This window comes from Burkholderia sp. TSV86, assembly GCF_001522865.1.
Lineage (GTDB): Bacteria > Pseudomonadota > Gammaproteobacteria > Burkholderiales > Burkholderiaceae > Burkholderia.
In genome coordinates, this window is record NZ_LOWB01000056.1 from 1 (window position 1) to 50,315 (window position 50,315).

The 50,315-nt window shown below is 63.4% G+C and carries 34 protein-coding genes and 1 tRNA gene; 21 read left to right on the forward strand and 14 right to left on the reverse strand.

The features are described 5' to 3' along the window. Positions 1-404 precede the first annotated feature (404 nt). From ahpF to WS68_RS28795, 4 genes are all read right to left on the reverse strand, one after another. A complete protein-coding gene (gene ahpF, locus WS68_RS08590) occupies positions 405-2,018 on the reverse strand; it encodes an alkyl hydroperoxide reductase subunit F (RefSeq protein WP_059570391.1) in 1,614 nt (537 codons plus the stop codon). Between the two features lie 162 nt (positions 2,019-2,180). Next, the gene (gene ahpC / locus WS68_RS08595; RefSeq protein ID WP_059570392.1) at positions 2,181-2,744 is read right to left on the reverse strand and encodes an alkyl hydroperoxide reductase subunit C; all 564 of its coding nucleotides are present in this window, start codon (positions 2,742-2,744) and stop codon (positions 2,181-2,183) included. A 127-nt stretch (positions 2,745-2,871) separates the two neighbouring features. Continuing rightward, on the reverse strand, positions 2,872-3,951 hold the full coding sequence (locus WS68_RS08600; protein WP_059570393.1) for a lytic polysaccharide monooxygenase: 1,080 nt from the start codon (positions 3,949-3,951) through the stop codon (positions 2,872-2,874). Positions 3,952-4,127: 176 nt separating this feature from the next. After that, positions 4,128-4,613 (reverse strand): hypothetical protein, encoded by a 486-nt coding sequence (locus WS68_RS28795; RefSeq protein ID WP_442857152.1) that lies wholly within the window; start codon positions 4,611-4,613, stop codon positions 4,128-4,130. 875 nt (positions 4,614-5,488) lie between these two features. Between WS68_RS28795 and WS68_RS08615 the strand changes: the two genes are divergently transcribed. The 6 genes from WS68_RS08615 (at position 5,489) to WS68_RS08640 (ending at position 16,178) form a co-directional block, all read left to right on the forward strand. Further along, entirely contained in the window at positions 5,489-6,904 is a 1,416-nt protein-coding gene (locus WS68_RS08615; RefSeq protein WP_059570422.1) for a circularly permuted type 2 ATP-grasp protein, read from the forward strand. Between the two features lie 121 nt (positions 6,905-7,025). After that, positions 7,026-7,967, forward strand: coding sequence for an alpha-E domain-containing protein (locus tag WS68_RS08620; RefSeq protein WP_059570395.1), 942 nt, complete (start codon positions 7,026-7,028; stop codon positions 7,965-7,967). An 8-nt stretch (positions 7,968-7,975) separates the two neighbouring features. After that, on the forward strand, positions 7,976-8,944 hold the full coding sequence (locus WS68_RS08625; protein WP_059570396.1) for a transglutaminase family protein: 969 nt from the start codon (positions 7,976-7,978) through the stop codon (positions 8,942-8,944). Positions 8,945-8,946: 2 nt separating this feature from the next. Continuing rightward, positions 8,947-12,363 carry a transglutaminase family protein gene (locus WS68_RS08630; protein WP_059570397.1) on the forward strand — a complete coding sequence of 1,139 codons (3,417 nt, stop codon included), beginning with the start codon at positions 8,947-8,949 and terminating at the stop codon, positions 12,361-12,363. Positions 12,364-12,564: 201 nt separating this feature from the next. Then, the gene (locus WS68_RS08635) at positions 12,565-15,171 is read left to right on the forward strand and encodes a circularly permuted type 2 ATP-grasp protein (RefSeq protein WP_059570423.1); all 2,607 of its coding nucleotides are present in this window, start codon (positions 12,565-12,567) and stop codon (positions 15,169-15,171) included. Continuing rightward, positions 15,162-16,178 (forward strand): transglutaminase family protein, encoded by a 1,017-nt coding sequence (locus tag WS68_RS08640; RefSeq protein WP_059570398.1) that lies wholly within the window; start codon positions 15,162-15,164, stop codon positions 16,176-16,178. Before WS68_RS08635 ends, WS68_RS08640 begins: the two co-directional genes overlap by 10 nt. 1,078 nt (positions 16,179-17,256) lie before the next feature. Here WS68_RS08640 and WS68_RS08645 read toward each other — a convergent pair. The 8 genes from WS68_RS08645 to WS68_RS08680 form a co-directional block, all read right to left on the reverse strand. Beyond that, entirely contained in the window at positions 17,257-18,333 is a 1,077-nt protein-coding gene (locus WS68_RS08645) for an FUSC family protein (protein ID WP_059570399.1), read from the reverse strand. 386 nt (positions 18,334-18,719) lie between these two features. Next, positions 18,720-19,787: a 2-aminoethylphosphonate aminotransferase gene (locus WS68_RS08650; protein ID WP_059570400.1), complete on the reverse strand. Its 1,068-nt coding sequence runs from the start codon at positions 19,785-19,787 to the stop codon at positions 18,720-18,722. Between the two features lie 13 nt (positions 19,788-19,800). Beyond that, the gene (gene aepY, locus WS68_RS08655) at positions 19,801-21,105 is read right to left on the reverse strand and encodes a phosphonopyruvate decarboxylase (protein ID WP_059570401.1); all 1,305 of its coding nucleotides are present in this window, start codon (positions 21,103-21,105) and stop codon (positions 19,801-19,803) included. Continuing rightward, entirely contained in the window at positions 21,102-22,793 is a 1,692-nt protein-coding gene (gene aepX, locus WS68_RS08660; protein WP_059570402.1) for a phosphoenolpyruvate mutase, read from the reverse strand. The genes aepY and aepX overlap by 4 nt, the downstream gene beginning before the upstream one ends. Then, positions 22,790-23,557, reverse strand: a complete 768-nt coding sequence (locus tag WS68_RS08665) for a phosphocholine cytidylyltransferase family protein (RefSeq protein ID WP_059570403.1) — start codon at positions 23,555-23,557, stop codon at positions 22,790-22,792. The genes aepX and WS68_RS08665 overlap by 4 nt, the downstream gene beginning before the upstream one ends. 201 nt (positions 23,558-23,758) lie before the next feature. Continuing rightward, positions 23,759-24,802, reverse strand: a complete 1,044-nt coding sequence (locus WS68_RS08670; RefSeq protein ID WP_059570404.1) for a lysylphosphatidylglycerol synthase domain-containing protein — start codon at positions 24,800-24,802, stop codon at positions 23,759-23,761. After that, entirely contained in the window at positions 24,799-25,575 is a 777-nt protein-coding gene (locus WS68_RS08675; protein WP_059570405.1) for a HalD/BesD family halogenase, read from the reverse strand. The genes WS68_RS08670 and WS68_RS08675 overlap by 4 nt, the downstream gene beginning before the upstream one ends. Continuing rightward, a complete protein-coding gene (locus tag WS68_RS08680; protein WP_059570406.1) occupies positions 25,572-26,264 on the reverse strand; it encodes a CDP-alcohol phosphatidyltransferase family protein in 693 nt (230 codons plus the stop codon). Before WS68_RS08680 ends, WS68_RS08675 begins: the two co-directional genes overlap by 4 nt. Before the next feature lie 364 nt (positions 26,265-26,628). Here WS68_RS08680 and WS68_RS08685 point away from each other — a divergent pair, with 364 nt between their 5' ends. Further along, a complete protein-coding gene (locus WS68_RS08685; RefSeq protein ID WP_059570407.1) occupies positions 26,629-28,143 on the forward strand; it encodes an acetyl-CoA hydrolase/transferase family protein in 1,515 nt (504 codons plus the stop codon). A 67-nt stretch (positions 28,144-28,210) separates the two neighbouring features. Here the strand turns inward: WS68_RS08685 and WS68_RS08690 are convergent, their stop codons facing one another. Next, positions 28,211-31,582 (reverse strand): 3-keto-5-aminohexanoate cleavage protein, encoded by a 3,372-nt coding sequence (locus WS68_RS08690; protein ID WP_059570408.1) that lies wholly within the window; start codon positions 31,580-31,582, stop codon positions 28,211-28,213. A 454-nt stretch (positions 31,583-32,036) separates the two neighbouring features. Further along, entirely contained in the window at positions 32,037-32,294 is a 258-nt protein-coding gene (locus tag WS68_RS27415) for a hypothetical protein (RefSeq protein ID WP_156429411.1), read from the reverse strand. A gap of 313 nt (positions 32,295-32,607) precedes the next feature. Between WS68_RS27415 and WS68_RS08695 the strand changes: the two genes are divergently transcribed. From WS68_RS08695 to WS68_RS27420, 14 genes are all read left to right on the forward strand, one after another. Next, the gene (locus WS68_RS08695) at positions 32,608-33,162 is read left to right on the forward strand and encodes a GNAT family N-acetyltransferase (RefSeq protein ID WP_059570409.1); all 555 of its coding nucleotides are present in this window, start codon (positions 32,608-32,610) and stop codon (positions 33,160-33,162) included. A 133-nt stretch (positions 33,163-33,295) separates the two neighbouring features. Next, on the forward strand, positions 33,296-34,222 hold the full coding sequence (locus WS68_RS08700; protein WP_442857153.1) for an ABC transporter substrate-binding protein: 927 nt from the start codon (positions 33,296-33,298) through the stop codon (positions 34,220-34,222). Positions 34,223-34,257: 35 nt separating this feature from the next. Further along, entirely contained in the window at positions 34,258-35,265 is a 1,008-nt protein-coding gene (locus WS68_RS08705; RefSeq protein WP_059570411.1) for an LLM class flavin-dependent oxidoreductase, read from the forward strand. Positions 35,266-35,322: 57 nt separating this feature from the next. Further along, on the forward strand, positions 35,323-36,645 hold the full coding sequence (locus WS68_RS08710) for an LLM class flavin-dependent oxidoreductase (RefSeq protein ID WP_059570412.1): 1,323 nt from the start codon (positions 35,323-35,325) through the stop codon (positions 36,643-36,645). 127 nt (positions 36,646-36,772) lie between these two features. Continuing rightward, the gene (locus WS68_RS25885; RefSeq protein WP_082709894.1) at positions 36,773-38,608 is read left to right on the forward strand and encodes an amino acid ABC transporter permease/ATP-binding protein; all 1,836 of its coding nucleotides are present in this window, start codon (positions 36,773-36,775) and stop codon (positions 38,606-38,608) included. Between the two features lie 96 nt (positions 38,609-38,704). Then, entirely contained in the window at positions 38,705-39,652 is a 948-nt protein-coding gene (locus WS68_RS08725; protein ID WP_059570413.1) for an ABC transporter substrate-binding protein, read from the forward strand. A 34-nt stretch (positions 39,653-39,686) separates the two neighbouring features. Beyond that, positions 39,687-40,736 carry an LLM class flavin-dependent oxidoreductase gene (locus tag WS68_RS08730; protein WP_059570414.1) on the forward strand — a complete coding sequence of 350 codons (1,050 nt, stop codon included), beginning with the start codon at positions 39,687-39,689 and terminating at the stop codon, positions 40,734-40,736. A 287-nt stretch (positions 40,737-41,023) separates the two neighbouring features. Further along, the gene (gene fdnG / locus WS68_RS08740) at positions 41,024-44,095 is read left to right on the forward strand and encodes a formate dehydrogenase-N subunit alpha (RefSeq protein WP_156429412.1); all 3,072 of its coding nucleotides are present in this window, start codon (positions 41,024-41,026) and stop codon (positions 44,093-44,095) included. Between the two features lie 10 nt (positions 44,096-44,105). After that, positions 44,106-45,026, forward strand: coding sequence for a formate dehydrogenase subunit beta (fdxH, locus tag WS68_RS08745; RefSeq protein WP_059570416.1), 921 nt, complete (start codon positions 44,106-44,108; stop codon positions 45,024-45,026). Further along, positions 45,016-45,642 (forward strand): formate dehydrogenase subunit gamma, encoded by a 627-nt coding sequence (locus tag WS68_RS08750; protein ID WP_059570417.1) that lies wholly within the window; start codon positions 45,016-45,018, stop codon positions 45,640-45,642. The genes fdxH and WS68_RS08750 overlap by 11 nt, the downstream gene beginning before the upstream one ends. A gap of 80 nt (positions 45,643-45,722) precedes the next feature. Continuing rightward, positions 45,723-46,682: a formate dehydrogenase accessory protein FdhE gene (gene fdhE / locus WS68_RS08755; protein ID WP_059570418.1), complete on the forward strand. Its 960-nt coding sequence runs from the start codon at positions 45,723-45,725 to the stop codon at positions 46,680-46,682. A gap of 62 nt (positions 46,683-46,744) precedes the next feature. Continuing rightward, the gene (selA, locus tag WS68_RS08760) at positions 46,745-48,118 is read left to right on the forward strand and encodes an L-seryl-tRNA(Sec) selenium transferase (protein WP_442857154.1); all 1,374 of its coding nucleotides are present in this window, start codon (positions 46,745-46,747) and stop codon (positions 48,116-48,118) included. Beyond that, the gene (gene selB / locus WS68_RS08765; protein ID WP_059570420.1) at positions 48,115-50,034 is read left to right on the forward strand and encodes a selenocysteine-specific translation elongation factor; all 1,920 of its coding nucleotides are present in this window, start codon (positions 48,115-48,117) and stop codon (positions 50,032-50,034) included. Before selA ends, selB begins: the two co-directional genes overlap by 4 nt. A 33-nt stretch (positions 50,035-50,067) precedes the next feature. After that, a tRNA-Sec gene (locus WS68_RS27420) sits at positions 50,068-50,163 on the forward strand. Positions 50,164-50,315 lie beyond the last annotated feature (152 nt).

Here is a 50,315-nt window from a genome sequence, read left to right on the forward strand (position 1 = left end):
GGTGGACTCCTTGCTGTTCGCGGCGCGCATTGCCGCTACGGGCTACGCCCTTCGCGCCAATGCGCGCCAGCATGAAAAACCAACCACTGTCAGATTTAGTCTAGTCCACCGCAGATAAGAGCTGATATATCCGACGCGCGGTGCAGTTGAGTCAACTGCGCTTATGCATTCGCGATTTCCTGCGAATATCCAGCATCAGTATGGGCGGATATTGGCGCCGCGTGATCGGGGAAACCACGCGGCGCGAATGCTTGATTGCTTGGGACGCGGCAATACCGTCAAATGTTGTTTTCCAAACGGACATGAGCGTATTTACTACGCCTTCCGAAATCGCAAGACAAAAAATGCCCTCGCCACGATACCCGCCATCGTAGCGAGGGCCAACGGTAGACCAGTGAAATACCTTAGGCGGCGAGCGCCTCGCCGCTGCGCACGATAGTTCCGGCTGACGCGGATACCATGTCCGGCGCGGCGTCGCTGCGAATCAGATGATCGAATGCACCGAGTGCGGCCTTCGCACCTTCGCCGAGCGCGATCACAATCTGCTTGTAGGGCACGGTAGTCGCATCGCCGGCGGCGAACACTCCTGGTGCCGATGTCGCACCGCGTGCATCGACGACGATTTCGCCGTGCTTCGATAACTCGATCGCGTTTTTCAGCCACTCGGTGTTTGGCACGAGCCCGATCTGGACGAACACGCCTTCGAGTTCGATGCGCTTTGTTTGGCCGCTGAGCAGATCGTCATAGACAAGCCCGTTTAACTTCGTGCCGTCACCGGTCAGCTCGGTTGTGCGCGCCTGCGTGATCACCGTCACATTCGGCAGGCTGCGCAGCTTGCGTTGCAGCACTTCGTCGGCGCGCAGTTGCGCTCCGTATTCGATCAGCGTGACTTCACGGACGATGCCGGCCAGATCGATCGCCGCCTCGACGCCGGAATTGCCGCCACCGATGACTGCAACGCGTTTGCCTTTGAAAAGCGGGCCGTCGCAATGCGGGCAGTAAGCGACTCCGCGATTGCGGTAGTCGCGCTCGCCCGGCACGCCGATTTCGCGCCAGCGCGCGCCAGTGGCGAGCACGACCGTTTTCGCCTTCAGCACGGCGCCGTTCGCGAGATGAATCTCATGGATGGGACCAGGGACGAGCCTGTCGGCACGCTGCATATCGATCACGTCGACTTCATACTGCTTCACATGCTGCTCGAGCGCTGCCGCAAACTTCGGCCCTTCTGTTTCCTGGACCGATACGAAATTTTCGATCGTCATCGTATCGAGCACCTGACCGCCAAAGCGTTCGGCCACGACGCCGGTTGCGATACCCTTGCGCGCGGCGTAAATGGCCGCTGCAGCACCGGCGGGGCCGCCGCCAACGATCAGCATGTCGAACACGGGCTTGACCGCCAGCGCCTGTGCCGCCCGCTTATCGGTGCCGTTATCGAGTTTGGCGAGAATCTCCTTCACGCTGTTGCGGCCTTGGCCGAACGTTTCTCCATTGAGAAAAAGCGTGGGCACGGCCATGATCTGACGGGCTTCGACTTCGTCTTGGAACAGCGCGCCGTCGATCATCACGTGGTGAATGCGAGGATTGATCAGCGCCATCATGTTGAGTGCCTGCACGACTTCGGGGCAGTTCTGGCACGTGAGCGAGATGTAGGTATCGAAGCGATAATCACCGTCGAGCGCGCGGATCTGCTCGATCACTGCGTCGTCGAGTTTCAGCGGGTGACCGCCTGCTTGCAGCAGCGCGAGCACGAGCGACGTGAACTCATGACCCATCGGGATGCCGGCGAAGCGGATGCGGGCGTCGCGTCCCGGCTCGCCAACCGTAAACGACGGTTTGCGCTCGGCATCGTCGCGGCGCTCGACCACGCTCACCCGCGGCGACAGCGAAGCGATCTCGTCGAGCAGCGCGCGCAGCTCGCGCGATTTATCACTGCCGTCGAGCGATGCGACCAGCTCGACCGGCCGGCTGATTCTTTCGAGATACGATTTCAGCTGATTCTTGAGGTTGGCGTCCAGCATGACGATTTGGATTCCATAATGATAGGGGAAGGTCTTGTCGCTGGTTTGTAGCGCGCCGTGACCGGCGCGAATGCGTGTGATGCCGAGCGGAGAGCGTTGAAGCGATGCGACGGATTGCGTCGCGTGGCCCGGAACGCATCGCGCACGAGCCGCCGCGTGAGCTTAGATCTTGCCGATCAGATCGAGCGAAGGCGTGAGCGTATCGGCGCCGGGCGTCCATTTCGCAGGGCAGACTTCACCTGGATGAGCGGCGATGTACTGTGCTGCCTGCACCTTGCGCAGCAGTTCGCCTGCATCGCGGCCGATGCCGTTGTCGTGGATTTCGCAGAGCTTGATTTCGCCTTCGGGATTGATCACGAACGTGCCGCGCAGCGCCATGCCTTCTTCTTCGATCAGTACGTCGAAGTTACGTGAGATCGTGAGTGTCGGGTCGCCGATCATCGGATATTTGATCTTCGAGATCGTGTCCGACGTGTCGTGCCAAGCTTTATGTGTGAAGTGCGTATCGGTCGAAACCGCGTAGATTTCAACGCCCAGTTTTTGGAATTCGGCGTAACGATCGGCCAGATCGCCAAGCTCGGTCGGACAAACAAACGTGAAATCGGCCGGATAGAATACGACGACGGACCACTTACCCTTCAACGTCTCGTCGCTGACCGGTACGAAATCGCCGTTGTGGTATGCAGTGGCTTTGAACGGCTTGATCTGGGTGTTGATGATCGGCATTGCGTGCTTCCTTTTGAATCGAAGTGTGATCAGGAAGCGTCAGTATGGCGATTCGACCAATTATTGTGAAATTGCATGTTTTAATGATGGGAATCGCCAATTTCTATCCGAAGCGCGGCAATGCGATTCAGCGTGCGCCGACAATTCCGATCGCGCTGGCATAGTTCGGCGACAACCAGACCTTGTTTGCGCCGATGTTAGTCGAGTCGAAGGCGATTGTGTTGCCCGAGCGCACGCCGATTCGCGCGAATTGGCCATAGCGGCTGTTCACCTGATCGGCGAGTTGCTTGGCCCATACGCTATGGTTGGCATTGGCCGATGAAATCGGAACGCGAATATCGACGACCTCCGTGCCGCGCGCATCATTGCTCATCACACGAAAACGAACCTGTTCGCCCTCGCGCGGAGTGAGGCTCGGCTCAACGAAGTTGCGTGCAGCGATCCATTGGAAGCCGGATGCGTGCGAGTCCGCAGCGATCGTCACGTCGCTGCAATTGAAAAACCCTTCATTGCCGGGGTCGATGCGCTGCCAGTAGCTGTACAGCACGGCATCGCCGGTGCGGCCGGGCGGGAGCGTCACATCCAGCTTGTAGAACGAGCTGATCGTGCCGGGGAGGTGGCCCGCGCCATTTGCGGGGATGGGGGCGGGCGCCGGGGCATCGTAGATTTGCGTCAGGTCGCTCCAGCGCAGCGGCTGCGTAGGATTGTACGAAGGATTCGAGATGAACACGCGCATGCGCGCCGGATTATGCGAGGTGGTGTTTTCCCATATGAGTTCCACGTGCCCGTTGTTCGGCGCCAGTTGAGTTTTGCGCCAGAGCGTGGCCGGCACTTTGTCGAGACCGGCTTTCGCAGGGTCGCCACCCGCGCACAGCGTGCCGTCCGGCACTGCCGCTTTTAGTTGCGTGAGATCGTTGCCCTGGCCGACCGGATTTGCGGACACTTCATTCCATTGCGTGAACGGGTAGGCCGAGTTATTGCCGGCGCGAAACGCGGCTCGGCAGTCGTCGTAAGGAATTCCGGAGCCGTCGGGCGGATCCCAGTAGCCGCTTTCGAGGTGGCATTGGTATTGTCGGGCGATCGGAAAGCCAACGGCGCCATGCGCGTTGGCTTTGTTCATGGGCACGATCTGGACGGCCAGCGATATGGCGAGCAAGACAAGGCGGCTCGCTCGGCGGCGCGACGATGCATTGATAAAAGTCGTCATTGAGTGTTCCTCCTGATGGTAAGCAGTGCGACACGCATGGCGTATCGTTCGAAGCTGCGCTGATCATTTCGGATCTCGAACGATTGACGGGCAAAGCCGTTTTAGCCTATGCAAGCTCAGTAGGAACCGTTACCACGAAACTTCGGGGCTTTACGACAAAGCTTTTATCTGGTGCGTCAATGGATATAAGGCTTCGGTTGTGTTACGGATCGGATCGCAAGCCCGGCGTCGAGCAGCGCGATCGAAAACCACCGAGCGATCTTCAGTACGCCGCTGTCCGGGCAGCGCGGCAGCCAATGCGCGAGCGCGCGCAATGCGGCTTCGCTGCGGGTCGATTGCAAATCCGCAAGCGCTTGCAGCAGCATCGCTTCGTCTATTGCAAGCCGGTTTCGGCAGTGGCATCGCTCATCGCGCGGACAATTGGCGTCGCACCGCAGAAAGCGCATCAGCATGTCGAAATGAACGAGGCCGTCGGTGTGCAGGCCCGCGTTGGCCAGCACGTTGCGCCATGATGGTGGTTCACGATGCGAGGCACTGAGGTTCGCGCATCGCAACCATGAGCGCATCGCTGTCAGTACGATGCGTTCAGCCTCATCGATGCTTGAGCCGTCGCTGGTATCGTTGGGTAGCGCGGCGCTTCGTCGGGTATCGCGGATATTCATGAATGAGCCTCCTGAAATCGGCGCGGCCCGTGATGTGCGTGACCACGCAATTGAAGACGGCCGGCCGCAGCGCTAATACGCAGGGCCGTGCCATTCACGTAAATGAGCGTAGCAATCCGAGTGCAGCACGCTACTTGCCAGTTCGATAGGCATGCCGACGGACCGGAATCCGGCTGTTAATCAGCCCTGAAGCCGCGCGCGTCGTGCATTGCCGGTTCGCACGGACGGCACCCGTCGTCCGGAAGCCGCCATTGCCGAGCAGATGGAACGCGTTGCGCATGCTCATCGCGGCCGCGCTGGCGGTGAGCCATTGCTCGAGTTTTGGCACCTTCGACCTGCGATTCGGCGCGGCGCCGGATGCAATGGTGGGTGGTGCGACAAGTGTCCTATGACGGCGATGTTCTTGCGAGCCGGGCGGGTTGCCAGCGGTGTGAGCAGGCGCGGCGATAGCATGCATGGATCGAGATTTCCAACGTGTCGGCGGATAACAAGCGCTATCATCGCGCCATTTTTTTATAAATGCAAATGATTCTCATTGGCCGATAAGGAAATGAGATGGCAGCGGGGCTATGCATGCTGCGTTGCGCAAGTCCTGCGGACGAAAATCGGCAAGCACACACTCATCGGAGACCGAAGCAACTTCCCGCATAGACAGATGCGATGGAAATCTGCGACGCTATTCTCGCGGGCGAAGTCGATTGCGCCGAGTCAGCGCATGCGGACCATGGGCGGCCGCACCGTCATGGTGCGGAGTGCTACGCAAAAGTGCCGAATCAGACCGGGAACCCGATTCATACAAGGCACGCTCTTTGCTCGCGAAACATAACGCCGGTACGGCATCGACAGATGCTGAGCAAACGATGGAGAACTCTTCGATGAAGCCATTCGATGAAATGTTGAAACCCGGCGATAGTGTTCGAGCGCCCTATGAGCGCTTGAAACAATGGCTCGATACGCAGGATCCCGCGAGCCTCGCGCAGAAGGCGCACGACGCGGAAGGCGTGTTCCGCAAGACGGGCATTACGTTCGCCGTCTATGGCGATGTCGAAGCCGCGGAGCGGCTGATTCCGTTCGACATCGTGCCGAGGATTATTTCCGGACAGGAGTGGAATAGGCTGTCGCAAGGTATCGAGCAGCGTGTAATGGCGCTCAATGCGTTTCTCGACGACATTTATCACCGCCAGGAGATCGTACGCGCGGGGATCGTGCCGAAGCATTTGATTTCGCATAACGAGGCGTTTTTGCCGGAAATGATCGATTTTCGTCCGCCAGGAAACGTTTACACGCACATCATCGGCGTCGATATCGTCCGGACCGCGGAAAATCAGTTCTACGTACTCGAGGACAATGCACGCACGCCGTCGGGCGTGTCGTACATGCTCGAAAACCGTGAAACGATGATGCAGCTTTTTCCCGAGCTGTTCCAGCAGGTAAAGGTGCGTCCCGTCGAAACCTATCCGCAGCTCCTGCGTCAGTCGCTTGCGGCTGTATGTCCGCCGGGCGGCAATGCCGACAACCCGACCGTCGCGGTGCTCACCCCAGGCATTCACAATTCCGCTTATTACGAGCACGCGTTCCTTGCCGATCAGATGGGGGTACATCTCGTCGAAGGCAGCGATCTGCAGGTGATCGACGATCGCGTCGCAATGCGCACGACGGAAGGTTTCAGGGCGATCGATGTGCTGTACCGCCGCCTCGACGATGCGTTCCTCGATCCGCTCACCTTTAGGTCCGATTCGGTGCTCGGCGTGGCCGGCATTATGGATGTCTACCGCGCCGGCAATATCACGATCGCGAACGCACCAGGCACCGGCATCGCGGATGACAAGGCGATTTATTCGTATATGCCGGAGATCGTCGAGTTCTATACCGGCCGCAAGGCGCTGCTGGAGAACGTGCCGACCTGGCGCTGTGCCGAGGACGACAGCCTGGATTACGTGCTCGCGCACCTCGACGAACTCGTCGTGAAGGAAGTGCACGGCTCGGGCGGATATGGAATGCTGGTCGGCCCAGCCGCATCGAAAGCCGAGCGTGACGCGTTTGCGGCCAAGCTGCGCGCGAAGCCGTCGAACTATATCGCGCAGCCGACGCTTGCATTATCGACAACGCCGATCCTGACCGAGAAGGGGCTCGCGCCGCGTCACGTCGATCTAAGACCGTTCGTGCTGGTTTCGGATCGCATCCGCATCACGCCAGGCGGCTTGACGCGGGTTGCGTTGAAGGAGGGCTCGCTCGTCGTCAATTCGAGTCAGGGCGGCGGCACCAAGGATACCTGGGTGCTGGCCGACTGACGCGCATGCCCGGCGTACGCCGGAAATGCGCGATGACGCGAGCGATGCGCACGCTGGCCAGCGTGCGCAGGCGGCGCGCGCAGACGCGCCGGACCGAATAACGATCAGTGGATGAAACACCATGCTTCTCGGACGGACAGCAAGCGGGCTTTACTGGATGTACCGCTATATCGAGCGAGCGGAGAATACCGCGCGTATCGTCGATGCGGGATTGCGGATGGCGCTCACGCGCACGGCGGATGCGCCGGCGGAATGGTCGTCGGTACTCGTCAGTACGGGCGCCGACGACGGTTATCGGCAGAAGTACGAAACTTATGCGGCTGATACGGTCACCGATTATCTGCTGCGCGATCGCGACAATCCGTCGAGTGTGCTCTCGTGTATCGAAAGCGCTCGCTCGAACGCGCGGATGGTTCGCACGGCACTCACACGCGAGGCATGGGAAAGCGTGAACGGTGCGTGGCTGGCGATCAGGCGCGGCCTTGCGCAGCCGATTCGGGCGAGCGGACTGCCGGCCATTCTCGACGAGATCAAGCGCGAGACTGCACTGATTCTCGGCAGCTTTTACAGCACGATGCTGCGCAACGAGATTTTCGATTTCGCTCAGATCGGCGCGTTCATCGAGCGCGCGGACAACACCGCGCGAATTCTCGACGTCAAGTATCACCTGCTGCTGCCTTCGGTGTCGCACGTCGGCACGATGCTCGACAACTACCAGTGGGAATCGATTCTGCGCTGCGTTGCCGCGCACCGGTCCTATCGCTGGGTCTACGACGTCCAGTACAAGCCGCTCAATATTGCCGACTATCTGATTCTCAACGGCCGGATGCCACGCTCGCTGCGTTTCTGTTACGGTCATGTGACGTCGAGCCTCGGTCATCTCGCGAATGATTATGGCGTCACGCACGCTTGTCACGAGACTGCGGCCAAAATCAAGCAGTCGCTCGAGGACAATACGGTTCAACGCATTTTCAAGAGCGGGCTGCACGAGTTTCTGACGGATTTCATCGCCAAGAACAACAGTCTCGGCGTCGAAATCGCCCAAGCCTACAACTTCGACTGAGAACAGCCATGCGTCTTGCCATTCGCCATCTTTCGCGTTTCCAGTTCGATGAACATGCCACCCATGCGCTGCAGCGCTTGCGGCTGCGCCCGCAAAGCGGCCCATCTCAAACCGTGCGGGCCTGGCAGGTGACGGTCGACGGCGTCGAACCATCGCTCAGTTATGCAGACGGATTCGGTAACCGGGTCGATCTCATGAGGCACGAGCGCGACAAAGCGGGGGTCGTCATCGTTGCGGCGGGCGTCGTCGAGACGCAGGATCGTGCAGGCATTCTTGGTCAGAATGACGGCTATGCGCCGCCATGGCTGTTTGAGCGCACCACCGAGCTGACGCGCGCGGGTGAGACGATTCGCGCGCTCGCGGCGGCGCTGCCGATCGAGCATCGCAGCCTGGATGCGCTGCACTGGCTGATGACCGAAGTGCATGGACGAATCGCATACGACCCGAATGTACCGCCGACGCCGCGCGATGCGCAGACCGTGCTGCAAAGCGGTGTCGGCACGAGCCGCGATCATGCTCATGTGTTCGTCGCGGCGGCGCGCGCGCTGAAAATCCCGGCGCGCTACGTGGCAGGCTATTTGCTGACCGACGGCCCGATGCAACGTGCTGTCGAGACGATGCACCAGGCGAGCGGCGCCGCGCAGCAGACAATGCAGATGCGGCAGCAAGACGCGCAGATGCTCGATGCGGACGCAACGCGCATGGCGCCGGACGATGCGGCCCGGCAGTCGAGCGCGGCCCGGCATCAGGCTTTGTCGGGCGTGATGCAGCCGCAAGCAGGCCATGCATGGGCTGAAGCGTATGTCGAAGGGCTTGGCTGGGTCGGTTTCGATCCGTTCATGAACCGTTGCCCGGACGAGCGTTACGTGCGGGCTGCGGCGGGCCTCGATTATCGCGATACGATGGCGGTCCACGGCTTCGGGGCAAAGCTCGCGGATGTCGTGATAAGCGTGATCCAATCGCCGGAGCTTGTCTGACCATGCCGATCCACGTTGCGCTTCACCACGTCACCCGTTACCGTTACGACCGCCTCGTTCATCTCGGGCCGCAAGTCGTGCGCCTGCGGTCTGCACCGCATTGCCGGACGCCGATTCTCGCGTACTCGATGAAGGTCGAGCCGGCGACGCATTTCGTTAATTGGCAACAAGATCCATTCGCAAACTATCTCGCGCGGCTCGTATTCCCCGAAAAAACGAGCACGTTCGAGGTCGTCGTCGATCTCGTTGCGGAAATGTCGGTCTACAACCCGTTCGACTTTTTCCTCGACGAGCGTGCGCAGAGCTTTCCGTTTTGCTACGAGGATGCGTTGCGCGATGAACTCGCGCCGTATCTAGCGTGCGACCCGCCAACTAGCGAGTCGAACATATTTCGTTCGTATATCGAATCGATCGACCGCACGCCGGTGCGCACGATCGATTTCCTGGTGGCGTTGAACCAGCGGCTTCAGCGCGATATCCGGTATCTCGTGAGGCTGGAGCCAGGGGTGCAGACGCCCGAGGAGACGTTGAAACTCGCGTCGGGTTCCTGCCGCGACAGTGGCTGGCTGCTGGTGCAAATCTGCCGTCGTCTCGGCTTGGCCGCGCGTTTCGTGTCCGGCTATCTGATTCAGCTCACGCCCGACGTGAAATCGATCGACGGCCCAAGTGGCGCCGCGTCCGATTTCACCGATCTACATGCATGGTGCGAGGTGTATTTGCCCGGCGCTGGCTGGATCGGCCTCGATCCGACCTCGGGGCTGCTCGCGGGAGAAGGGCACATTCCTCTTGCCGCCACGCCGCAACCGACGAGCGCCGCTCCAGTGGAGGGGCTCGTCGACGAGTGCGACGTCGAGTTCGAACATGAGATGCGGGTAACGCGAATCTACGAATCGCCGCGTGTGACGAAGCCCTATACCGACGAGCAATGGCAGCGCGTGCTAGGCCTCGGCGACCGGGTCGACGCCGCGCTCGATGTGGGCGATGTGCGGCTTACGCAAGGCGGCGAGCCGACCTTCGTATCGATGGACGATCGTGACGGCGCCGAGTGGAACACCGATGCGCTCGGGCCCACCAAGCGCGGTTATGCGACATCGCTTATCCAGAAGCTGCGCGACGAATATGGAGCCGGTGGTTTCCTGCATTTCGGGCAGGGCAAGTGGTATCCGGGCGAGCAGTTGCCGCGCTGGGCGCTATCGGTATTCTGGCGTGCGGATGGTGAGCCCGTCTGGCACGATCCGGCGCGATTCGCCGACGAGCGTGAGCCGTCTTCGTATACGACGGCCGATGCCGAGCGCTTCATTCGCGCACTCGCGATGCGTATCGGCGTGACTAGCGATTATGTGACGCCCGGCTACGAAGACGCGTGGTATTACCTGTGGCGCGAGCGGCGGCTGCCGGTAAATGTCGATCCGTTCGATGCCCGGCTCGATGACGAACTCGAGCGCGCGCGGTTGCGCAAGGTGTTTTCGCAGCAGCTCGACAGCGTGATCGGCTATGTATTGCCCCTCGAGCCGCTCGAAGGCAATGTCGCGCTCGCGGGGCCGCGTTGGCAGACTGGGCCATGGTTATTCCGCGACGAGCGGATGTATCTGATTCCCGGCGATTCGCCGATGGGTTACCGGCTGCCGCTCGATTCGCTGCCATGGGTAAGCAGCGGCGATTATCCATACCTTGTCGAGCGCGATCCGTTCGCGCCGCAGTCCGCATTACCCGGCGCAGCAGCGTTGCGCGCGCGCTATCTGGACCGGCATGAATCGCGTGGCTACGACGCGGCGCACGGTCACGCGGCCTCGGCGCGCACTGTGATGCAGGTTCGCCAGGGTGAGGGCGCCGAGATCGCCGGCCGGGGCAAACCGCGCGATCCCGCACGCTATCCGTCGCGCTTCGAATCGGCCAACTGGGTTACCCGTACCGCGCTTTGCGTCGAAGTGCGCAATGGCGTGCTGTATGTGTTCATGCCTCCGATGGCCGCGATCGAGCATTATCTCGATTTGCTGGCGGCGGTGGAGTCGACCGCCGAGTCGCTCGATATGAAGCTCGTGTTGGAAGGTTATCCGCCGCCGCGCGACGCGCGGCTCAAGATGCTGCAAGTGACGCCCGATCCTGGCGTTATCGAAGTCAACATCCATCCGGCGCACAACTTCGACGAACTTGTCCAGCATACCGAATTTTTATACGACGCCGCGTTCCGCTCACGGTTGTCGAGCGAAAAATTCATGGTCGACGGCCGGCACGTGGGCACGGGCGGTGGCAACCATTTCGTGCTCGGCGGTGCGACACCCGCCGATAGCCCCTTCCTTCGGCGTCCCGATCTGCTCGCGAGCCTGATTGCCTATTGGCACAATCATCCGTCGCTGTCGTACCTGTTCTCGGGGCTCTTCATCGGGCCGACGAGTCAAGCGCCGCGCGTCGACGAGGCGCGCAACGATCAAGTCTACGAACTCGATATCGCGTTTGCCGAGATTCGGCGCAATAAGATGCTCCACGGCGAGCACATGCCGCCATGGCTCGTCGATCGCGTGCTGCGTAATCTCCTGATCGATGTGACGGGCAACACGCATCGCAGCGAGTTCTGCATCGACAAGCTCTATTCGCCGGATTCGGCAACCGGGCGTCTCGGCCTGCTGGAGTTGCGTGCCTTCGAGATGCCGCCTCACGCGCGGATGAGCATCGTTCAACAGTTACTGCTGCGTGCGCTGGTGGCGCGTTTCTGGCGCGCGCCTTACACGACGCCGCTGACCCGCTGGGGTACCGCGCTGCACGATCGTTTCTTGCTGCCGACGTTCGTGAAGCTCGATTTCGACGATGTGCTGACCGAAATGCAAGATGCGGGCTTTGCGTTCGATCCCGCGTGGTTTGCGCCGCACTTCGAATTCCGCTTTCCGCTGTTCGGGCAGATTGCCGTGCGCGGGATCGAACTGACGTTGCGCGGCGCGCTGGAGCCATGGCACGTGATGGGCGAGGAAGGTGCGGTGGGCGGCACGGTGCGCTATGTCGATTCATCGCTCGAGCGGCTCGAAGTTCATCTGAGCGGCCTGAACGACAGCCGCTATGTGGTGAGCGTCAACGGCCGCGCGCTGCCGTTGCAGCCGACCGGCTTTGCCGGCGCGTACGTTGCGGGCGTGCGCTACAAGGCATGGTCGCCGCCGTCGGCGCTGCATCCGACGATCGGCGTGCATGCCCCGCTCGTGTTCGACATCGTCGATACGTGGATGCAGCGCTCGCTCGGTGGCTGCCAGTATCACGTCGTACATCCGGGCGGCCGCAATTACGACACGTTTCCGGTGAATGCATACGAAGCCGAAAGCAGGCGGCTCGCGCGCTTCGTGTCGATCGGGCATACGCCTGGCGCAATGGCAGTCGAACCGGCAGAGGCAAGCCGCGAATTCCCGTTTACGCTGGATTTGCGGCGTGGCTGAGGTCAGCTGGCGCGGCGCGTCGGCCGAGCGCGCGATATGCGCGGGTGCCGGTATCCGGCAGGAATGTTAGGATTGGACATCAACGAGCGGCACAGCCCGCGCGCGGGCCGTCTGCGCCGCGCGGCGATGGCCGGGGCCGCATAGTTCCAGACGAATCGAACCGTGTTTTTCCTTTCCTCCGACGATCTGGCTGCCGACGCGATGCAAACGCTATTCGATACGGGTTCGCAGCAAGACGCAGCCGAATTGGGTGCAGCGCTCGCAGCACCCGTAATCACCGGCCGCTACGACGAATTGCGTGGCGGCGCGGCCGCCTTCTCGAGCGCGGCGCTCGCACCGGCCTGGCGCGCATTCTTCGTGCAGCTCGGCAGTGCAGGCATCGCCGATCTCGACCGGCGCGCCGATGCGTTGCAGCGCCGGATGCGTGAGAACGGCCTTGTCTATCATCCGCACGAGCGTGCGGCGGGCGGCGGCGCGGTGCGTCCGTGGTCGCTCGATCCGCTGCCGCTGATCATTGCTTCCGATGACTGGGCGGCGATCGAGCGTGGCGTGCTGCAGCGCGTGCGCCTACTCGACGCGATACTCGCCGATATCTACGGAGAGCAAACGATTCTGCACCGCGGGCTGCTGCCGCCATCGCTCGTAACCGGGCATCCTGGCTATCTGCGCGCGATGCGCGGCGCGCGGGTGCCAGGCGGCAGATGGCTGCACGTGGCCGCATTCGATCTCGCGCGCGGGCCGGACGGCGTGTGGCGAATGATGGCGCAGCACACACAAGGGCCGTCTGGGCTCGGCTATTTGCTCGAGAACAGGCTGATCGTGTCGAGTCTGTTTCCGCGAGCGTTCCGCGGCTTGCGCGTGCAGCGCCTCGCCGCGAGCTATCGCGCATTGCTGCAAAGCATGCAGGCACTCAGCCCGGCGCGCAGGAACTCGCGGATCGTGTTGCTGACGCCCGGCCCGCATGCGGCGACCTATTTCGAGCATGCCTATCTCGCGCGCTATCTGGGGCTCACGCTTGTCGAGGGCGGTGATTTGACCGCGCGTGATCAACATGTGTATCTGAAGACGCTGCGCGGACTCGAGCCGGTACACGGGATTTTGCGGCGCGTCGACGACGAATGGCTCGATCCGCTCGAATTGCGTCCCGACTCGCTGCTCGGCGTGCCTGGGCTAATGCAGGCGGTGCGCGCGGGTAACGTGTTGCTCGCGAACATGCCGGGCTCGGGTTTTCTCGAATCGCCGGGACTCCTAGGTTTTCTGCCGCGCTTGGCTGAAAGCCTGCTCGGCGAGATTTTGTCTTTGCCCGCGGTGCCGTCGTGGTGGTGCGGCGAACAGGCCGCGTGCGAAGAGGCGCTGCCGCAACTTGCACGCAGCATCGTCAGGCCGACGTTTCCAGCGAGCGTGCAGGCCGGCGGACACTTCGAACCGGTGATCGGCTCGCGGCTTTCTTCCGCGCAACTTGCCGAGTGGCGCGCGCGGATTGCCGCGCACCCCGCACATTACACGGTCCAGTCAGATCTACCGTTGTCGCAGGCGCCGACCTGGGCCGCGCGAGTGAGCGTCGACGACGGCGGCGCGCGGATCGTGCCGAAGCCGCTGATGCTGCGAGTGTTCGCACTCGCCGACGGCGCGGGCTCGTGGCGCGTGCTGCCAGGCGGGCTGTCGCGCGTCGGCACGCGCGACGAGTTGTTCAATGCGCCGATGCCGCGCGGCGGCAGCAGTGTCGATACCTGGGTCATGACAGAGGACGCGATCGATCGGACCACTTTGCTGCAAACGCATCTCGGCCCGGACGATCTGCAGGAAGCGCCGCAAACGATCGCGAGCCGCGCGGCCGAGAATCTGTTCTGGCTCGGCCGCTACACCGAGCGCGCGGCGAACCTGGCGCGGCTGGCGCGCAGCGCGCTCGAGCGGTTGCGCGGCGAGGACGACGTCGAGACGCCCGTGCACCTGCATCTGCTCGACGTGCTGTGCCGCGACAACAGCTTGCTCGCTAGTGATGTACCGCCTGCCGTCGACGATCCGCGAGCGTTCCAGCATGCATTGGCGCTGGCGTTGACGCCGCGCGCGGATCGCTCGTCCGGTATCGCATCGTGTGTGTTCGGCATGCGCGGCGCCGCGGCGGCGATTCGCGAGCGGCTGTCGCGCGAGCAATGGCGGCTGATCGACGATGCGACGCAACTGTTTGACGAAGGCAGCGGGGACGCCGAACCCGAGGACCAGATCGGCAACGACGCGCTGCAGCGTCTCGAACGTTTGAGCCTGCTGCTGTCGGCGATCACTGGTGCACAGACCGATCACATGACGCGCGACGATGGCTGGCGTTTGCTGTCGATCGGCCGGCAGATCGACCGTCTCGAATTTCTATGCGGCGTGCTGACCCGCGCGTTCGAAGATGGTGCGATCCACAAGCATGAAGGTTTCGAGCTTACGCTTGAACTTTTCGACAGCGTCATTACGTTCCGCTCGCGTTTTCAGCGCTGCTTCGATATTGCGCCGCTGTTGTCGCTTGTCGTGCTCGACACCGATAATCCGCGCTCGCTCGCGTGGGTCGTACAGCAACTGCGCGGCCGGCTGTCGAAGGTCGAGCGCGGCGAAGGCTACGCACTCGCGGTGCTCTCCGAAGGGGTGCCGGATTTATCGCAGTGGTCGCTGCGAGCGTTGTGCGAGACGGACGGCGAGGGGCGGCACGCGACGCTCGTCGAATGTTTGCAGATGTGCAGCAAGGCCACGTGGGAATTGTCGAACCGGATCGGTGAGCGTTATTTCAGTCACGTGCGGGAAGCGGGCAGGTCGCTATGGGGATGAGCTCGCCATCGAATGTGAAGGCGGACGCGCGCACGCGCAAGTCGCCTGCCGGCGGGCTGCTGCGCGTGACGCACGATACGCAGTACTGCTATGCGGCGCGTGTCGAATCCGCGCAGCATCAGGCGCGCTTGCGGCCGCTCGATACGCCAAGGCAGCGTGTGCTTGAGTTTTCACTCGAAATTGACCCGTGCCCGGAAGGACTGCTCGTCGATGCCGACGCGTTTGGCAACGAACGTGCATCGTTCGCGCTGAACCAGCCGCACGAGACGTTGTTGGTACGCAGTAGCAGCGTCGTGCGGATCATGCCGCCGGTGTGGTCGGCGGGCAAGCGCGGCGAGCCGCCGCCTGCTATCGCCGCGCCGCGAGACGGCCGCGCCAGCGCGTGGGAGGCGGTGCGCGAGCGGCTGACGTATCGCGCCGGGCGGCCATACGATCCGGCGACCGAATTCGTGTTTTCGTCGCCGCATGTCACTTGCGATCCGGCGCTGGCTGTCTATGCGTCGGTGAGTTTCACCCCTGGTCGCCCGCTCGTACAGGCGGCATGGGAGCTGATGCGACGTATTCACGCGGATTTCGCGTATACGCCGAACAGCACGGATGTGAACACGACCGCGCTCGATGCGCTCGCGTTGCGCAAGGGCGTATGCCAGGACTTTGCGCACGTGATGATCGGCGCGTTACGCTCGCTGGGGCTCGCGGCACGCTATGTGAGCGGTTATCTGTTGACGCAGCCGCCGCCTGGGCAGCCTCGGCTGATCGGTGCGGATGCGTCGCATGCCTGGGTGGAGGTCTATGACCCGGCGTGGCCCGAGGACGGCGGCTGGCTGCAACTCGATCCGACCAACGATCGCGCGCCGGGTGACGATTACGTGATGCTGTCGAGCGGCCGGGACTACGCGGACGTGACGCCGCTGCGCGGAGTGATACGCGGTGGCGGGGCGGATCAAGTGTTGACGGTGGGGGTGACGGTGGAGCCGGTTGTGGACGGGGACGATAGGCGGGCCTGATTCGTCATGCCGGGAATATATTTGAGTTTTGAGGGCGCTGAATGGCGACGGGCATATTTTTTTGTGCCCGTCGCTTTGGGCGGGAGGTGTAAATATGGAATATTTATTTTTTGTATTGTTTTTCAATTAGACTGGGAGTGGCTTCAGATACCATTGAGTGGCGATATTTGAATATGGCAGGGCTTCTGCGGAAAGGGTGCCGGACGGATCGGTGGCATTGGGATTGTTTATATACGTGGTAGGTAGAACGAGATTCCCCCCTTTTTTTATCGATTGCAATGCATACTGTTGCATCATTCCCAATGAGAGCTCCGAAATTATCAGGGTCATCGTTAATCGTGTTCAGTATTGTCCATTCGTATGCGGCATAGTCTTGGAGATTCTTTAAGCTAAATTTAGTTGTGGCGCCGGACTCATAGTAAAGGTGATTCCCATTCGTGATTTGATTGGTTGAAGGGTTGAAATTGAATTCACTGTCCTGGCGAAAAATATAGAATGTACCCGGGAAAGATGTTTTTGGAATAAAGAACCAGAAAGAATATATGTTGTCGTTAGTGGATCCGACGACAACGCTATTGTCACTTTGAGCGGTGCCGATAACATAGGCGAAATTTACTTTGGGATTTAAGGCTTGATTTGGGATGATTTGAAATTTAAAATTGGGAGTGGTGTCAATCTGAACCGGATATGTCATTTTTAATCCCTTTTTTGGAAAAATATTTCACGAGGAGGGAGATTTAATCTTCTTTGAAGATAATGTTTTAAAAATTTGTTTTTAAAACGAATTGATCTCAACCTCTGGTTTAAGATTAAATAAATTCCATTTTTTTAATACTCCTAGATCTTGGGGGCATATGTTTTGTTTCAATAATGCGCATGGTAATAAAATTGTTGATTCGCTTGGCAATCTTCGTTAAGTAGTTTCGGGTGCATGAATGCTTGCCCCACTACTAAAGAATCGAAAAAAGCGAGCGAATTCCGCTCGTACCGTGTTGGTGGAGTTTCCTTCTTTTCGGCGACAAGGCTTCCGTGCCGCCCTCAAATGGTTCGTCTGTCCTACGCAATCCCATTCACCGCTTCAAATGTTCCACCCCGACGCTGTTTCAGCGAGTTGCTGCCGCAGCAGCGAGATTTCCTGCGCGAGCGTGGCCGAGATTGTCCGGTAGCCGGATAAATGCGGCGGCGCATTGGCCGCCGTAGCAGTAGCCGGCGCGCTGCCGTGCGACGGCGCGAGTCGGCTCAGTGTGCCGAACTTCAACGCACGAGCCGCACCCATCAGCATGCCCCGAATCCGCCGATTCTCCGCCTTCATCCCGATCTGGACGAACCGCCGTTCCGCGTCATCGCCAGCAGCAGGCTGCGTGCGCGCGAGAATCTCGAGCGCGCCGATGCAAAGACGCAACGTGCGTTGAACTGCTTCGAGCCGCGCCATCGGTATCGCGGTCTCTTTCGATACCCACGGCATCAGCGAGCGTAACTGCACCAGGTAAGCGCTCAGCTTCGCCATGTCCTTCAGGTGTTCGTTGTCGTCGACGTAGCGCTCGCCCACGATGCGCGCATGAACCGCCGCGCAGCCGCGCAGTGCCTCGGCGAGTTTGTAGCGCCACGAGTAGGTTGCATACAGCGGCAGCGCGAACGAGAACGCGAGCGCGATTACGATGCCGACCAGCACGTTCGCCGCGCGCCAAAGACCGTCAGCGATTTCGTTGTCGCCGTGTCCGGCGACGATTACCAGCGTGATCGCGGAAAGCAGCGCGATATAGCCGGCCTTGCCGATCGCATGATATGCGCATACGCCGCACGCGATGCTCATGATGACGAACGTCAGCGGCGGCAGATGGAATGTCGTCTGCAACAGAATCAGCAGCAGCCCGCCGATTGCGCCGATCGACGTGCCGATCGCGCGTTCGGCTGCCCGTTTGCGAATGTTGCCATGATGCTGGAGGCCGCCAATCACGATCAACACGGTGATCGTCGCCCACTCGCCGTGCGGCATGCGCAGGCCGGTGGTCAGCACGATCGAAACCAGCACGCTCAGCGCGACGCGCGCCGCATGGATCAGTTTCGCGTGGCGGTAGCGGCGATACGGGTCGAGCAGCGGCCGCAGCGCATGGCGCGCGAAGTCACGCAGGCGAAATTGTAAGGTCGGCATCATGATGCGGCGGTACGGGCAAAGAAAGCGGATGCGCCGCGGGCAATGCGATCGCAACAAAGTCGATCGCTACGCTAACCTAAGTAAGTTGGGCTGTCCACATTGCGCGATTTGATGCGGCGGGCCCTGCTTATTGGGTTGCCGCCTTCGGACAGGCGTTACGCTTGCGTGCGATTTGCGTGCGTACCGGGCGGCCGCTTGCACGCGGCAGGATGGGATTGCATGCGCCACCGCGGCGCCGCTCGCGGGCAACACGCCCACGATTTCCAAGCCGCACGCGCAAACGCTGGTGATCGGGTGTCCGAAACGAGACGGCCGCCTCGCGGCGGCCGTCTACCATGCGTGCCGACGGCACAACGCCGGCGCGTCAGCATGTCGGCCGGCGGCCGCTATTGCGTAAGAGCCGTGAAGCCATCGAGCAGCCGGTCGATGTCCGCCGGCTCGATCGCTCCCATCGTCGAGACCCGGAATAGCGCGTTCGACAACCCGCCCTGGCCCGCATAAATCACGAAGCCGCGTGCCTTGAGCCCGTCGTGCAGCGCGTCATACGTGACACCCGTGGGCAAGTGGTATGCGCGCAGTACGACCGACGACGCGCCCGGCGGCAGCACGAGCGGCATGGCGCGCGCGGCGAGCCCGGCGCGGACTTGCTCCGCGAGCACGGCATAGCGCGCATGACGCGCTCGCCAGCCGCCCGCTTCGTCGAACTCGCGCAACGCCTCGACGAGCGCGTAGTACGCATGCACGGATGGCGTGAATGGCGTGTTGCGTGCTTCCTGCAGCCGTGCGAGCCGGCCGAGGTCGAGGTAGTACGTGCGGCTCGCGGCGCGCGTGAGCGCTTGCTTGCTGACCATCACGAACGCTGCGCCGGGGACGCCGTGCAGGCATTTGTTCGCGGTCGCGGCGACCGCGTCGATGTCGCCGCCCGCGAAGTTGATCGCTTCCGCGCCGAAGCTGCTGACGCCGTCGACGAGCAGCCGCACGCCGCGCGGCCGGCACACGGCGGCGAGCGCGTCGAGATCGTTGAGCCGTCCGGTGGTGGTTTCGTGATGAACCACCGCGACATGCGTGATCGTGCGGTCCGCGTCGAGCGCCGCGCTCACGCGCCCGAGATCAGGCGCATGCATCCAGTCATGCTCGACGGTGTCGTGTGCGATCCGGTATTGCGCGGCGATCTGCTTGATCCGGCCTCCATACACGCCGTTTTCGATCACGAGCAGCTTGCCGTTTTCGGGAACGAGCGCGGCCACCATGCTTTCCACGGCGGCCGTGCCGGAGCCGGTCATCAGCACGGCCGACCACTCGGCCGCATCGAGCCCATACGCGGAGACGAGCCGCGTGCGCGCCTCGTCCTGCAGATCGAAGAATTCGCTTTCACGATGGCATAGATCCGGCTGCAACAGGCTGTTGCGCACACGCTCGCTGAGCGTCACGGGGCCGGGATTCAGCAGCAGCATTGGGTTCTCCTGGTCACGCATGCGTTGCGCCGATGTGGCGCATCAGTCGCGTTTTGACTTCGACAGGGGTGACGCTCGGGCGCGGCAAACCGTCGGGCACGCCGGCGCGGATCTTAACGCAGGCGAAGTGCGCGCCGCCGTCTTGCACATCGGCGCGCGCGCCCGTGCGGGCGGCGTCCAGTGCCGCGCCGAGCACGTCGAGCGCGCCGTCGCCGTCGAGCGCCGACGCGTATCCGCACGCCGCTGCAATGCCCGCGAACGACAGATACGGCGATACCGTCGCCTGGCCGCCCGTCGATTCGTGCGCGCCGTTGTCGAGCAGCAGATGGACGAGGTTCGACGGGCCATACGCGCCGAGCGTCGCGAACGCGCCCATGCGCATCAGCGCGGCGCCGTCGCCATCGATCGCCACGACCTTCAGATCCGGCCGCGCGAGCGCGAGGCCGAGCGCGAACGGCGTCACGCAGCCCATCGAGCCGACCATGTAGAGCTGGTTCGGGCGATCGTCGAGCGCATATAGCTCACGGCCGCAGTAGCCGGTCGATGCGAGCACGACCGTCGATTCGGCCGGAGTGTGCGCGACGATGCGTGCAAGCGCGTCGTGGCGGGTGGGCCGCGCGTCGTTCGCGCTGATGCCGCGCGCGTCCCCGGCCGCGCAATGGGCCGCGTCGCCCGGCATGCCGGCGGAGACGCCGGCCGCTGCATCGGGCGCTGCCGCCGCGACGCCTGCTTTGCCTGTCACCTGGGTCCCGTGCCGCGTCGTTTGCGGCGCGACATGCGCGCGCCGCGCGGGCATCGCCGCGTGCTCGAGCTTGTACGGCGCAACGCTGCCTTTCTGCATCACCAGCGCGTAAGGACGGCCTGTCGCATCCATATGCGCGATCGCGCGGTCGAGCGCCGGGCCGATGGCATCGGCTTCGGTCGGGAAGGTTTCCCACGGAATTTCCATCGTGTCGAGCATCGCGGGCGTGATCGGCCCCATCAGCGCGTGCTGCGGCTCATCGGGCACACCCGGCTGGCCGCGCCACGTGACGATCAGCAGTTGCGGCAGCCGGAACGTCCACGTCAATGACGTGAGGGGGCTCACCGCGTTGCCGAGCCCCGAGTTCTGCATCATCGCGATACCGCGCCGGCCGCCAAGCGTCGCGCCGGCGACGAGCGCCACGGCGTCGCCCTCGTTGGCCGCCGACACGTAATGCAGCGCCGGGTCTTGCAGCACGTAATTGATGAACGGCGTGAGATACGAGCAGGGCACGCCCGCGTACCAGTCGAAGCCGCGCGCGCGCGCCGCTTCGACGAATTGCGCGGCTTCGATCATTGCGCGCCTCCGCTGCCCGCATCCTGCTCCGCGTATGGCGTCTGGCCGTGCGCGAAGTCGCTGGCGCGGCGGAAGTCGTCGAGGTCGTTGACGCCGCGCCAATGGCCGTGCACGTACTGCACTTCGATTTGTTCGCCGGCGTCGATCAGCGCATTCAGCAGCGCGGGCAGATCGAGAGAATCGAAATCCGCGCGCGCCTTCAGCGTGTCGAGCATCGCGTTCAGCCGTGCGACGCCCGCGCCGCGCACGTTCATGAGGCCGACCCAGCGGCCGTGCGGCTCGCCTTCGTCATGAACGTCGCTCGATACGCGTCGCAGATAAACCTTCTGCCCGAACAGCCCGCGGTCGTCGGCGCTCGAACAGAATGCGAAATCGCGCACGCTTTGGTTCGACGGCTGGGTCTGCGACGAATCGATGACGACGCTGAACTCCGCATCGCTTTGCGCGAGGTCGCGCAGGATGTAGCTGCGGAACAGCAGATCGCCATACGAGATCACGGTGTCGCCGGTGAGGCGCTCGGCCGCGCACGCGAGCGATGCGAGTTCGCCCGTTTGCGCGTGCCGCTCGTTGACGACGAGCTTGATGCCCGACGTGTCGATCGCGTCGGCGCGATAGCCGCCGACCACCGTGATATCGTTGACGCCTTGCTTCTTGAAGCCATCGACGAGCCAGCGCAACAGCGGCTTGCCGGCCACCGGCAGCATCACCTTGGGCTTGTCCTCGGTGACGGCCTCGAGCCCCTTGCCGCGGCTCGCGGCGAGCACGATCGCCGCATTCGACGCGCGCGAACTCGACGACAGGTAGATCCGCTCGGCGGCCGAGTATTCGGCGGCGTCCTGCAGCCGGAAAATTTCGTTGACGCTCGCGACGCGCTCCTCGACGTTGACCAGCGTCTGGCTTTCGTGGATCTCGCGCGCGACGGCCTGCATCGCCGACGCGGCCGCGCGGATCAGATGGTTCGCCCAGATCACGGTGCTGATGCCCGCCTGGCGGAACACGTCGGTCGGCGTGCTGTAGTACTTGGTCGGCACGATCACGAGCGGCGCGCGGCCGCTCCATTCGCGCGCGAACTGCAGGATCTCGTCGGGGCGCGACAGTTTGCTGTGAATCAGGATCGCATCGGCGCCCGCTTCGGCATAGGCGTTCGCGCGGCGCAGCGCCTCGTCCATCCCCCAGCCCGCGATCAGCGCCTCGACGCGCGCGACGATCGAGAAATCCGGATCGCTCTGCGAATCCTTGCCGGCCTTGATCTTGCCGCAGAACTCGTCGATCTCGGCGAGCGGCTGGCGCTCGCCGTCGATGAAACTGTTGGTTTTCGGAAACTGCTTATCTTCGATGCACACGCCGGCGATGCCGCGCTGCTCGAGCTTCTTCACGAGCCGGCGCACGTTGTTGAAGTTGCCGTAGCCGGTGTCGCCGTCGAGCAGGATCGGCAGATCGCTCGCGTCGGCCATGAATTCGAGCACGTCGACGACCTGCGTCCAGCTTGCTTCGTTGTTGTCGCGCACGCCGAACTGCGCGGAGATCGCAAGGCCCGACGCCCAGATTCCCTTGAAGCCGGCCTCGCGGACGATCCGCGCGGACAGCCCGTTGTGTGCTTCCATCAGGAATTCGAGTTCGCTGCTCACGAGCATGCGGCGCAGCCGTGCGCTGCGCGATTCGGTGAAATTCGGTTCTCGTGCGTTCATCGTGTGGCCCCGATCATACGTTGTTGAATGTGCGGCAGAACTTCATCGCGCGCGCGCGCGACATCGCCAGGAAAATCGATTTCGATCCACGGCGCGCCCGTCACGTCGGCGATGTCGAACGGGCGGCCGCCTTCGAGCAGCAGATCCCGCACCGCTTCCTCGTGCGGCAGGTTCGCGCGGCCGGTATCGACATAGCCGGCGACGATCTCGGCGAGCCGCCGCGCGGTGTCCTCGCGAAAGCGGAAAAAGCCGACCGATTCGCCGATCGTGTCATAGTCGAGCCCGGCTGCGACCTGCTTGCGCAATTCGACCGGCACGCCGCTTTTCACGCACAGCTTGACGGGCTCGTCGCCTGTTTCGAAGTCGCGGTCGATCAGCAGGCGATCGATCGCGCGCGACGGCTCGGCGACAAGCGCGTGCAGGATGCTGTCGTCGTACAGCACGTCGGCGTCCATTAGCAGCACGTCGCCGCCGCGCGTGAGCGCGTCGGCGGCCGTGTGGACGGTAAGCATGCTGCCGAGGTCGTAGCGCGGGTTCAGCACGATCTCGGCTTTGCGGTTCAGGCGCGCAAGCTCGGCTTCGACCTTCTCCGACTGGAAGCCGAGCGCGAGCACGATTTCGTTGACGCCCGCCGCGTCGAGCACGCGCAGGTGCCGCTCCAGTAGCGACATGTCGTGAAAGCGCAGCAAACACTTCGGAAATTGCGCCTCGGGAGGCTGCTGCAGGCGCAGGCCGAGGCCCGCCGCAAGAATGATCGCTCGCATGAGTTCTCCACGCAAAAGAGCCGACTGTCGCGTCGCCGGATCAGTCGGCAATGAGTGGCGGCGTATCGCCGCCACCGGGTTTCCACTGAAATTCAATCATGTCCGCTTGCCGCTTTTTCCCCGACGGCGGGCGTTCGGCGCGCGAGAAGGCTGGGCGGCGAATTCGGGGCGGTTCGGCGCTTGCCGAAATTCCCGCCGCGCTCACTCCGTTCGCTGCCCTCCGAGAGAGGGGGGCACCAAGCTCGGCGCGGTCCGCCGGCGCTCGCTGAAATGCAAGTACAGAATACCCGGCAGGCCGAGCGCAAGCTCGCGCGCGCGCTTGGAGAGTGACAGCGCGAGCGCCGCGTCGGGCGGCAGTCCGACGAGCGGCGCCAGCAGCAGATAGCCGCCTTCCTGAGCGCCGAGCGAGCCGGGAATCGCGAACGCCGCGCCGCGGATCGCCTGGCCGACGCTCTCGAGCAGCAGCGCGTCGGGCCAGCTCACCGGATGCCCGAGAAAATGCAGCGCGAGCCACACTTCGGCCGTGCCGACGATCCAGCCGACGAGGCTCAGCGCGAACGTGGCGCCCACCTTGCCACGCTCGCGGTAAAGCCGGCCGACCGCCGCGTCGATCGCGTCCGCCCGCGTCTCGAGCGACGACCAGTCGCGCGGGCCGAGTTTCGAGACGAAACGCAGCCCGCGCCCGAACAGGCCGCGCCGCTGCGCGAAATAGAAAAGCCCCGCAAGCACGCCGAGCACGGCCGTCGCGATCAGCGCGGGCGTGCGCAACTGGGCCGCTGCTGTGTGCGTCGCGCCGACGCTGAATGCCGCGATGCCGGCGAGCGCGAACACGATCTGCGCGAGCGCCTGCATCGTCGTGCTGACGGTGATCGCGGCGGCCGCGTCGGCAAGCCGCATGCCGCGCTTGGCGAGATGGCGGACCATCAGCACCGGGCCGCCGATCTGCCCGGCGGGCAACAGGCTGTTGACCGATTCGCCCACCCAGCGCGCGCGCAGCGCGTCGCCGAACGTGCGGCCCGCCGCGCCGCGCGCAGGCCGGCCATGCGCGGCGGGGTCCGGGCCAAACGTCACCGCGATCGCGGCCGCGTCGACGACGAGCGGCACGAGATGAAACGCGGCGACGAGCGCGAGGCCCCAGCCGGCGGCTGCAAGCGTCGTCGCAACCGCGCCGAGGCCTTGCCACGCGAGCAGGGCGACGAAGAGCGCCGTGCCGAGCGTCAGTAAGATCGTGCCGGTGCGCGTCATGACCCCGACGGGCGGCGCGCGGCCGATTGCTTGAATACCTGACGAAAGCCGAAATACGCGATGGCGTCCTTCATGTTCGACACGAAGCGTTTCCACGGCCGCATGCCCGGATCGGTCACGTACTCGAACGTCAGCGATACGCGGAATTCGTTGGCGGCGACGGGCGTGACGCGATGGCGCAGCTTGTCGCCGTCGAAGAACACGATGCCGCCGTGCGCGATCTGCACCGATCCGGGCTCGTCGGGCACGTTCGGGTTGCGCGTGTGCAACTCGTAATCGAGCCGCGCCGACGAATCGTCGATCACGCCGAATAGCAGCGTATAGCGGCGGCCATCGTAGTAAGACGTGTCGTAGTGCCAGCCGATGTGATCGCCCTCGCGCGTGTAGTAGTAGAGCGCATATGCGTGCGGATCGTCGTCGGGCGACGGCTGCAGCTTGTCGCCCGTCAGCGATTCGAGGAAGCCGACGAGTGCCTTCGAGCGGTACAGCTCGGCGATCAGCGGCGCCCGCGCATCGATCGTATGGCGGCTTACGCTGCCGCCCTGCTTATGCCCCGGCAGGTAGTTGCGATTGATCGCAGGCACGAGCGCACGCGCGGCGTCGGCGATTTGCCCGGCGAGATCCTTCGGCAGGAAGTCGTCGAGATACAGGAACGCGCCCTGGCGAGCGAATTCGCGCGCCAGGTGCGCGCCGTCGAGCGCGCACACGCGCGCGGCGACGGCATCATCGACGTTGCCGGCGCGTGCCGGCGCTGCTTCGATGTCGGTGGTCATTTGGTGGGCTGGATTTCGGTTGGATTGGGCGCGGGCGCGGCCGTGCCGCCGCGCTTCACAATCCGCCAGTAATCGATCGCGACCCATGCGGCGAACAGCGGTGCGCCGATCGATGCGGCCAGGATGAACGATTCGACACCGTCGAGCAGCGTGACGATCGGCAGCAGATACAGTACGTCCTCGGTCTCGAAACCACCGACGAACGCCTGCTTCGTGCCCGCCTTGCCGGCGAACGATTCGATCCGCATCCGCAGGAAGAATATCAGCGCGACGGCCGCGCCGGCGAGCGCGCCGAGCAGCACGGGCGACGCCGCCATCTGGCCGCCCGCCGCGACGATGCCGACGCCCATCGACACGAACAGCGCGATCGTGACGAGCGCGTCGCTCGCGAGATCGTAGAAATGGCCGAGCTTGCTCGACTGGCCGCTGATGCGCGCGAGTTCGCCGTCGGTGTGATCGACGAAATTCGACAGCACGATCAGAAACGCCCCCGCATTGCTCCAGCCGTAGCCGGGTTGCGCGAGGCACCATGCGCCGGCCGCGCCGATCAGCAGACGCAGCGTGGTCAGATGATTGGGCGTGATCGCAGTGCCGACGAGCGGCGTGACGAGTCGGCGTGCGAGCCGGGCGTCCCAAGTACGGGGCGGCGGACTCTCAACGGGCGGAGTGTCGGATTTTCTCGGGTCCATCGGCGAAATATATACGGATTTGTAATTTATTGCTTTTTGATGGCGCGGCGGCACGATTACAAATCGTTTTGAAGGTAAATCGTAATATTTTACGCGAATCCGAACCACAGCCGAGCCGATTCGATCATCGTGATGCGCGCGCACCGCACGCGATGCAAATCTGATGTCAGACAAATACTTGCCGAATCCTGTAAGTCAGTTTTTCAACCGGCCGACACTATAACCGGCCGGCGCTCTGCGATACTGCGTCGCACCGTGCCCCAGCCACCTGTTCAACGCATGCCGGCCAAGGGCGAGCATCGCTTCGCAGACGCCTTGCGGTACTTGCGCCGCCAGATTCAATACGACCTTTCGACACTCTGCCATGCCCACTTCTCGCATCCTCGCCCCCAGCCTGCGCGCTGTCGTTCGTTCCGCGGACGAAGCCGCGGCGATGATCGGCCCGAACATGACCGTTGCGATGAGCGGCTTCACCGGCTCCGGATATCCGAAGGCGGTGCCGGCCGCGCTCGCCGCACGCATTGCCGCCGCGCATGCGCGTGGCGAGGACTTCCGGATCAACGTGCTGACGGGTGCGTCGACCGCGCCGGAGCTCGATGGCGCGCTCGCGAAGGCGAACGGCATTTCGATGCGCCTGCCGTATCAGTCCGATCCGACGCTGCGCGAGAAGATCAACGCGGGCGAGCTCGACTATCTGGATATTCATCTGAGTCACGTCGCGCAATACGCGTGGTTCGGCCTGTTCGGCGAGCTGGATGTCGCGATCGTCGAAGTCGCGGGCATTCGCGAGGACGGCCGGCTGATTCCGTCGGCATCGGTCGGCAACAACAAGACGTGGCTCGATCGCGCAAAGCGTGTGATTCTCGAAGTGAACGCGCGCCAACCGATCGGCCTCGACGGGATGCACGACATTTATTACGGCACCGCGCTGCCGCCGCATCGCCAGCCGATTCCGCTGGTGGCGGCCGACGACCGGATCGGCGAGCCGTATCTGCGTTGCGCGCCCGAGAAGATCGTCGCGATCGTTGAGACCGACGCGCCCGATCGCAGCAATGCGTTCACGCCGCCCGACGCTACATCGAAGCAGATCGCCGGGCTTTTGATCGACTTCCTGCGCCACGAGGTCAAGCGCGGCCGGCTGCCGGCGGATCTGCTGCCGTTGCAGTCGGGCGTTGGCAACATCACGAATGCAGTGCTTGCCGGGCTGAGCGACGGCGGCTTCTCGAACCTGACCGCGTTCACCGAGGTGATCCAGGACGGCATGCTCGATCTGCTCGCGAGCGGCACGCTGCGCTTTGCATCGGCCACGGCGCTGTCGCTGAGCCCCGACGCGACGCAGCGCTTTGCCGACGAGATCGACGCATTGCGCTCGAAGATCGTGCTGCGGCCGCAGGAGATCAGCAACCATCCCGAGCTGGTGCGGCGCCTGGGCTGTATTGCGATGAACGGAATGATCGAGGCCGACATCTACGGCAACGTTAACTCGACACACGTGATGGGCACGAAGATCCAGAACGGGATCGGCGGCTCGGGCGATTTCGCGCGCAACGGCTATCTATCGTGCTTCATGTCGGCGAGCACCGCGAAGGGCGGTGCGATTTCCCGGATCGTGCCGATCGCGAGCCACGTCGATCATACCGAGCACGATGTCGCGGTGGTCGTGACTGAGCAGGGGCTGGCGGATCTGCGCGGGCTGTCGCCGAAGCAGCGCGCACGCAGGATCATCGCGAACTGCGCGCATCCGGACTACCGGCCGATGCTCGAGGACTACCTCGAGCAGGCAAGCCGTGAGAGCTTCGGCAAGCACACGCCGCATCTATTGTCACAGGCGCTGTCGTGGCATGAGCGATATGTGCGCACGGGGTCGATGAAGCCGTGATGCGGCGCTGACGAGCGAACGAAAATCGGCGCGCCGGCGCCTGCGTGCGCCGGCGCGCCGGATCGCTTTACGCTAGCGCTCGCCGTGCCGTTTGATTCGCACTGCGAGCCTGGTACGCGGCCATCGGCGGCCGTAACGCGCGCAGGATTTCGCGCGCGCTGGCGTCGGCAGGCGCGTCATGGAAGCGCGCGATCCACTGACGCAGCCAAAGCGGGCTTGCCGCCAGATAACGGCGAATCGAATGGCCGTCGTTGAGCCGTGCCTGATCGTCGAGCAGGAACACGCCCGTCAGCCGCGCGACGATCTTGCCTTGAGCGCCTTCTTCCCAGATCGGTGTCGCGTGCTCATAGCGGTAGTCGGCCGGTTGCGTGCGCGCGAGGCAATGCTGCAGCACGTCCGCATGCTCGCCGGGTTCGATCACGTAATGACGGCTTGTGGTGCCGGCGAGGCTGCGCACGTCGTTGAAGGCGGTCACGTCGACGACCGACGTGCCGAGCCAGTCCAGGCGGATGTCCGCGGCCGAGCCGAACGAGACGAGCAGTGCGCGGTCGAAAAATGTCCGTAGTTCGTCGGCCGTGAGACCAAGCCGCTCGCCGTCACGACATGCTTGGTTGTCGAGCTGCTGCGCGGTGGCGATTCCGGAGCTGTGCGCAAAGCATTTGAGGAGCGGCAGCCGTGCGATCTGCGTGGGCTCGATGCGCTGCGCGCGCGTGCCGTCCTCATATAACGGGAACCCGGCGGCATCGCGGCGCACGAATTGCCGGTCGGTGTAAGCGAGCTTGGCGGGCTGATCAACGAGGCGCGGCAGGATCAAGCGTTCGTAGATGAGTTGCGACTCCTGACTGAAGTAGCTGCCGGTCGAATCGGCGTTCAGCGCGAAGCGATTGTGCAGCATGCTGGCCTCGATCACCGTTTCGCCGTCGTCGCGGCGTCCCGAATGCGTGATCGCGAGCACGCGCAGCGGCGCGTGCGTGGACGAGCACAACGCCGGATCGGCGGCGATCTGCGCAACGAAGCCATGGAACAGTTGCGCCATCCCGTTCGACAGTTTGAGGCCGAGCGGATAGTTCGTGGTCGGCGTGCTTGGCAGTACGATCCAGTCGACTCGATCGAGCATCGCGGGTACGTCGTCCGGTGCGATGTCGCGGCGCCCGGGCAGCTCGCCTGCTGCACCCGACGCCTCCAGCACGGTCCAGACCGGACCGCTCGCCTTGAGCGGAGCATTCGAACGGTTACGCAGTTCGAGCGTGAGTTCGCGCAGCGCGTGATAGAGCAGCGCCATCGTCGCGCTGTAGCGCGGGCTCTGACGCAGGCGGAGATTGATCACGTCACTATAGTCGCTGTTGTATCGACAAGGAATCCCGACTAAATATTCGAGGCAGCGCAGCGGCAGCGGCTTGAATTGATCGACGCGCACGCTGTAGCTCGCATTGTCGTGCGTGACGGTTTCGCCCACGCGGGCGTAGTCGGCGAGCGCACGGTCGTATGCATCGATCGAATGGCCGCGCGGCGTGAGCAGCTCGCGCGCGAAATTCAGCGCTTGCGGAATCTGGATGTAGCGGGCGCTTAGATACTCGTGGTCCTCGTAGCGGTCGAGTTCTTCAACGAACGAACGGATCGTGACGCCGAAGCTGCGCGCGGCCGCAAGCACGTACTCCGCGAGCGCGGCGGGATCGGCCGGTTGCGATTCGGCGTGTGCTGCGAGGTGTTGCGCGAGCCGGTCTTCGATTTGGCGGTATGCATCCACGACCGGCTGCAGCGCGCCGAGAATCGAAGTGGCCGACACGAGATGTTCGTCGGACGGATGATTCGCGAGCGCCGCCTCGGCCTGCCGGAACAGCGCGACGTCGGGGCGCGCCATGCCGAGTTTGTCGCGCAGCGTTTCAGCATCGTCGATGCCGATGCCCCGGCGTTCAAGTTCGAGCCGCAGCCAGCGGACCTGGTCACCGGTTCCGTAAGCCTTGCGCACCCCGCCGGGCACGCGTGCGTCGAACACATTCAGCGCATCTTCGAGACCGACGCGGATGCCGTCGAGATCGAGCGCGATTGCCACGTCGACGAGGATGGCCTGGAAAGGCCCCGGCAGCAGCAGCGAAATCTTGCATGACGGGAAGCTATTGCGGAGCTTGTCGACGGTGGGCTGCAACTGGGCGGCGGCGAGTTCGATGGCCTTTTGATGCGCATCGTCGCCGCCTGCCTGCAACAACTTGGCGATTGCCTTGCGCGTGGGCACGTCAATCAGCGAATCGTCGCTGGTGTCTCCGCTTACCGGGTCGCGATGATATTGATCGACGGCGGCCACGAGCATGAACAGCACCGGCACGCCTGCGCCGATGAGCGGCGAGCGGTAGAGCGTAACCGAATTCTCGACGATCGTATGGTTGAACACTTCGATCTCGGGCCGCACGCCGACTTCCGCGAAGTGCGCGAGTTGATCCGCGAGGAACGCATTCGGATTGTCGTAACCGCCGCCCGCCTGGAAGACCACGGGGCCGGGGCTGAACGACGCCACGTCCGGTGCGAGTTGCGCGTGGCCGTAGCGTTTCAAGTGCGCGCGCCGCAGCGGGCTTTGCGATGCACGGCGGTCGCCGCGTGCGCTCGTGGATAGATTCAGGATGGCGGACGGCTCCTGGTCGAGCAGCGCGGGCACGATCCGATCGTAGTCGTCGAGCACGATGTGATTGCGCTGCGCGCCGATGCCAATCGGCGCGTTCAGGCCGGGAATCGTCAGCGTTGCTTGATCGTCCGTCGCGCGCGTGTGCAGGTGGACCACGGCGGCGCCTTCGCGCAGCGCTTCGCGCGACGCGTTGACGATGCCGTCGGCCGTGATCGGCAGATAGGGCGAGCGTGCCTTACCTGGTTGCCAATAGCCGGAGCCACATCGTTGCCAGCCGCTTTCGAGCAACGAATCGAGCACGGCCGCATTGTCGGAGCGAATCCGCTCGACGAAATCAGGCGGCAGGTAAGCGTGAACCCGATCGTGAGTCCAGGTCAGGTTCGCGTCTTCGGTGACGATCCAGCCGAACGTCGTGAGTTGAAGGACAATTTGCCGGACCAGTTCGACTGACGACAAGCGTTCGAGCGAGGTGCGTGTGATCAACGGCGGTTGGTCGACAACATGTGCTGCCGGCGTGCGCCGCCATACCGTGCCGCTGGGCGCCCAGCCGTTTTGCCGCAAGGCTTCGAGCGCGCCGAGCCGTTCGTTTGCGGCGCCATACTGGGCGACGTCGATCGGCGCATCGTAGCCATGCTCGAGCACGATGCCTCCGGCAGGTGCGATCTCCCAACCATTGGCCTCGAGCGCCTTGATCGTCACCTCGCGTGCGTCCGCAGGCAGCAGTTCGAGCATCGCATGGGGGATGAACTTCGGCTCCAGCGGGTCGAGATACTTCGGGACAGCGCCGACAGGTGCCGCGGTGATATAGAAAGTCTTGGCCATGATCGTCCTGAATCGAGTTATAAAGTTGTACTAAACAACTACAATCGGATACGCCATTTCGGGATATGCTGCGTCGCCGGGCCGAGCGATGCTGTATTGCACCGGGGACCGGAGCGAAAATGGCTCGTCCGCTAAATGCGGGAGAAATCCCATTTGGGTGGCTGTGGGATGTCTCGCTCGAATCTTACGATAAATTTACAAACATTATATAAATATTTCAATGTTTTATTTGGAGAAATAAAAATGCATTTAATTTTAATGAATATTTGTATATAAGATAATCGTCATGTAATCAAACTCCGTGGCGCGGGAGGGTTGCGGGGCATATGGCAGGGTGCCGCGGTCGATTGCTGAAACTTATGTCCGATGCTGAAATTAATTCATGAAATTATTTTGATTATCGAAATTTTGACAAAATTTCAGGAGATGTCGCGATTGGAGTGAATGAATCGCATTAGATGATTATTAGGTAGAGGTTTGATGGCTGAATGGCGAAGGCTGATGGTGGCGCGGTAACGTTGAACTGATTTTGTTGATTTTTTGGCGATATTCGATGGCGGCCGATAATCGCAAATTGATCGTTTTTTTGATGACTGCAATCAATGAAGAGGTGTTGAAAAATCGAGGCGCAGCACACTCCATTCACATCGATGGGCGTGACTTGTCGATGAGCATCACTGCCTGCGTCAGGCTTTGCCGATAGCTTCACCATTCAAATTGATTTCTGCCGGCGTTTCGTGAAACTTACGAGCAAGCTACTCGCGCGAATGCCGACGCGTCTTGCTCGTGCCGATTCTCCAGGCGCACTGTGCCGCCCGCACCACGCCGATGGTCGAAATCCTTGCTACGCCGCTGTCGATATCGTTATCGAAATTGCTTGGTTAGCCTTTTTGCGCTCAACCGCTAATGTGGTGTGGTTGGCGGCGTGCCATCGCGCCGTCTCGCGCTCGATAGACCCACCGGCGTGCCGTGCCAGCGCGTCAGCGCACCGGCGGTGTGCTCCGGTTGCCCTCGATGATATCGCCATGACCGACATCATTATCGATACCGTGCCGCACGATGCACGTGCGAAACCACTGATCGATGCATTAATCGACGAATACACGACACGCTATCGCACCTATCGTGTCGACAGCCGTGCGTCGGCGCAAGAGGAGCTTGCGCGCTATCCGGCGGAGCTGTTCGCACCGCCCGATGGTGCGTTTGTCCTGTTGCTTCGCGGCGGCGAGACGGTGGGCGGCGGGGCGTTCAAGCGTTATGACGCGCATACGGCCGAGCTTAAGCGAATCTGGACGCGCGGCGATCTTCGCAGGCAAGGGCTTGCGCGGCGCGTCGTTCGGGCGCTGGAGGCGCGCGCCGTGCAGCAGGGGTACCGGCGCGCCTATTTGACGACGGGCTTCCGGCAGCCCGAGGCATGGGCGCTATATCTCGATTCGGGTTACGAAGCATTATTCGACAGTGCGATCGATCCGGAAATCTATGTGCATTTGCCGTTCGGCAAGGATCTGATCGAGCCGGGGCGATTGAGCACGCTCGATGATCTGCGCGCGCGCGTGCCGGCCGAGCCGCCGGTGTTGTGATGCGGCAGTGCGCGGATGTGCCGGTGTGGCGCGGAAAAATGTCGTTGCCCGTTCAACTTGTTTGCGCCGAGAACGGTGAAAGATTCGAATCAGCCTGGGATCGCCAATGAAATTGCAAAATGCCCACTCGACCATGAAGTTCAAACGATGCATCGTGCGCGCAGTCGCGGCAGGGCTGCTCGGCCTCAGCATGGCTGCGTCGGCCGTCACATTCGATCTGAGCCCCGAGCAGCCCGGCCGTATTCGAGGCGGGCGCGACGAAGCCGTGATCCGCGCAGTGCCGCCGAGCTTCAAGTTCGTTGTGCCGGGCACGCTGAGCGTTGGCATCGCGCCGGCCCAGCCGCCTATCAGCGCTTATGCGACCGATGCACGAACGGTCGTCGGCTTCGACGCGGACTTTGCGCAACTGCTGGCCGATGCGCTCGGCCGCAAGCTGAAGATCGTGCCGCTGGCTTGGCCGGACTGGCCGCTTGCACTGCAATCGGGGCGCGTCGACGCCGTGCTGTCGAATGTGACCGTCACCGAGGAGCGCAAGACGAAGTTCGATTTTTCGACGTATCGGCAAGATCTGGTCGGCTTTTACGTGAAGTCGGATAGCAAGATCACGTCGATCAAGGAGCCGAAGGACATAGCCGGCCTGAGCGTGATCACCGATGCCGCAACCAACCAGGAAAAGATCCTGCTCGAATGGGATCGCGAAAACGTTGCGCATGGCCTGAAACCCGTCACCGTTCAATATTACGACGATGATGCGGTGAAGACAGTCGCGCTGCAATCGGGCCGCGCCGACGCGATCTTCAGCGTGAACTCGGTGCTGTCGTATCAGGCCGCGCAGCAGCATGACAAGCGGCTGGCCGGTACTGTTAGCGGCGGCTGGCCACGCACGGCCGACGTTGCGGTCACGACGCGCAGGGGCAGCGGTCTGGCTGAGCCGATCACCCTTGCCATCAACGATCTGATCAAGAACGGTACGTACCGGCGCGTGCTCGATCGCTGGAATCTCGGCTCGGAGGCGATCGAGGTGTCGCGGACCAATCCGCCGGGCCTGCCGAAACTGTAGACCCCGCCAGCCGTCAACCGCGATTCGCATCCGTCATGACCTATTCATTATCGTTGCTGGACAAGAGTCCGATTGCCGAGGGCGCAACGGCGGCCGACGCGCTGCGCTTCACGATCGCGCTTGCGCAGCGCGCCGAAGCGCTCGGCTATCGCCGTTTCTGGGTGGCGGAGCATCATGGCGCGCCCGGCCTCGCGAGCACGGCGCCGGAGATCGTCGTGTCGCACATACTTGCGAGTACGTCGACGATCCGTGTGGGATCGGGCGGTGTGATGCTGCAGCATTACAGTCCTTTTAAGGTGGCCGAGACGTTCAGGCTGCTTGCGTCGCTTGCGCCGGGGCGCGTCGATCTTGGTGTCGGCAAAGCGCCAGGCGGGCTGCCGTTGACGACGCGCGCGCTGCAGGCGCTGCACGGCAAGCCTCGCAAGGCCGCGTTCGACGAGCAACTCGCCGAACTCGACGCGTTTCTCGATTGGGGTGTCAGCGAGGATCATCCGCTTGCCGGCGCGGTCGCACTGCCCGTGCCGCCCGAGCGGCCTGAGCGGATTCTGCTCGGCGGTTCGGCGCAAAGCGCGGCGATTGCCGCGCGGCTCGGCTGGCAGTTTTGCTATGCCGGGCATTTCAATGGCGACGAGGCGAACGTCGAGCGTTCGCTCGACGCATATCGCAGCGCGACGGGTCGCGCGCCGCTGCTCGCACTCTATGCAGTTGCCGCGTCGACCAAGCGCGACGCCGAAGCACTGATCGGCGCGCTCAGGATTTTCAAGCTGAAGCTCGCGGGCGGCCAAAGCTTCAATCTCGGCAGCGCCCAGGCCGCTGCCGAATTCGCGCGGCAGAGCGGCGCGACCGATTACCGGATCGACGAACTTTGCCCTCACGTGATCGCCGGCACGCCTGATGACGTGCATCGCGAGTTCGACACGTTGAGCCGCCGCTATGGCGTCGACGAGTTCGTCGTCGATTCGCCCGTCACGCACTATCCGGCGCGACTCGCATCGGTCGAAATGCTGGCACGCGAATGGCGTCCGGTGCAGACCTTGCCATGAACGCACGCGCGTTACGAGGCGTGCGTGTTCCCATCGATTTCGACAGTGAGCCCAGACATGACCCAAGCTCCCATTCCGTTCGGCATCATGCTGCATGGCGCAGGCGGCCATATGCACGCGTGGCGGCATCCGAGCAATCCGCCGGATGCGAGCGTCAATCTCGATTTCATTGTGCGTATCACGCGCAAGGCGGAGGAAAACGGCTTTGCGTTCGCGTTCGTCGCCGATGGCCTCTATATCAACGACAAATCGATACCGCACTTCTTGAATCGCTTCGAGCCGATTTCGCTGCTGTCGGCGCTTGCGCTCGCGACGTCGAAGATCGGGCTGGCGGGCACGGTGTCGACGTCGTACAGCGAGCCGTTTACGGTTGCGCGGCAATTTGCGTCGCTCGACTTACTGAGCGGCGGCCGGGCGGGCTGGAATGTGGTCACGACACCGCTCGAGGGCACCGCGAAAAATTTCGGCAAAACGCATCCCGAGCACGATCTGCGCTACGAGATCGCCGATGAGTATCTGGAAGTCGTTCAGGGGCTATGGGATAGTTGGGATGACGACGCATTCGTGCGCGATCGCCAGAGCGGACGTTTCTTCGAGCGCGACAAGCTGCATACGCTCGATCATCGCGGCAGGTTTTTCCAGGTGGCTGGGCCGCTCAACATCCAGCGCTCGCCGCAGGGGCAGCCGGTGATCTTTCAGGCGGGCGCGTCGGATGCGGGGGTCGGCTTCGCCGGCAAATACGCGGATGCCGTGTTTACGCATACGGCGTCGGTGGACGAGGCGCTTGCGTTCGCGCGGCGCGTGACGCGCAGTGCGATCGGGCATGGACGCAGCGTCGGCGACTTGAAGATCTTTCCTGGAATCGGGCCGATCGTTGGGCGTACCACCGAGGAGGCGGAGGAAAAATACCGCGCGATCCGCGATTTGCTGACTGTCGACGACGCGCTCGCCTATCTCGGCCGCTACTTCGATCATCACGATTTCACCCAGTATCCGCTCGACGGGCCGTTTCCCGATCTGGGAGAGATCGGCCGCAACAGCTTTCGCTCGACCACCGACCGGATCAAGGCCGAGGCGCGCGATAAGCGGCTCACGCTGCGCGAGACTGCGTTTGCTGTCGCGACGCCGCGGCCGCGCTTCATCGGCTCCGGCAACGAAGTTGCCGACGAATTGATCCGCTGGGTCGACGCGGGCGCGTGCGACGGTTTTATCCTCGGCTTCCCGGTGCAGGCGCAAGGGCTCGACGATTTCGTCGAACTCGTGCTTCCCGCGCTCGAGGCACGTGGACGCTACCAGCGCTCGCTTACCGGGCGCACGTTGCGCGACCATCTCGGTTTGCCGCGCAAGGAAAGCCGCTACGCGGCGCCCGTTGACGCATGACGGCGGCCAAGCGCGCAAGCGCGGTGCGTGGCCGTACCCGCCGCGCGAACTCCGCGGTATGGCGCGCCTTCAGTTGTCCCACCCGTGCCGCATGCGGCATCGATCGTTCTCCGAAGGAAAGACGACCATGAGCGACATCACGCACGCAGTCGGCGGCGCGCTGCCGGCATCGAGCACGCCTCAGGCGCGAGACGACGCATTGCATTTCAGGATCGTGCCGGCGCGCTATCGGGCGCGCACGGCCGGCACCTTGCTTGCACTCGTTTTGATCGCGCTGGCGCTGAGCTCGGTGCTCAGCAATCCGCAGTGGGGCTGGCCGGTATTTGCCGAATGGTTCGTGTCCGAGCCGGTGCTTTCCGGACTCGCGCGCACGCTGTTGCTGACGGCGCTCGGTGCGGTGCTGGGGCTCGCGCTTGGTGTGCCGCTCGCGCTCGCGCGCGTGTCTGGCTCGCGGTTGTTATCCGCATGCGCATGGACGTATATCTGGGTGTTCCGCTCGATCCCGCTCGTCGTGCTGCTGCTGATCCTCAACAATCTCGGCTATCTGTACGATCATGTGCGGTTGGGCGTGCCGTTCACGAGCATCGTGTTTGCCGAGGTCGCGACAACCGATCTGATCAGCCCATTTTGCGCGGCGGTGCTGGGCCTTACGCTCAGCCATGCGGCGTTTACGGCGGAGGGCGTGCGTGGCGCGATCCTGTCGGTCGACCCCGGGCAGCTCGAAGCGGCTGCCGCGCTCGGTTTGCCGCGTGCGCGGCAGGCCACGCGCATCGTGCTGCCGCAGGCGATGCGCGCGTTCCTGCCCGTGGCGTTCAACGATCTGATCCTGCTCGCGAAGGGTACATCGATGGTTTATGTGCTCGCGATGCCGGAGCTGTTCTATACCGTGCAGGTGATCTACCGGCGCAATCTCGAGGTGATTCCGCTACTGATGGTCGCAACGGTTTGGTATCTGATTATCCTGACCGTACTTTCCGTGATTCAGGCGAGAGTCGAGCGCTGCTATGCGCGCGGCGCGGTGCGCAATCCGGCACGCTCGCCGCTCGATGCGTGGATCGCGGGCGTGATTCGTGCGTGGCCGGGGCGGCGCGCGGCCGCGAGCGGCCCGGCACACGCGCGGCCTGACGGCGGCGGTTCGAGCGGGAAGCCTGCCGCATCCATGCAGGCTGCATGCGCCGCGCGCGCTCGGCTCAGCGAGCGTCGGGGCGGCGAGGTGTCGCTGCATCGCGTATCGAAAAGCTTCGGACAGCATAAGGTGCTGGATAACGTGTCGTTTGTCGCGCCAGCCGGCAGCGTGACGGTGATTCTCGGGCAATCCGGCTCAGGCAAATCGACGCTGCTGCGCACGATCAACCATCTCGAGCGCGTGGACGGCGGGTTCATCGACATTGATGGTGAGCTCGTCGGTTACCGCCGCGACGGCAGCACGCTGTATGAGCTGAAGGAACGGGATGTGCTGCGACGTCGGATCGACGTCGGCATGGTGTTCCAGAACTTCAACCTGTTTGCCCATCTGAGCGTGTTGGAGAACCTCGTCGAAGCGCCGGTTGCGTTGGGCCGAGCGACGCGTGCCGATGCGCTGCAAGTCGCGCACGAGTTGCTCGCGCGCGTCGGCTTGGGGGCGAAGGCGCATGCGTATCCGCGTCAGCTTTCGGGCGGGCAGCAACAGCGCGTCGCGATTGCCCGCGCGCTTGCGTTGAAGCCGAAAGTACTGCTGTTCGACGAGCCGACGTCCGCGCTCGATCCCGAGCTGGTCAATGAAGTCCTCGATGTCATCAAGGAACTCGCGCGCTCAGGCACGACGCTCATCATCGTCACACACGAGATCGGCTTTGCGCGTGAGGTTGCGGATACGGTGTTGTTCATGGAGCAGGGCAGGATCATCGAGGCCGGCCCTCCCGCGCAGGTGCTCGATGCGCCTATGCATGCGCGCACGCGCGCATTTCTGTCGAAGGTGCTCTGACGATGACGGTGCGATGCGAGGTGCGTGAAAGTCGATGTGACGTTGCGTGGCGGGCCGCCTGCGCTGCGTTTTTCCGATACCGGCGACACTACTGCAATGAACGATAGAAGAGCTTTTGTTCGCGCCGCGCTGATGACGGCCGCCAGCGCGGCGCTGTTCGGCGTGCCGGCGCTGACCGCGCGGGCCGCGGCTATCGCGGTCGATCTCGATCCTCGGCAGGCTGGGCGTGTGCGCGCCGCGCCCGATCCGGCCGCGATCCACGCGGCGAGCGGTTATCGCTGGGTTGGCGATGGCGTCCTGACGGTCGCGATCGCGCCGCATGTGCCACCCGTGGCGACCTATGCGACCGACGCGCGAACGGTGGTCGGCGCGGACCCCGACTACGCGCAACTCATCGCCGACGCGTTGGGCCGGCGTCTCGCGCTCGTGCCCGTTGCATGGGCCGACTGGCCGTTAGGTTTGACCTCCGGCAAGTATGATGCGGTGATCTCGAATGTCGGCGTGACGGAGCAACGCAAGGAAAAATTCGATTTCACGACGTACCGACTCGGTTTGCACGGCTTCTATGTACGGCGCGCGAGCCCAATTGCACGCATTGCCGGGTCGAGCGATGCAGCGGGCCTGCGCATTATCACCACCGCGGGCACCAGCCAGGAGCGGATTCTGCTCGAATGGAACCGCCGCAACGTCGCGCAGGGACTCAAACCGCTGGAGCTGCTGTATTTCGATGACGATGGCGCGTCGCGTGTCGCGCTGCTGTCGGGGCGCGCGGATGCCGAACTCAATCCGAATGCGGCGCTCGCATACGAGGCGGCTCGCGAGGGCAGGATTCGCAATGTCGGCAGCGTGAACGCAGGCTGGCCGCTCAACGCGGACGTCGCGATCGCGACACGCAAGGGCAGCGGGCTGGCCGATGCGCTGACGCTTGCGACCAACGGTCTGATCCGCAACGGTAAGTACAGGCAGGCGCTCGCGCGCTGGGGGCTGCTGTCGGAGGCGCTCGAGCGGTCCGAAACGAACCCGCCGGGGCTGCCGTCGTTCTGACGCGGCGCACCGCTTGTTATTCCCGGTCTTTGTCATGATGATTTCACACCTGGGTTTCCTGACGGCCGGCAACTATCCGGCGGACGATCCGCTTGCCGGTCTCGAAAAGTCACTGCGGCTTTTCAGTCGCGGCGATGCGCTCGGTTACGACAGCGCATGGGTTCGCCAGCGGCATCTGGAGCGTTCGGTGTCGTCAGCCGCGACGTTTCTCGCCGCTGCGACGCAGCGCACGGTGCGCATCGCGCTCGGTGCGGCCGTGATCCAGATGGGTTACGAGAATCCGTTCCGGCTCGCGGAGGATCTCGCGACCGTCGATGCGTTGTCGCAGGGCCGCCTGCACGTCGGGTTGAGCGCGGGCGCGCCGGGGTACGCGGCGCTGCTTGGCGATCGCCTGCTCGATGCCGACGCCGCGCGCATCGACTTTTCGCTCGCGCGGCTGCTGCGCCTGCGCGAGAACCTCGCCGGCGTCTATTTCGGCGACGCGGACACGGTGATCGAATCGCCGGCCGGGCGCGAGCGGCCACGCGTGAATCCGCATGTGCCGGGGCTCGCCGGGCGTTTGTGGTACGGCGGCGGTTCGCTGCGCTCCGTCGAATGGGCGGCGCGCAACGGTTTTCATTTGCTGGTCGGCAACGTCTGCCGAGGCGAAGCCAGCGACGATTTCCACGCGGCGCAGGCTGCTCAACTCGACCTGTTCCTGTCGAACTGGGCCGAAGCATCGCCGCCGCGCGTCGCGCTCGGGCGCGTCATCGTGCCGCTCGATAGTGCCGAAGCCGTTTCGCGGCAGCGTTACCGCGATTTCGCCGCGGCGCGCGTGGCGCGCACGCTGGCGCCACAGGGAGATAGTCGCACGCTGTTCGCGCCGGATCTGGTCGGTATGTCCGACGAGATCGTCGAACGGCTGCTCGCCGATTCCGTTCTCGCGCGCGTGACCGAACTGAGGCTCGAACTCCCGTATGACCTCGCGCTCGACGAATACGAGCAAATCCTGGCCGACGTTGCGTCCCGCATCGCACCGGCGCTCGGCTGGACGCCAGCCGGGCTCATGCCGGCGGCCAACGGCGCGGGCGCCGCCGTTCACTGAGCCCGTGGGCGCCCATGCGGGCGATTGCTGATTGCGTTTCGGCAATCGCGCCGCAACATCATATTCACCTAACTTCTGCTACGCTTACGAGCGCGCAAGAAGCGATTTGCCCGGCGTAGAGGCATACCCGCTTTCCGAGCGGCTGGCGTTGTCATATAAACGAAGGGACGGGCGCAACGCAACCGGTGCAGGCGCGCTGCCCCGTCCGGGCAGCGCGCCGTTGCAACGCGGTCGCCAAGCGCAGCAGCAAGCAAGTTCGTCCCCCGATACCACCACCCGAGACCACCATGCTTCAATTGTCCCGGCGCCAGTTCCTGAAGCTGTCCGCGACGACGCTAGCCGGTTCGAGCCTGGCCCTGATGGGCTTCTCGCCGGCCGACGCGCTTGCCGAGGTCCGCCAATACAAGCTGGCGCGCACTGTCGAAACCCGCAACACCTGCCCTTACTGCTCGGTCGGCTGCGGGATTCTGATGTACAGCCTCGGTGATGGCGCGAAAAACGCGCAGCCGAGCATCATCCACATCGAAGGCGATCCCGATCACCCGGTCAACCGCGGCACGTTATGCCCGAAGGGCGCGAGCCTGATCGACTTCATCCACAGCCCGAATCGCCTCACGCAGCCCGAATATCGCGCGCCCGGCTCCGACAAGTGGGAGCCGATCGCGTGGAGCGACGCGCTCGATAGGATTGCGAAGCTGATGAAAGCCGACCGCGACGCGAACTTCATCGAGACGACCGACGACGGCAAGAAGGTCAACCGCTGGCTGACTACCGGCATGCTCGCTGCTTCGGCGGGCAGCAACGAAGTCGGCTATCTGACGCACAAGACCGTGCGCAGCATGGGGATGCTCGCGTTCGACAACCAGGCTCGTGTCTGACATGGCCCGACGGTGGCAGGTCTTGCCCCGACGTTTGGCCGTGGCGCGATGACGAACCATTGGGTCGACATCAAGAACGCCGATGTGATTCTCGTGATGGGCGGCAACGCTGCCGAAGCGCATCCCTGCGGCTTCAAGTGGGTGACGGAGGCGAAGGCGCATCGTCGCGCGCGCCTGATCGTCGTCGATCCGCGCTTTACGCGCACCGCATCAGTGGCGGATTTCTACGCGCCGATCCGTACCGGCACAGACATCGCGTTTCTTGGCGGGGTGATCAATTACCTGCTGACGAACGACAAGGTCCAGCGCGAGTACGTGAAGCGCTACACGGATTTTCCGTTCATCGTCCGCGAGGATTTCGCGTTCGACGGCGGCATCTATTCCGGCTATGACGCAGACAAGCATGCGTATCCGGACAAATCGACGTGGGACTACGAGCGCGGCGACGACGGCTTCGTGAAGACCGACGACACGCTTTCGCATCCGCGCTGCGTATACAACCTGCTGAAGCAGCATTACGCGCGCTACACGCCGGAGATGGTCGAGAAGATTTGCGGCACGCCGAAGGACAAGTTTCTGAAAGTGTGCGAAATGCTCGCGACTACCGCTGTGCCTGGCCGCGCCGGTACGATTCTGTACGCGCTCGGCTGGACGCATCACTCGGTCGGCGCGCAGATGATCCGCACGGGCGCGATGGTGCAACTGCTGCTCGGCAATATCGGGATCGCGGGCGGCGGGATGAACGCGCTGCGAGGCCACTCGAACATCCAGGGGTTGACCGATCTCGGCCTGATGTCGAACCTGCTGCCGGGCTACATGACGCTGCCGTCGCAGGCCGAGCAGGACTACGAAGCGTATATCAAGAAGCGCGCGCCGCAGCCGCTTCGGCCGAATCAGTTGAGCTACTGGAAGAACTATCGCGCGTTCTTCGTGAGCTTCATGAAGGCGTGGTGGGGCGACGCGGCGAACGCGGGCAACAACTGGGGCTACGACTATCTGCCGAAGCTCGACAAGCCGTATGACCTGCTGCAAACGCTCGAGCTGATGCACCAGGGCAAAGTGAACGGCTACATCGCGCAGGGCTTCAATCCGCTCGCGGCGGCGCCGTCGAAGGCAAAAACCGCGGCTGCGCTCGCGAAGCTGAAATGGCTCGTGATCATGGACCCGCTCGCGACCGAGACGTCCGAGTTCTGGAAAAACCACGGCGACTACAACGACGTCGACGCATCGAAGATCCAGACAGAGGTGTTCCGGCTGCCGACGACGTGTTTCGCCGAGGAGCGCGGCTCGCTCGTGAACTCCGGCCGCGTGCTGCAATGGCACTGGAAGGGCGCCGAGCCGCCGGGCAAAGCGCGCAGCGATCTCGAGATCATGGCGGGCCTGTTCACGCGGGTGCGCGAGCTGTACCGGAAGGAGGGCGGCAAATTTCCCGATCCGATCGTTAATTTGTCGTGGCCGTATGCGGACCCGGAAAGCCCGACGCCCGAGGAACTCGCGATGGAGTTCAACGGCCGCGCGCTTGCGGATCTGCCCGATCCGAAGGACGCGGCGAAGACGCTCGTGAAGAAAGGCGAGCAGCTTTCGGGCTTCGCGCAGTTGAAGGACGACGGCAGCACGGCGAGCGGCTGCTGGATTTTCTGCGGCTCGTGGACGCAAGCGGGCAATCAGATGGCGCGCCGCGACAATTCGGATCCGACCGGCATCGGTCAGACGCTCGGCTGGGCATGGGCTTGGCCTGCGAACCGGCGGATTCTGTACAATCGGGCGTCGTGCGACGCGAACGGCAAGCCGTTCGATCCGACCCGCAAGCTGATCGGCTGGAACGGCAGCGCGTGGACGGGCGCGGATGTGCCCGACTACAAGGCCGACGAGCCGCCGGAAAACGGAATGGGGCCGTTCATCATGAACCCGGAAGGCGTTGCACGCTTCTTCGCGCGCGATGGCATGAACGAGGGGCCCTTTCCTGAGCATTACGAACCGTTCGAGACGCCGCTTGCCGCGAATCCGCTGCATCCGGGCAACCCGCGTGCGCTGAACAACCCGGCTGCCCGCGTGTTTCCGGGCGATCGCGCCGCGTTCGGCAAACCCGACAAGTTCCCGCACGTCGCAACCACCTACCGGCTTACCGAGCACTTCCATTATTGGACGAAGCATGCGCGGCTGAACTCGATTATCCAGCCCGAACAATTCGTCGAGATCGGCGAGGATCTGGCAAAGGAGGTAGGCGTCGTGCATGGCGATCGCGTGAAGGTATCGTCGAACCGCGGCTACATCGTCGCGGTCGCGCTTGTCACGAAGCGGATCAGGACGCTTACGGTCGACGGCAAGCAGGTGCAAACAGTCGGTATTCCTCTGCATTGGGGTTTCAAGGGGCTGACGAAGCCCGGCTATCTCGCGAACACGCTGACGCCGTCGGTGGGTGACGGCAATTCGCAGACACCGGAATTCAAGTCGTTCCTGGTGAGAGTGGAAAAGGCGTAAGGAGGAAGAGATGGCATTGCAATCGCTCGACATCAAGCGCGTTTCCGCGACCACGACACCCCCGCCCACCGCGCGCGAGCCGGTGACGGGCAGCGTCGCGAAGCTGATCGACGTATCCAAGTGCATTGGCTGCAAGGCTTGCCAGACGGCTTGCATGGAATGGAACGATTTGCGCGACGAGGTCGGCGCGAACGTCGGCGTCTATGACAATCCGGCCGATCTCAGCGAATACTCGTGGACGGTGATGCGCTTTGCCGAATACGAGAACCCCGCGGGCGACCTCGAATGGCTGATCCGCAAGGACGGTTGCATGCATTGCGAGGATCCGGGCTGCCTGAAGGCGTGCCCGTCGCCGGGTGCGATCGTCCAGTACAACAACGGCATTGTTGATTTCCACGAGGAGAACTGCATCGGCTGCGGCTATTGCGTGACCGGTTGCCCGTTCAATATTCCGCGGATTTCGAAGAAGGATCATCGCGCGTACAAGTGCACGCTCTGTTCGGACCGCGTCGCGGTTGGCCAGGAGCCGGCGTGCGTGAAGACCTGCCCGACCGGTGCGATCGTGTTCGGCACGAAAGAGGACATGAAGCAGCATGCGGCCGAGCGCGTGGCCGACCTGAAAGAGCGTGGCTTCGAGCATGCGGGGCTCTACGATCCGCAAGGCGTCGGCGGCACGCACGTAATGTATGTGCTGCATCATGCCGACCGGCCGTCGCTATATCACGGGCTGCCGGATAATCCGTCGATCAGTCCGATGGTGAAGCTGTGGAAGGGGCTGGCGAAGCCGCTTGCGGTGGCCGGTATCGCGCTTACCGCGCTCGCCGGTTTCTTCCATTACACGCGCGTCGGCCCGAACGAAGTGACGCCGGACGAAGAGGCCGCGGCTCGCGACGAGGCGCGACGCATCAAGGAGGCGCGAAATGAAGCATGACGACCCGAACCTGATCGTCCGGTATACGGCCAACGAGCGCACGAATCACTGGCTCACCGCGATTTCGTTCGTACTGCTCGCATTGTCGGGGCTCGCGCTCTTTCATCCGTCGATGTTCTGGCTGACCTCGCTGTTCGGCGGCGGCCAATGGACTCGGATCCTGCATCCGTTCGTCGGCGTCGTGATGTTCGCGTCGTTCGCGATGATGATCGCACGCTACTGGCACCATAATCTGCTCGACGCGGACGACCGGCGCTGGCTCAAGCAAATGCGCGACGTGCTCGCGAACCGTGACGGCGAACTGCCACCTGTCGGCCGTTATAACGCAGGGCAGAAGCTGCTATTCTTCACGTTGGTGATATGCATGCTGCTGTTGCTCGTATCCGGGATCGTGATCTGGCGGCGATATTTTTCGCTCTATTTCCCGATCGACGTGATTCGGGCCGCGGCCGTCATTCATGCGGGGGCGGCGTTCGTGCTGATTATCGGAATCGTCGTGCATGTTTATGCGGCGCTGTGGGTGAAAGGCTCGATCGGAGCGATGGTGAGCGGGACCGTCACTGTCGGCTGGGCGAGAAAGCATCATCCGAAGTGGTTTCGCGAGAGTATCAAATAACACCGCGGCATACCGCTACTCGTGGACAGAACAAGGGCGCCGGCGATTCGGCGCTTGTTTTTTCAAGGCATTCTTTTGTTGTGACTGACGCAACCCAACGTATTCTTGGGCCGGACGAAATCGCCGCGCTCGATCATTCGGCCATTCCGCGCGTGCGGATTCCCGAGCGCGAAACCGTATTCGCCGCGCGCGCCGCGCGCTTGCGCAAACTGGCCGGCCCGAGCCCGATCGGCGGGTATCTGAGGCTGATGGCGGCCGTTGCCGATGCGCAGCATGATCTGCTGCAAGGTTTCGAAGCAAACGCGCCCGAGCGGGCGGCAATCGAGCAGGCACAGCATCATGCAATGCCGCTCGCGCCCGCGCTGGCCAGCGCAGGCGATTCGGGCTGGCGCGACGTGCTGCAGCGCTTGCTCGATCGTGTAGAAGGCGCGGGCCTCGTGAATCCCCCGCTCGCGAAGCTGATCGACGAGTTGCGGCTGCGCCCGGCCGCCGAACTCGACAAGCAGGTCGACGCGCTGCTCGCGCAACGCTTCGCCGAGATCGAACCGGCATCGGCGCCGTTTCTGATGGCTGCGCTGCAAGTCGTATGGACTTCGCTCGCGAGCCGCCTGTCGCCGGCCGACGTTCCATATGTCGAGCAGCACGGCTTGTGCCCAGTCTGCGGGACGCCGCCGGTCGCGAGCTTGGTACGCGTCGGTGGTCAGTATCAGGGCTATCGTTTTCTTCAGTGCAGCCTATGCGCGACCGAGTGGCATATGGTTCGCACCAAATGTTCGCATTGCGAGTCGACCAAGGGGATCGCGTATTACGGCATCGAAGGCAGCAGCGGCGAGCTGAAAGCCGAAGCTTGCGACGAATGCCGCACGTATCGGAAAATCGGCTATCTAGACAAGGATTACGCTATTGAAGTGCTCGCAGACGATCTCGCGAGCCTTACGCTCGATTTGCTGATGGGCGAGGCGGGCTATCGCCGCGCATCGCCGAATCCGTTGTTATGGCCGGAGTTGTCCGCTGACGCGGGAGGAGATGGCCGGCCGTGAGCGGGTCGAGCGTGAGTGACACGGGCGGTTTGTTCGCACGGGTGCCGTCGGTCGAGCGGGTGATGTCGTCGGAGCCGATCAAGGCGCTGGTTGGCGAATATGGGCGCACGCGCGTACTGGGGACAGTGCGGGCATCGCTCGACGCGTGGCGCGACGCTGCGCGGCGCGACCCGGCCGCCACTGCGCCGCTCGACGGCATGCGTATCGCCGCCGACGTGCGTGCGCGGCTCGAGGCGGATTCGGCAAGCAGGCTGCGCCCGGTATTCAATCTGACGGGCACCGTACTGCACACGAATCTGGGGCGCGCGCTATTGCCGGACGATGCGATGCAGGCCGTCATACGCGCGCTCACGCAGCCGATGAACCTCGAATTCGATCTGGCGACAGGCCGCCGTGGCGATCGCGACGATCTGATCGACGATCTCGTTTGCGAGCTGACGGGCGCGCAAGCGGCCACGGTCGTCAACAACAATGCGGCCGCCGTGCTGTTGACGCTGTGCGCGCTTGCGCCGGCGAAGGAAGTGATCGTGTCGCGCGGCGAGCTTGTCGAGATCGGCGGTTCGTTCAGGATTCCCGACATCATGAGCCGCGCCGGGGCCAAGTTGCGTGAAGTCGGCACGACGAACCGCACGCATCTGCAGGATTACGAAGCGGCGATCGGCGCACGCACTGCGCTGCTGATGAAGGTGCATTGCAGCAATTATGCGATCAGCGGCTTCACGAAGGAAGTGACACTGTCCGAACTCGTGCCGCTTGCGCGCGCGCACGGATTGCCCGTTGTCGTCGATCTGGGCAGCGGTACGCTCGTCGATTTGTCGCGTTGGGGTTTGCCCAAGGAGGTGACGGTGCGAGAGACCATCGACGCAGGCGCCGATCTCGTCACGTTCAGCGGCGACAAGCTGCTGGGCGGCCCGCAAGCCGGGTTGATCGTCGGCCGGCACGATTTGATCGCGAAGATCAAAAAGCATCCGCTGAAGCGCGCGCTGCGCGTCGGCAAGCTGACGCTCGCCGCGCTCGAGCCCGTATTGCATCTATATCGGATGCCTGAATTCCTGCACGAGCGGCTGACGACGTTGCGCCTCTTGACGCGCCCGCAAGCAGATATCGAGGCCGCTGCCGGGCGTATGCGTCCAGCGTTGCAACGTGCGCTGGGCGAAGCGTTCGACGTCGGCGTCGAGCCGATGTTCAGTCAGATCGGCAGCGGGGCGCTGCCCGTCGATCGATTGCCGAGTTGCGGGCTGGTGATTCGCGTGAGCGGCGGTAAGCGCGGCGGCCGGGCACTGATGCAGCTCGAGCGGCGGTTGCGCGACTGGCCGCGCCCTGTGCTCGGCCGCATTGCTGACAACGCATTGCAGCTCGATTTGCGTTGCCTCGAAACGGGCGACGAGGCCGCCTTTGTTGCGCAGTGCGAACTGGCGCAAGGTGCGCGCAGATGATTGTCGGCACCGCAGGGCACATCGATCACGGCAAAACGACGCTCGTGCGCGCGCTGACCGGCGTCGACACCGATCGATTGAAGGAGGAAAAAGCGCGCGGCATCTCGATTGAACTCGGCTACGCGTATGCTCCGTTGGAGAACGGCGATGTGCTTGGCTTTATCGATGTGCCTGGCCACGAGAAGCTCGTGCATACGATGGCGGCGGGGGCATGCGGGATTGATTTCGCGCTGCTCGTGATCGCTGCTGACGACGGCGTGATGCCGCAAACGCGCGAGCACTTGGCGATCCTGCGATTGCTCGGCGTCACGCAAGGCGCGATCGCGTTGACGAAAGGCGATCGCGTCGATGTGGCGCGCATTGCGCAAGTGCGCGATGAGATTCGTGCGTGGCTTGCATCCACGCCATTTGCGGCCGCGCCGATCTTCGAGACTCGCGCGACTGACCCGAGCGCAGACGGTGTTGCCGCGCTGAATGCGCATTTGCGCGCGACCGCGCTTGAATGGCGCGCGCGGCGTGACGACGGTCTGTTCCGTCTGGCGGTCGATCGCGTGTTTACGCTTGCGGGCCAGGGCACCGTCGTGACGGGCACCGCGTTCGCTGGACGCGTGAGCACCGGTGATACGTTGGCTGTTGCGCGTACAGGCGAATCCGTTCGCGTGCGCGGCATCCATGCGCAGAACCGCGCTGCCGATGCCGGCCGTGCGGGCGAGCGGTGCGCACTGAATCTTGCCGGCATCGACAAGGCGGCGCTCGCGCGCGGCGACATGATCATCGATGTGCGGCTCGCGACGCTGTCGCCGCGCATTGATGTCGAGTTGACACTCACCTCCGACGCAGGTTTATCGGTCGCGCACTGGACACCGCTGCACGTGCATCTCGGCACATTGCATCGGGTTGCGCACGTCGCGCTGCTCGAAGGCGAGACACTTGAGCCGGGTCAATGCGCGCGTGCACAATTGAATTTCGCAGAGCCGATATTCGCGATGCCGGGCGATCGCTTCATCGTGCGCAACGCGCAAGCGACGCAGACCGTCGGCGGCGGACGAGTGCTCGATCCGTTCGGGCCCGCGCGCAAGCGGCGCACGAGCGCGCGCCGGGCGTGGCTCGATGCGCTCGTTGCATGGCTCGACGAAGGCCGGCTCGATGCGCTGCTCGACGAAGCGACGCTTGGCATCATGTGCAAGACGCTCACCCATCTGACCGGCCTGCCGGCGCACGTGCTGACGCCGCGGGCCGACGTCGTGCACATTGCTGCAACGGGCAGACAGGCGGATGACGCGCGCGTCATCGCGCGTTGTCATTGGGATGGGCTGCGCGTGCGCGTGCTCGATGAGCTCGATGCATTTCATCGACACTCACCTGACGAGCAGGGGCCGGATGTGGCGCGGCTGCGCCGGATTGCTGCGCCGTTGGCGGACGACGCGCTCTGGCGCGCGTTGATCGATGCGTTGATCGACGACGGTGCGATCGTCCGCAGCGGGCCGTGGCTGCATTTACCGTCGCATGCGGTGAGCTTCGAGGCGGGCGAGCAAGCGCTGGCGGCGCGTCTGCTGCCGCTGGTTATCGACGGACGCTACGATCCGCCGTGGGTGCGCGATCTCGCGTCCGCGACGGGCGTTGCGGAGGATACGGTGCGTATGTTGATGCGCAAGCTTGCACGCCGTGGCGATGTGCATCAGGTGGTACGCGATCTGTTCTACCATCGCGACGTGATCGTCATGCTCGCGCGACTGATCGAGCAACTATCACGCGAGCAGCGCGGCGCACTCGATGCGGCGACGTTTCGGGACGCGACGGGGCTTGGTCGCAAGCGTGCGATTCAAATTCTCGAATTCTTCGACCGCGTTGGGTATACTCGCTTTCACCGCGATCGTCACTGGCTTCGCGGCGACAGCCGCTTGCTCGGCCCATAAAATAGGACGGTATTTGCTGTTTCCCGTTTCTCAGGAAGGCATTCGTATCCGGTGGTGCGGCTGAGCTTCAAACTCAGTTGGTGCGGTCAGCCCGTGCTAGGTAGGTTCGACTCCTGCTGCCTTCCGCCAGTCTTGGCTCTCGGAGATTCTCGCTTACTCCCGAAACCCTCTCAAAGCGCCTTATACGATGGGCGTCTTAGGGGTGCGCGGCGCCCAGCATGCGCAGAAGCTCTATGCCGGCGTACAGCCTGGCACCGTGCTGATGACTGACGGGTACGAGC

Coding starts and splice junctions, on each gene's coding strand:
- ahpF (WP_059570391.1), bottom strand. CDS start 2,018: ATGCTGGACGCCAACCTCAAGAATCAGCTGAAATCGTATCTCGAAAGA.
- ahpC (WP_059570392.1), bottom strand. CDS start 2,744: ATGCCGATCATCAACACCCAGATCAAGCCGTTCAAAGCCACTGCATAC.
- WS68_RS08600 (WP_059570393.1), bottom strand. CDS start 3,951: ATGACGACTTTTATCAATGCATCGTCGCGCCGCCGAGCGAGCCGCCTT.
- WS68_RS28795 (WP_442857152.1), bottom strand. CDS start 4,613: ATGAATATCCGCGATACCCGACGAAGCGCCGCGCTACCCAACGATACC.
- WS68_RS08615 (WP_059570422.1), top strand. CDS start 5,489: ATGAAGCCATTCGATGAAATGTTGAAACCCGGCGATAGTGTTCGAGCG.
- WS68_RS08620 (WP_059570395.1), top strand. CDS start 7,026: ATGCTTCTCGGACGGACAGCAAGCGGGCTTTACTGGATGTACCGCTAT.
- WS68_RS08625 (WP_059570396.1), top strand. CDS start 7,976: ATGCGTCTTGCCATTCGCCATCTTTCGCGTTTCCAGTTCGATGAACAT.
- WS68_RS08630 (WP_059570397.1), top strand. CDS start 8,947: ATGCCGATCCACGTTGCGCTTCACCACGTCACCCGTTACCGTTACGAC.
- WS68_RS08635 (WP_059570423.1), top strand. CDS start 12,565: ATGCAAACGCTATTCGATACGGGTTCGCAGCAAGACGCAGCCGAATTG.
- WS68_RS08640 (WP_059570398.1), top strand. CDS start 15,162: ATGGGGATGAGCTCGCCATCGAATGTGAAGGCGGACGCGCGCACGCGC.
- WS68_RS08645 (WP_059570399.1), bottom strand. CDS start 18,333: ATGATGCCGACCTTACAATTTCGCCTGCGTGACTTCGCGCGCCATGCG.
- WS68_RS08650 (WP_059570400.1), bottom strand. CDS start 19,787: ATGCTGCTGCTGAATCCCGGCCCCGTGACGCTCAGCGAGCGTGTGCGC.
- aepY (WP_059570401.1), bottom strand. CDS start 21,105: ATGATCGAAGCCGCGCAATTCGTCGAAGCGGCGCGCGCGCGCGGCTTC.
- aepX (WP_059570402.1), bottom strand. CDS start 22,793: ATGAACGCACGAGAACCGAATTTCACCGAATCGCGCAGCGCACGGCTG.
- WS68_RS08665 (WP_059570403.1), bottom strand. CDS start 23,557: ATGCGAGCGATCATTCTTGCGGCGGGCCTCGGCCTGCGCCTGCAGCAG.
- WS68_RS08670 (WP_059570404.1), bottom strand. CDS start 24,802: ATGACGCGCACCGGCACGATCTTACTGACGCTCGGCACGGCGCTCTTC.
- WS68_RS08675 (WP_059570405.1), bottom strand. CDS start 25,575: ATGACCACCGACATCGAAGCAGCGCCGGCACGCGCCGGCAACGTCGAT.
- WS68_RS08680 (WP_059570406.1), bottom strand. CDS start 26,264: ATGGACCCGAGAAAATCCGACACTCCGCCCGTTGAGAGTCCGCCGCCC.
- WS68_RS08685 (WP_059570407.1), top strand. CDS start 26,629: ATGCCCACTTCTCGCATCCTCGCCCCCAGCCTGCGCGCTGTCGTTCGT.
- WS68_RS08690 (WP_059570408.1), bottom strand. CDS start 31,582: ATGGCCAAGACTTTCTATATCACCGCGGCACCTGTCGGCGCTGTCCCG.
- WS68_RS27415 (WP_156429411.1), bottom strand. CDS start 32,294: ATGGTGAAGCTATCGGCAAAGCCTGACGCAGGCAGTGATGCTCATCGA.
- WS68_RS08695 (WP_059570409.1), top strand. CDS start 32,608: ATGACCGACATCATTATCGATACCGTGCCGCACGATGCACGTGCGAAA.
- WS68_RS08700 (WP_442857153.1), top strand. CDS start 33,296: ATGAAGTTCAAACGATGCATCGTGCGCGCAGTCGCGGCAGGGCTGCTC.
- WS68_RS08705 (WP_059570411.1), top strand. CDS start 34,258: ATGACCTATTCATTATCGTTGCTGGACAAGAGTCCGATTGCCGAGGGC.
- WS68_RS08710 (WP_059570412.1), top strand. CDS start 35,323: ATGACCCAAGCTCCCATTCCGTTCGGCATCATGCTGCATGGCGCAGGC.
- WS68_RS25885 (WP_082709894.1), top strand. CDS start 36,773: ATGAGCGACATCACGCACGCAGTCGGCGGCGCGCTGCCGGCATCGAGC.
- WS68_RS08725 (WP_059570413.1), top strand. CDS start 38,705: ATGAACGATAGAAGAGCTTTTGTTCGCGCCGCGCTGATGACGGCCGCC.
- WS68_RS08730 (WP_059570414.1), top strand. CDS start 39,687: ATGATGATTTCACACCTGGGTTTCCTGACGGCCGGCAACTATCCGGCG.
- fdxH (WP_059570416.1), top strand. CDS start 44,106: ATGGCATTGCAATCGCTCGACATCAAGCGCGTTTCCGCGACCACGACA.
- WS68_RS08750 (WP_059570417.1), top strand. CDS start 45,016: ATGAAGCATGACGACCCGAACCTGATCGTCCGGTATACGGCCAACGAG.
- selA (WP_442857154.1), top strand. CDS start 46,745: ATGTCGTCGGAGCCGATCAAGGCGCTGGTTGGCGAATATGGGCGCACG.
- selB (WP_059570420.1), top strand. CDS start 48,115: ATGATTGTCGGCACCGCAGGGCACATCGATCACGGCAAAACGACGCTC.